The 57671-nt window shown below is 52.0% G+C and carries 36 protein-coding genes and 1 riboswitch (2 of these 37 cut by a window edge); of the genes, 6 read left to right on the top strand and 30 right to left on the bottom strand.

The annotated features are described in order from the left end of the window. The 5 genes from ftsH to HH215_RS23620 form a co-directional block, all read right to left on the bottom strand. A protein-coding gene (gene ftsH, locus HH215_RS23640) for an ATP-dependent zinc metalloprotease FtsH (protein ID WP_169282130.1) crosses the window boundary here: on the bottom strand, nucleotides 1-887 show its start. 1114 nt of this gene lie to the left of the window's left edge; 887 of the gene's 2001 nt are visible here — the first part of the coding sequence; the start codon lies at nucleotides 885-887; its stop codon lies beyond the left edge, outside the window. Nucleotides 888-977: 90 nt separating this feature from the next. Continuing rightward, nucleotides 978-1517, bottom strand: coding sequence for a hypoxanthine phosphoribosyltransferase (gene hpt / locus HH215_RS23635; protein WP_169282129.1), 540 nt, complete (start codon nucleotides 1515-1517; stop codon nucleotides 978-980). Between the two features lie 137 nt (nucleotides 1518-1654). Continuing rightward, nucleotides 1655-3073 carry a tRNA lysidine(34) synthetase TilS gene (gene tilS, locus HH215_RS23630; protein WP_169282128.1) on the bottom strand — a complete coding sequence of 473 codons (1419 nt, stop codon included), beginning with the start codon at nucleotides 3071-3073 and terminating at the stop codon, nucleotides 1655-1657. Between the two features lie 147 nt (nucleotides 3074-3220). Further along, nucleotides 3221-4144 (bottom strand): serine/threonine protein kinase, encoded by a 924-nt coding sequence (locus tag HH215_RS23625; protein WP_254450196.1) that lies wholly within the window; start codon nucleotides 4142-4144, stop codon nucleotides 3221-3223. Continuing rightward, complete coding sequence (locus HH215_RS23620; protein WP_169284546.1) at nucleotides 4128-4886, bottom strand: vWA domain-containing protein; 759 nt, start codon at nucleotides 4884-4886, stop codon at nucleotides 4128-4130. Before HH215_RS23620 ends, HH215_RS23625 begins: the two co-directional genes overlap by 17 nt. Before the next feature lie 282 nt (nucleotides 4887-5168). On the opposite strand from HH215_RS23620, the gene HH215_RS23615 reads away from it, so the two are divergent. Together HH215_RS23615 and HH215_RS23610 are read left to right on the top strand one after the other, a co-directional pair. Next, nucleotides 5169-5441: a hypothetical protein gene (locus HH215_RS23615; protein ID WP_169282126.1), complete on the top strand. Its 273-nt coding sequence runs from the start codon at nucleotides 5169-5171 to the stop codon at nucleotides 5439-5441. Nucleotides 5442-5551: 110 nt separating this feature from the next. Then, a complete protein-coding gene (locus HH215_RS23610) occupies nucleotides 5552-5776 on the top strand; it encodes a hypothetical protein (RefSeq protein ID WP_169282125.1) in 225 nt (74 codons plus the stop codon). Nucleotides 5777-5912: 136 nt separating this feature from the next. On the opposite strand, the gene spoIIE is transcribed toward HH215_RS23610, so the two are convergent. Beyond that, a complete protein-coding gene (gene spoIIE, locus HH215_RS23605) occupies nucleotides 5913-8456 on the bottom strand; it encodes a stage II sporulation protein E (RefSeq protein ID WP_169282124.1) in 2544 nt (847 codons plus the stop codon). A 57-nt stretch (nucleotides 8457-8513) separates the two neighbouring features. Here spoIIE and HH215_RS23600 point away from each other — a divergent pair, with 57 nt between their 5' ends. Beyond that, entirely contained in the window at nucleotides 8514-8765 is a 252-nt protein-coding gene (locus HH215_RS23600; RefSeq protein ID WP_169282123.1) for a hypothetical protein, read from the top strand. A 90-nt stretch (nucleotides 8766-8855) separates the two neighbouring features. On the opposite strand, the gene HH215_RS23595 is transcribed toward HH215_RS23600, so the two are convergent. The 14 genes from HH215_RS23595 to HH215_RS23530 form a co-directional block, all read right to left on the bottom strand. Further along, complete coding sequence (locus HH215_RS23595; RefSeq protein WP_169282122.1) at nucleotides 8856-9299, bottom strand: S1 domain-containing RNA-binding protein; 444 nt, start codon at nucleotides 9297-9299, stop codon at nucleotides 8856-8858. Nucleotides 9300-9424: 125 nt separating this feature from the next. Further along, complete coding sequence (locus HH215_RS23590) at nucleotides 9425-9733, bottom strand: FtsB family cell division protein (RefSeq protein ID WP_169282121.1); 309 nt, start codon at nucleotides 9731-9733, stop codon at nucleotides 9425-9427. 135 nt (nucleotides 9734-9868) lie between these two features. Continuing rightward, nucleotides 9869-10459 carry a spore cortex biosynthesis protein YabQ gene (gene yabQ / locus HH215_RS23585; RefSeq protein WP_169282120.1) on the bottom strand — a complete coding sequence of 197 codons (591 nt, stop codon included), beginning with the start codon at nucleotides 10457-10459 and terminating at the stop codon, nucleotides 9869-9871. Next, nucleotides 10456-10743 carry a sporulation protein YabP gene (yabP, locus tag HH215_RS23580; protein WP_169282119.1) on the bottom strand — a complete coding sequence of 96 codons (288 nt, stop codon included), beginning with the start codon at nucleotides 10741-10743 and terminating at the stop codon, nucleotides 10456-10458. The genes yabQ and yabP overlap by 4 nt, the downstream gene beginning before the upstream one ends. A gap of 131 nt (nucleotides 10744-10874) precedes the next feature. Beyond that, nucleotides 10875-11954, bottom strand: coding sequence for a lactonase family protein (locus tag HH215_RS23575; RefSeq protein ID WP_169282118.1), 1080 nt, complete (start codon nucleotides 11952-11954; stop codon nucleotides 10875-10877). Nucleotides 11955-12064: 110 nt separating this feature from the next. Beyond that, nucleotides 12065-15286, bottom strand: a complete 3222-nt coding sequence (locus HH215_RS23570) for a glycosyl hydrolase (protein WP_169282117.1) — start codon at nucleotides 15284-15286, stop codon at nucleotides 12065-12067. Further along, complete coding sequence (locus HH215_RS23565) at nucleotides 15283-16659, bottom strand: GH39 family glycosyl hydrolase (protein ID WP_169282116.1); 1377 nt, start codon at nucleotides 16657-16659, stop codon at nucleotides 15283-15285. Before HH215_RS23565 ends, HH215_RS23570 begins: the two co-directional genes overlap by 4 nt. An 11-nt stretch (nucleotides 16660-16670) precedes the next feature. Beyond that, on the bottom strand, nucleotides 16671-17432 hold the full coding sequence (locus HH215_RS23560) for an SDR family NAD(P)-dependent oxidoreductase (RefSeq protein ID WP_169282115.1): 762 nt from the start codon (nucleotides 17430-17432) through the stop codon (nucleotides 16671-16673). After that, on the bottom strand, nucleotides 17429-19168 hold the full coding sequence (gene ilvD, locus HH215_RS23555) for a dihydroxy-acid dehydratase (protein ID WP_169282114.1): 1740 nt from the start codon (nucleotides 19166-19168) through the stop codon (nucleotides 17429-17431). Before ilvD ends, HH215_RS23560 begins: the two co-directional genes overlap by 4 nt. A gap of 52 nt (nucleotides 19169-19220) precedes the next feature. Next, nucleotides 19221-20714, bottom strand: coding sequence for a M81 family metallopeptidase (locus HH215_RS23550; protein ID WP_169282113.1), 1494 nt, complete (start codon nucleotides 20712-20714; stop codon nucleotides 19221-19223). 13 nt (nucleotides 20715-20727) lie between these two features. Further along, a complete protein-coding gene (locus HH215_RS23545; protein WP_169282112.1) occupies nucleotides 20728-22692 on the bottom strand; it encodes a glycoside hydrolase family protein in 1965 nt (654 codons plus the stop codon). A gap of 18 nt (nucleotides 22693-22710) precedes the next feature. Beyond that, a complete protein-coding gene (locus HH215_RS23540; RefSeq protein ID WP_169282111.1) occupies nucleotides 22711-23538 on the bottom strand; it encodes a carbohydrate ABC transporter permease in 828 nt (275 codons plus the stop codon). Beyond that, nucleotides 23538-24422 (bottom strand): carbohydrate ABC transporter permease, encoded by an 885-nt coding sequence (locus tag HH215_RS23535; protein ID WP_169282110.1) that lies wholly within the window; start codon nucleotides 24420-24422, stop codon nucleotides 23538-23540. Before HH215_RS23535 ends, HH215_RS23540 begins: the two co-directional genes overlap by 1 nt. 74 nt (nucleotides 24423-24496) lie before the next feature. Beyond that, a complete protein-coding gene (locus HH215_RS23530; RefSeq protein ID WP_169282109.1) occupies nucleotides 24497-25846 on the bottom strand; it encodes an ABC transporter substrate-binding protein in 1350 nt (449 codons plus the stop codon). Nucleotides 25847-26251: 405 nt separating this feature from the next. Between HH215_RS23530 and HH215_RS23525 the strand changes: the two genes are divergently transcribed. The 3 genes from HH215_RS23525 (at nucleotide 26252) to HH215_RS23515 (ending at nucleotide 32968) form a co-directional block, all read left to right on the top strand. Next, nucleotides 26252-27964: a sensor histidine kinase gene (locus tag HH215_RS23525; protein ID WP_169282108.1), complete on the top strand. Its 1713-nt coding sequence runs from the start codon at nucleotides 26252-26254 to the stop codon at nucleotides 27962-27964. Nucleotides 27965-27974: 10 nt separating this feature from the next. Next, complete coding sequence (locus HH215_RS23520; RefSeq protein WP_169282107.1) at nucleotides 27975-29525, top strand: response regulator transcription factor; 1551 nt, start codon at nucleotides 27975-27977, stop codon at nucleotides 29523-29525. A gap of 137 nt (nucleotides 29526-29662) precedes the next feature. Further along, complete coding sequence (locus HH215_RS23515) at nucleotides 29663-32968, top strand: SGNH/GDSL hydrolase family protein (protein ID WP_169282106.1); 3306 nt, start codon at nucleotides 29663-29665, stop codon at nucleotides 32966-32968. Nucleotides 32969-33471: 503 nt separating this feature from the next. Here HH215_RS23515 and HH215_RS23510 read toward each other — a convergent pair. The 10 genes from HH215_RS23510 to HH215_RS23465 form a co-directional block, all read right to left on the bottom strand. After that, nucleotides 33472-33687, bottom strand: a complete 216-nt coding sequence (locus HH215_RS23510; protein ID WP_169282105.1) for a hypothetical protein — start codon at nucleotides 33685-33687, stop codon at nucleotides 33472-33474. 12 nt (nucleotides 33688-33699) lie between these two features. Continuing rightward, entirely contained in the window at nucleotides 33700-43416 is a 9717-nt protein-coding gene (locus HH215_RS23505; RefSeq protein ID WP_169282104.1) for an RHS repeat-associated core domain-containing protein, read from the bottom strand. Nucleotides 43417-43521: 105 nt separating this feature from the next. Further along, the gene (locus HH215_RS23500; RefSeq protein ID WP_169282103.1) at nucleotides 43522-44382 is read right to left on the bottom strand and encodes a hypothetical protein; all 861 of its coding nucleotides are present in this window, start codon (nucleotides 44380-44382) and stop codon (nucleotides 43522-43524) included. Nucleotides 44383-44394: 12 nt separating this feature from the next. Further along, nucleotides 44395-45339 carry a hypothetical protein gene (locus HH215_RS23495; RefSeq protein ID WP_169282102.1) on the bottom strand — a complete coding sequence of 315 codons (945 nt, stop codon included), beginning with the start codon at nucleotides 45337-45339 and terminating at the stop codon, nucleotides 44395-44397. A gap of 18 nt (nucleotides 45340-45357) precedes the next feature. Next, nucleotides 45358-49419: a fibronectin type III domain-containing protein gene (locus HH215_RS23490; protein ID WP_169282101.1), complete on the bottom strand. Its 4062-nt coding sequence runs from the start codon at nucleotides 49417-49419 to the stop codon at nucleotides 45358-45360. Between the two features lie 27 nt (nucleotides 49420-49446). Then, the gene (locus HH215_RS23485) at nucleotides 49447-53577 is read right to left on the bottom strand and encodes a fibronectin type III domain-containing protein (RefSeq protein WP_169282100.1); all 4131 of its coding nucleotides are present in this window, start codon (nucleotides 53575-53577) and stop codon (nucleotides 49447-49449) included. 58 nt (nucleotides 53578-53635) lie between these two features. Continuing rightward, a riboswitch (cyclic di-GMP riboswitch) is annotated at nucleotides 53636-53734 on the bottom strand. A 335-nt stretch (nucleotides 53735-54069) separates the two neighbouring features. After that, nucleotides 54070-54351, bottom strand: coding sequence for an RNA-binding S4 domain-containing protein (locus HH215_RS23480; protein WP_169282099.1), 282 nt, complete (start codon nucleotides 54349-54351; stop codon nucleotides 54070-54072). Nucleotides 54352-54354: 3 nt separating this feature from the next. Then, a complete protein-coding gene (gene hbs, locus HH215_RS23475) occupies nucleotides 54355-54627 on the bottom strand; it encodes a non-specific DNA-binding protein Hbs (RefSeq protein ID WP_169282098.1) in 273 nt (90 codons plus the stop codon). A gap of 190 nt (nucleotides 54628-54817) precedes the next feature. Next, nucleotides 54818-56305 (bottom strand): bifunctional methyltransferase/pyrophosphohydrolase YabN, encoded by a 1488-nt coding sequence (gene yabN / locus HH215_RS23470; protein ID WP_169282097.1) that lies wholly within the window; start codon nucleotides 56303-56305, stop codon nucleotides 54818-54820. 109 nt (nucleotides 56306-56414) lie between these two features. Continuing rightward, nucleotides 56415-57671, bottom strand: the 3' portion of a protein-coding gene (locus HH215_RS23465) for a polysaccharide biosynthesis protein (protein ID WP_169282096.1). The gene runs 456 nt beyond the window's last position; 1257 of the gene's 1713 nt are visible here — the last part of the coding sequence; the start codon falls outside the window, past its right edge — the gene reads right to left on this strand; the stop codon is at nucleotides 56415-56417.

Here is a 57671-nt window from a genome sequence, read left to right as displayed (position 1 = left end):
TCCACGAGGAGTTGGTTCAATGTTTGCTCGCGCTCGTCATGTCCGCCGCCAAGGCCTGCGCCCCGTTGACGTCCTACTGCATCGATCTCATCGATAAAGATAATGCAGGGCGAGTTTTTCTTCGCGTTCTCGAATAGATCACGGACACGGGATGCCCCGACGCCCACGAACATCTCGACGAAATCCGAACCGGAGATCGTGAAGAACGGAACTCCCGCTTCTCCCGCAACCGCGCGGGCGAGCAAGGTTTTACCCGTACCTGGAGGACCTACGAGAAGAACGCCTTTCGGAATGCGTGCGCCAAGCGCGGCAAACTTACGGGGATCTTTCAAGAATTCGACGACTTCGACCAATTCCTGTTTCTCTTCATCCGCTCCGGCCACATCCTCGAACGTAACCCGCTTTTTCTCTTCATTATAGAGACGGGCGCGGCTCTTGCCGAAGTTCATTACTTTGCCGCCGCCGCCCTGCGCCTGATTGATCAGGAAGAAGAACAGTACGAACATGATAATGAACGGAATGATGGAAGTCAGAAATGTCAGCCAGAAGCTTTGTCCCGGCATTTTTTTGTCTTCGACGGCAATGCCTTTTTGAACAGCCGTATCATGCAATTTCGTTGCCGCAACCTCGGTTAAAGGAAGGCGGCCCGAGAATAAATCGCTCTTGACGTCGGCAGGCTTCTGTTTGTATTTACCGGTAATTAAATAGGTACCGCCTTGTGGCTGAATCGTAAGCTCGGTAGCGTTACCTTGTTCTACCACCTGCATAATTTCATTGTAATTCAAAGCCTTAGTCGTCTCGTTCTTTCCAATGAAAAACTGAACGATTCCGACAGTCACCAAAAAGATAAGTAAGTAAAACCCTGTGTTGCGGATGAACCGATTCATCCCCGACCTCCTCTCGACACGCTTACATCATTTTACCATAGCCTGTCTTGGCATCACAATCACTACGCGCCGTCATAAAGACGACGTGTCTTAACTCGAATACACTTCCGGTTTAAGAATTCCCACATACGGCAGATTGCGGTATTTCTCCGCGTAATCAAGACCGTAACCGACGACGAACGCATCCGGAATCGTAAACCCGGTATAATCGGCGTTCAGGTCTACCGTGCGGCGCCCCGGCTTATCGAACAGCGCCACGACGTTGACGGATAACGCATTGCGGCGTTCCAGCACATCGATCAAATAACTCAAGGTCAAACCGCTGTCAATAATATCTTCTACGATAAGTACGTCGCGCCCTTCAACGGAGGCGTCTAAATCTTTAATGATTTTGACTTCGCCGGAAGACCTTGTGGAATTGCCGTAACTCGATACCGCCATAAAATCAAGTTCGATCGGGATAACGATATTCTTGGACAAATCCGCCATAAAAATAAAAGCGCCCTTCAGTACGCAAATGACGAGCGGATTACGCCCCTCGTAGTCGCGGCTGATCGCCGCCCCTAGTTCCTGTACCTTTTGCTGAATTACTTCTTCCGAGTAGAGAACTTCTTGAATGTCTTTTTGCAAAAAAGGTACCTCCCATTGAGATTATTACACGGTATGATGGCATTACTCCGATCATGCCCTAGTTTTCAGTCCCGACCAAGCATAAACGGATATCGCCGTTCTTAGGAATGGCGGAGACGAATCGGATAAGCCTAACGTCATTCTTTCCGAGTCGCGTAAGTGAAACGCCATGTCGATCGGGTATCCGCGGTAACCAAAGCATGACTTGAACGACGCATTCCCGGTATCCAGAGCACGCGTCCATCTCCATCTACCAACAGGGGAAGTTTATCGCGGCGGGAACGTGGCACTTTGGCATCGACGAACATATCTTGCACTTTTTTGGTGCCGTTTAGTCCGTAAGGATGCATAAGGTCTCCAGGCAATCGGCTGCGAACCCGAAGGGGCATAATCAATTCATCGGCATCGAAGCTAGCTTCATTCCGGTTTGTCGTCCCGTTGGGCAAAGAACCCTCCAGACGTTCTAACCGAATATGCTCCCCTGTTTCCCCGATCGCAACCTCGCTTATATTATCGGAGACGATATACGTAAAATTTACCGGTTCCGGATGACCCGGGCCGATATACGCCTGTTCGTATTCCCTTATCATCACCCAGCCATCCCCGATATCTAACTGCGTAACCGTGGGACGCTCCTGTGTAAGCGCAGCAAGGATTTCCTCCACATGCCCGTAGTCCAGCATATCGCGCGGGTTCGAAGAACAGTTTAATATTAATTTAATCAATCTGCGTTGTAAAGCGACGTGGAGGCCGCGGAACCGTCGTCGCTCTAACCGGAAGCCTTCCCCCGAAGGAGTTACTCCCTCTTGAAAGGCTTGAAGGGTCTGGCCTTCCATGTAGTCGTCATCCGCCGCTGCCAGATCGGATAGTCTGACCAAGGAAGCCTTCAGCCTAGGATTATATTGTTCAATCATCGGCATTACATCCAATCGGACGGCATTACGGAAGTAATGCCGGTCGATATTACTGCTATCTACCGCGAAAGGCACCCCGTTTCGCTTACAATAATCCAGAAGCTCACATTTGGTTATACGTAACAAGGGGCGAATCAGTTCCAATTGTTCTTCTTTTCGACGATATGGGATGCCGGCTAACCCGCTGACTCCCGTTCCCCTTATGACTCTCATAAGGACCGTCTCCGCTTGATCGTCCGCATGATGTCCGGTCAGCAAGTACTTAGCGGAATACTTGTTTGCGACCCGTTTCAGAAAATCATACCGCTTTTCCCGCGATGCCGTCTGGGGATTGATCCCCGAATCCGCTATGTACGCAGGCATTCCAAGCTCGACGGATTCAAACGGCATTCCGTACTCCGAGGCCAAGCCGCGCACCAGTTCCGCTTCGGCATCGGATTCCGATCCGCGGAATTGATGGTTCGCATGAGCTACGATGACTTGAAAAGGCTCTTCCCTCGCCATCGCGTTCAGAATATGAAGCAGCGCCATAGAATCCGGCCCGCCCGAAACCGCCGCGACGACTTTGCCCTCTACGTGCCACCAGCCTTCCGCCCGCGCCTGTGCCATGATGCTTCGTTCCCACTCATCCTGCGGTTGCACCGTCATTGCTCCTTTAACGACCTCTATAAGTGCCAGTTCAAAAGGTCAGGTTAAGATTCGACGTCGAACCCGCTCCCTGCTTCGCTTCGTGATCAAAACATGACTTTTTGAACTTCCTCTATAAAGAGGATAAACACTCTTTACGCTCTATTGAAACAACCAGATCGCCGCAACCGATACGCTTAGCACGATCGCCGCTCCTAGCAGTCCCGCCATCCAGCCGGGTACACGGTCTCCGGGAGACTTCGGCTTCTGCGAAATCCTGACCGCTTCCCTCCACTCGCGACCCGCTTCCCGCGTATCCGAGAATCGTCCCGTCAGAGCCTTCTCCATCCAACCCTCAAGCGGCAGTAGCTTAGGATTGCTTCCCACGAGCTTCAGCAGCTCCCGCGGGTGCCGATTTTGCGGAAGCAGCGTCTTCGTCAATTGGATTAACCGTTTGCCGTCGAGAGCATGCAGCCATAGCATGGCTACGGCAAAATGGTCGTATGCCGGATCTGCGATACGGCTCCCGGCCGACCAGTACCCCCGGTCGTAAATCTCGGTAAACTGCCGAACGCTGCGGCCGATGGCGGATGCTCCGCCGAAATCGACCAATTCCACTCGCCCGTATTCTCCGACAAGCACGTTATCGCTCTTAATATCCCCGAATACCCAGCCTGCTTCATGTAATTCCGTTAACCGTTCTAGGAGCCGGTAACCCACGACGCCCAGCCAATGCGAGCCATGCTCGCTTAAATAAGCCTTGACCGGGATGCCTGCAATGTATCTCATTACGTAGAAGGGAACTTTCTTGCCCTCCAGTATTCCGTCGTCCACATCTAACAGAAAGGGAGACCGCTGTTTCTGCGAATGGTCCAGAGAAGTTAGAATATTCACTTCCCCTTGCAACTCCGCGGCTTCATGACCGATCTTAACCGCGCAACCGACCCGGTTACCCGCGGTAGCCAAATAGACTTGCCCATTCGAGCCTAATCCTAGCAATCGTTCCAAGCGATAGTGCTTCCCATTCCACTTGCCCCTAATTTCCGTCCCCTTAGGGTAAGGCTGATTATCAGACGACGTAGTCACTCCGCACCTCGTTCGAATCGCCCCGCGCAGCCTGGAGTGGCGCATCCGCTAGCTCTGTTTTGCTTATTTTACCACAAGTCTCGCCGATATAATCAACGACTTGCAATAGGGCAGGTCCCGTTGGAGTCGTCCCCCGCATCCGAATTCGGTTGAATAGGGAACCGATCTTAGCGGAACTCGCGGTCCAACCCGCATCCATAACGCAGTAATCATGCTGCGATTCTCCCGGAAAATGGAATACGGATACTTGGCTTCTACCCGTCCTGGCTTGCAGACTTAAGGTTAGATCGCGGATCGCTTCCTCCACGGCGTGCAGCTTGGGCTTCATGCTGGCGCTGGCATCGATGAGCAGCGCCACGGAAAGCGACATCGTTTCTTCCATATCCTCCATCACTCTTACGACTTCCGCGCGTTTAGGCGGAGGAAGCGCCCCGACGTTCTCGACCCCGAACAGCTGCTTCAGTTCTTGATTGACGGCTTGGCGAATGCTTCCCGCCACCGTCTGTCTCGTCATCATCTGCACCGTACGGGATAATTGACGGCTCGTGACGATTTGACTGATCCCGCCTCCGGCGCGCGCGATCTCGGCAATCTCCGCCGCTCCGTACTCTCCGATAGTTCCTTCGTCGATTACGCCCGCTACGTTCACCGTAATTCCTTCCGCATAGGCTTGCGCCGCGGCAATAACGGGACTCTCTCCCACATTCGACCCTCCGTCGGTAATGAGCAAGATTTGCTTCATCATTCCACGCTCCTCTTCTTGTCTTGAATCTATTAAAGAGTGTCGCCAAGGAATGGAAGATTTAACCTTGAAACGTTCAAGCTCGGGTCGTATTGCCGAGGCTGATGTAAAGAACCTTTGGAGCGTATAGCCGCCTGATTGACCTGACCGCGTTACTATCTGCCGTAGAGTTATGACGTATTTTTATATATAATTGGATTTATATCGTGATTTGTATCGGTCAATGAATGAGTGTAGGGATTATCCGACTATACTGGTATTACGAGGAGAGGAGCAACGATCATGAGAAAAATGACTCTAACGGACATTCAAAATATTAAACGCTTGAGCGATGATGCCGTCGAACATTCTCTCGATTATTCCGTCGCTCTATTTCGTGGCAGAAAACAGCAACCGCAACAAGCAGATAACCTGCCTCCACGAAGCCCCGACGAGATCAAAGCCCTTAACTACTTAGCGCGTAACAAGCTGCTGACTGCCATGAGTAACGGAACCGTTCAATATGACGCAGAAAGACGGGTGTTGCGCCTTGCTAAATATACAACAGGCGAATGAAGCGCTTGTGCAACTAGCAAGTAAGGACAAGTTCGATAGACTTAATACCCTCGAACCTCTTGGCGGGAAACTACGATAAAATAACCGAATTGCAAGTAGAAGAAAAAGTCGTGTACGTGATTGGCCTTGAAGACATTATTCTAGATAGATTGAGAAAAGCCGTTCATTGGAGCTCGGGAAGAGACCGCGAGTGGGGGTATAGGCTTCTGCTTATGTATTTGGAGAACCTGGATTTGAACTATCTCACAAGCCAGTTCGAGAACGATTCAGAGAAAGCGGAATTTCGAATTTGGTTCGATGAAGCTGTAAGCGAGAAAGACCGGAAGCTAAACTAGCCAAGCCGTCATCATCATTATGAAACCCGACCGTTATCCGTAGCTTTACAATAAAAAGGAGCTTTCCCGGATCCAAGGGAAAGCTCCTTCTTCATCCCGTACTGCTTATCTATACTCTCACTTCCCTTCCGTCCAATCAGCTCACCGTCCTCGGTCGCTCCAACCGGTTAAGTCCCGGCCAACGGAAGGCTGCCCACTCCGGCTGATGTCGCGTCAGCCGCGTGACGATAACGGTCATATCGTCCTTCACGCCCCCCGGATATTGTCGCAGCGCCATATCGAGGAGCTCGTCCGCGATATCTTGCGGCTCATCGGCAGCAAGCTCCTGAAGAACCCTCTTCATCCACTGCTCCTTGTTAATCGCATGGCCCGGGGAATCCAGAATGCCGTCCGTCATCATGATTAGCGTATCCCCAGGCTGTAACTGCACCCTGAGAAGATCGATCTCGATATCCTGCAGGATGCCGATCGGCAAGTTATTAGCGGCGATCGGAATAATCTCCCTCCCTCTTTTAATAAAGCTTGGCGTCGATCCAATCTTAAGCATCGTCGCATGAGCGGTATACAGATCAATGAGCGCCAGATCCACCGTTGCGAACATTTCCTCCGGAGAACGCAGCAGCAACACGGAATTCACCGACTTTACCGCGAGCCGTTCGTCGATTCCCGATTGGAGCAGTTGCTCCAGCATCGACAACGCCGCGCTGCTCTCCATTCGCGCTCTCACCCCGTTGCCCATTCCGTCGCTTAGCGCCACCGCAAACTTTCCATTTCCCAGCTCCACCATACTGAAGCTGTCTCCCGAAAGCATATCGCCATCCTTGGCCGCTCCCGCCACCCCCGTCTCCACCTCGTAAATTTTGGCCGATGCGAACGTTACCGTGCTTAAGTGCGCCGAAGGCACGCCGCTTCGCTCCTGACTGACCGAAACCGTTTCCCCGAGAATCTCGGACAGCAAGGGGGCGATCATCTTGCGGCATTCGTCATACCCGGTGCGAAAAGCATGCACCATCTCGATATCGATATGTCCCTCCTCCAAACTCAGAATATCTATACTTTGAATCGCCAGCCCCAGACGTTCGAGAGCATCACGGATTTGCTTCTCCTGAACTTCCATCTGTTTGGCTTCGCGACGGATTTCCTTCACCAGATCGTCCATAACCTGCGAGACCCCCGACAACTGATCGGCCACGAGAAAACGGCTATCCTGCAATTGCTGCCGCCAATGCAAATCATTGCGATACACTTCGTACTGGCGTTTAAGCACGTCCAGCACGAGCGGCGTCTTCACGCAAACCCGGCTCCAAGATTTAGGCATCTGAGCGGGCATCAAGTCCGGCTCCTCTTCTACTGCCGTCATCATGTCCGTCATCAGCTTGTAGGTCTGAATGAATTGCCCGTCCCAGCATAAGTTGCGGCGATGACAATTCGTGCAAGCCCGCTCATGAACCTCGTTCACGAAGTGGTCGAAGTCCCGGCTTTGCCTAGCGGTTTCCCCTTGCTGGGTCATCTGACGGAAACTCCCCGAGAGCTGCCGGAAAACTTCCGAAAACTTTTCCACCCTTTCCGCCGTTAAATCTCTCACCTTCTGCGCATAATCATGCTGGTTCTGCGCATAGTTTGTAGTACCGGGGATAAATCTCGATAGAGCGTTCAGAACCGAGCGGGGAGTGAACAACATCATAACCATAGCTGCCACGGTCGCCCACGTGGACATCATCGTGTCTGACGCGGTTCCCCCATATAACGTTAATACCGACGTGCCGAGCAACAACCCGAACATAGACGCCGCTTTCCCTCCTTCGCGCACCAGACCCGCCATAAGTCCGCCGAAGGCCAACAATCCGATCTCCGATGCCGCTCCGAGATTGGACAAGCTTAGAATCATACCCGCCACGACGCCGGCCGACGTCCCCAATGCCGGACCCCCGACGAAAGCCGTCATGACGACGAAATAACGGGACAAGACGCTGGCAACCGCAACTCCGTATACCGTCCAGCCGGTCATGCCGGTAAGCAGGCAAGCTAGCAAGATCGCGACGCCCACCCATTCCTCATGGCGCAAATCGGTCGTTTTTCTCGTTCTTGCGAGTACGGGGAGAGCGTGAACGAATAATAGCGTTAGCACGAAAGCTAGGCCCGCTTCCACTACGGTAAGGGCATAGGGCAACCAAGCGGTTTTGTCCGACAGTAAAGTCGCAAACAGACGAACGATCAACGTACCCGCGAAGACGACGACCGGCGCATGGGACAAATCCGCCCTTTCATAGAGCACCAATCCCCGATAGAGCAAATAAATCACGCCGATCTCCGCGCAAATGATCGCAGGCATCGGTTCTATTGCCCAGAAGCTGCCCGCGACAAGCGATAGCATTGCCCAGAACGCCAAGTCCTTGCGCAAGTAGAGCACTACTCCGAAAAAAGCCGCCGCGAACGGCGCAATCCCTTCCAGCATAGTCGCCCTGCCGAGCAAAAAACCTATCCCGATGATCAATAACACCCATTGCTGCGCACGAACGGCTTCTCCCCATCGCAACAATAGCGAAGGCGGACTGGAGCTTTCTTTCGATTGAGCGGATTGTTTCCGCTTCTGAAACCAACTCTTGTTTCCCGTTTCGGGAGCAAGGGAGGGTCCGGTCCCCGCACGCGGTACGAAAGGAACGACGGACGGCTTGTCCATGATGCACACCCCATTCACCAGATTGAATTGTGTTCTTAATTATAGGGGGGGCATTTCATGAAGTTTGTCAGAAACGGTTGGCGCGAAAAAAGTTTTTTCCGACAGGATCGGGCGGATGTTATCGACGCCTCGCGCGGAAGCGGCAAACCCATGGCGCCCATAGGTTATTCACTTCCCTCTGCATATACGAACGCTTGCGAATCCGCTATTCCGACAACAAAAAAACGCGCTCATCCGACGGGGGATGGCGCTCCATGCGGCTCTTCCTCAGACGCCAACCGCGCCGGAATGCCGGATAGGGGCGAATGAATGCGCGGGGTTAAAATTTTCTCATCGACGAAAAAACAACAAAGCCGGACCCTAGGGTCCGGCTCGGAATAACATTAATCAAATTATATCTTACGAACGACGTCCACCGCGTCCGCCACGTTTGGATTCGGTACTTTTCTTAAGATTAGAAATGCGCTCTTCGCTATCCTTAAGGAAGCGAGACAATTTGTCATCAAAAGAGGGGGATCTTCCGAAACCACCACCTGGTTTGGAGGGACGACCACCGCGATCCCGTGGTCCACGTTGTTGCGGTTGTTGCTGTTGTTGCTCCGGCGGTTTGTCCACGGCTTGACGAATGGATAGACCGATCTTTCCGTCTTTGTCCACGTTAATGACCTTGACCGTAACCATGTCATTAATCTTCAGATGCTCATGAACGTCCTTGACATAGCTGTCGGCAATCTCGGAAATATGAACGAGTCCGGTAACTCCACCCGTTAAATCCACGAAAGCTCCGAAATGCGTAATGCCGGTAACTTTGCCCTCCAATTTGGTTCCCACTTCGATGGCCATAAAAACCGATGTTCCTCCCTGAACCTAAATGTGCCCGAACCGCATAAGTCCGGCTATGCCAATTATAACCGACAATTCAAAGCAAGGTCAACAGATGCTAGACTACCTTAAAGCCTATGTATCGCCTATTTCGTCTCGATCGGAATCTCTCCCGGGAACCCTAACCCATGCTCCTTGCGGGCAATTTGGCTAATATATTCATCATCGTTCAATCGTGCGATATGCATTTTCAGCTCTTCGTTCTTCGCTTGGGCATCGGTCAGCTTCTGATCAGCTTCCTGCAATTGATCTTTGCGATCGCTGATTTGTCCGTATTGTACGATGAGAACGTACGCGGCCCAGCTCATAAACAATACCAAGACGAACAACAGTAATTTTAATCTCCTGCGTGCGCCCGTCATGACGGGTGTCGCGGTCATCGTGCGTGAAGACAATTCGATGCCTCCTTTCCCAAGCGGCTAAACTTTCCAGAAAAAAAACGTTGAACGCGATCATTATAGCACAATATGAGACTAGAAATATCCTTCTTCCGATGCAATTCCTTCAAAAAAGTTGTCGAACCCCGGCTATTACTTCTTCCTCCAAGCGTCCCGGATTCGTTTCGCGCGCTCGCTCAAACTCCGATAGGCCTTTACGACCGGTTCGAATTTCCTCCGAACAGGCAGTAGCTTATGCCATACCCAACCCCCGATTCGTGCTACGGGCTTCAGCAACAGCTTTCCAATCCATAGCAACGTCGCTACGGTTACGATAAATACGATATCCAATATCTTCGCTAGCAGACGAACAATCCATAGAAAAGGAGTTAGCAAGATAGTATCCACGAGTTTCCACGCAAAAAGAAATATCGATTTAATCATATCGAATAACTTGCCCGACAGCTTGACCACCCAGTTGCTGAACAGACCGAAGTAACCCGTCACGCCGATCCCGAGTCCCAGGAAAACGTACATCCGCACTTCGCCCTCGTTATGGCTAAGAAGAATACTGAATACCCCTAGAGTGGCCGCCGCCCAATAAACCACATCCAACCCGGGAAGCAGCCAACGGGCCACATGAAAGCGATGAGAAGCGACGCGATAGACGTCAAAGACGAGTCCCATAACTAGCCCGCACATCATCATGAAGGCGATCGTCATCCCTTGTGCGGCTGCGCTCACTTGAATAACTTCCCGAACAAGCCCTTCGAAGAAGACTTATTCCCCGAGCTGCCGTCCAAATAGATAAGAGAATGTATCGTTCCTTCGATGGAGACGAGCCCTTGATCCAGGCTCAAATTTTTCATGTGCAGGTTTTGCCCCCGAACGGTCAGAAATCCGCATTCGGTCTCCAGCAGAAACTCCTCGTTATCGAAGCTCTCCACATTGCTGACGCCGGAAATATCGAGCGATTTCCGGTTAAGCATGCGAACCTCTTGATGCTTGGCACCCTTCACGTGTTCCATGGCACGTCCCTCCTTGCCTTTAAGACTAGCCTATGGCTTTGAGGGACGAATTAGAACAGAGCGAATGACTCGCATGGACAACTATTCTAGTAGCTTGCTATGGATGAGTTGCGAGTTCATCTTAACGGCGATTATCGAATTAAGACGCATACCGGTTTGCTAATGCGCAATTCCGTTCCGGTAAACACCGGTAAACCCGATTGCTGCTCTATGCGGAACAAGACGATGTTATCGGAATTTTGATTAGCGGCGATCAGCCACTGCCCGTCCGGGGACAAAGCGAAATTCCTTGGGAACTTGCCTCTCGTCGAAACGTGCCCCGACGGGTGGAGCTCGCCCGTTTGTTCGTCTATGCGGAACACGCCGATGCTATCGTGCCCGCGGTTGGAAGCGTACACGAAACGGCCATCCGGCGACGCCAGGATTTCCGCGCACCAGCTCTCTCCTTCGAAAGACGTCGGAAGCGTGGAAAGGGACTCCTGGCGCACTAGCTTGCCTGGCTCATCATGCGACAAACGCGTAATGGTGCTATCGAGCTCGTTGACGACGTATACGGCTTTGCCCGACGGATGGAACGCGAGATGGCGAGGACCCGCGCCCGGCTCAAGTGAAACGGCATCATGCGCCGACCACTCGTTGGCTTCCGGTCCGCGGCCGTAGACCATCACCTTGTCCATCCCCAGGTCGGCAACGAACAAATATTGGCCGTCCGGGCTGAAGAAAACGGAGTGCGGATGCGGCGCCTCTTGTCGATCGGCGTTCGGACCCGTGCCGGTGTGCCGGAATCGGATGACCGGAGCCAATGGTCTCGCATCCGGTCCGATCGGGTACATCATGACTGATGCGCCGCTATAATTCGAGACGGCGAGCCAATCCTCGGACGGCGTTAAATGGAGATGACAAGGATGATTGCCATGGGTTGGATGGTACTGGCCGGGACCTAACTTGCGAGACTCCGCGTCAACCGGGAACGAGGCGAGTTGCCCGCCTTCTGCCTTATCGCCGTCTTCGTCAACGTATTCGTCCGTCTCGCTGACCGCATACAATCGCGTACCTGCCTTGTTCATGCGCAGGAAGGACGGATTTTCGATCCCGCCGTATTCGGCGGTTTTAACGAACTCGGCCGTATCCGGCAGCAATTCAACGCGGGTAATGCCTACTTCGTTCTTGGCGCCGTAAGCGCCGATCCATATTTCGTGAGCTTTGGCCATGACGATCGCTCCTCGGTTATGTAAAATGAATAACCCCCGAGTGGCCTCGAGGGATCCTTTTTTCAATAATACAATAATTAAGAGTTTTGTGCAGGTGTTGCTCGGCCCGGTTAAGAACAATGAATGCTCGGCTGAACCATCAAGCCGTAAGGCTTTAACCGGTAACCCGGCTCATTGCGGGCATCCGTGCGTTCGAAGAACGACCAATCCATCCAAGGATTATGTTGGCCGGATTGATGAAAAGGACCTAACAGATTGCTAAGGCTTCCCGCAACCTCGATGTCGATTCGGCATTCGCGATCGGCACCGATCATCGATGGGGCGATGTCGATGCCGTCGGCATCCTCCCAGGCAACGACGCCGGAGGAATGCCCGTTCACACGAACTTCGGAGCATACGCCCTTCCATTCTCCAAGGTAGAGCTTGTAGCGACGCTCGCTTGCAATCGTAATCTTCAGCGCCGCGTCCGGATCGATTGCGTAATGGTAGACGATGTTGCCCGGATAATGCGGATATCCCTGCAGCGTCCAATCGCCTATAGCTAATTCGTCCGGCTCCCGTACGATCCGCCTCTTCGCGTCGATCGCGAAATCGCCGACAACGTAGATATTTTCCATCTCGTCCGCATTCCGGTAGGGACAAGACAAAATGAACTCATGACATCCCTTGCCCATCTGCGGCAGTCGCGTCTTTAACCAATCCCGATCGATGAAATAACCTTCGGCGCGAACGGGTACCTCTTCGCCGTCCAACGAAATTCGAAAACGCTCCGCATGCTCCACGGCAACATAGAGCCCCGAAGGTATCTCCTCGCCGATTTCGAAAGAGAACCGCCACTCCACTGAAGCTCCATCCCGTTCATGGGGCTGTAAAGCCCAACGGAACCGTTGCTGCTGGCCGTTATAATGGATATCGCGCATGCCGAGACGATCGCGCACTTGCTGCTGCGCTTGCCATACTTGCATCGGCTCCGACCACGACTCTCCGTCCATCCGGTAGCTGCACCGGTCCAGCGGCAGGGCGTTCGGCATCGTCCGGGAGAAAGGACAGTTCACGGGAAGAGTCGCCGTCGCCATCGTCATCTCATGCGCCATCCGGTACGTGAAACGGCACTCGGCGGGGGTGCCCTGGGCAGGCAGTCGTTCTTGCTCCCGAACCTTGCGCACCCAATACAGTTTCGACCCCGCTGCGCCCCAACGGTCGACGAAACGCATTCCGCCGCTATCCGAAGAAGACGTTGCTGAAGCCGCCTTCCGGATTACCTCTCCCGTCAACGGATTCCATTCTTCCAGATCTCCCCTGACAGGGAGCCGCACTTCCGCTTCCGCTCCGGTTGTCCTGTCGTTGTTAACTACGAACAACGAGTAACCTTCCTCATGTTCACGGAACATGTACAAAAGCTGGGGAAGCTCAAGTCCATATTCGCTGCTCAACGATATTCGGCGAAGCCCATGCGGAGGACGCTGAAGAATCGAGACCGCTTCACCAGCATCCTCCGTATGGTGGAAACCGGCATGCCGCTCTAACGCCAGCCAGTCGTCCGACGGCTCGCCGTCGATCAGGCCAGGCAATCCCCCAATCGCGATAATTAACCCGCCGACGTCCGCGAACTTCCTGAGCAGTTCGAAAGTCGAGCGAAGAACCGTGTGCAACGCTGGAATCAAAACTGCACGGTAAGGGGCATTCTTGACGAACAGCTTCCCATCCCGCACGTCCCCGTCATCAGCCATGATCGTTTCGTCACCGAAATCGAAGTCGATATGCTGACCAAGCAGCGTCTTCATTGTCCGGACGAGCTCCGCCTCGTATTCGTTAACGGCAAGCAAGCTCGGATCCTCCCATTGAAGATAAGAATGCGGATCGCTGCCCACCATCGTCCAAGCGGTCGACGCGGGATGTATCACCAACAAATCGCGAATCGGAACGCCGTCGCTTAATACGGCCGCCAGTCTCGCAAAATAATTTTCCATTACACTATTGTATTTCCACCAGGGGGAAACATCGCCGAATACCGGCGGAAAATCCCGCTTGCGGCAACCATTCAGACTATACAACGACAGATGCTGGCATCTGATCGTCACGCCCATCGCGAACTGCCAATCTCCGATCCACTTCTGGCCTTCGAAGGTGAAGTCCCATCCGCAGCAACCGTAAGTCTCGCTCAGTACATGTTTGCGACCGTATTGATGGGCAACGCTCGTGCATTGCTTAACAGTCAGCCATTCCTCGGTTTTCTCGTCCAGGATGTCGATGCCGGGAACGTGCTGATGGCGGTAATGCGGCATAACCGCGCCGGTGACGCGAGTAGAAATCCCAAGATTATGCTCGATTAAATAATGTCCGGTAAAAGCAAGTCCGTTCGCTTCGCACCATTCGCCGATCTGCCTGGAGTACGCATCCTCGAAGCATTCGGAGATCGTTCTCCAGTAGTCGTGCCTCGTCTTGGCAGACTTTGCTCCCTCCAAGAACAGGTAAGGCAATCTTGCGATCAGATCGTAGCCCCGCTTCTCTAGAAAACGATCACCGAAATCTTCCGTCCAAGGAAGCCAGGGTCTCCCCTCCGCGTAACGGCAATGAAAGTCGGCGATGCTCGGTTCGTCCGTGAAGATTCCGGGAATCGCGCCGCCAAAATCTTCGCCGACAAGCCGCTTGTACGGCTCATGCGTGACGGAGATAAAGGCGGTTACGGCATCCGGATTCAAGTTGTCGACCGGCGCCTCGCCGTTGAACCACTCGCTGCCGGCGGACACTTCGCGGCGCAGCAGCAGCCATACCGGCGCACCCTTCTCCCCTTCTCCATCGCGACCTTCATGATTCGCCTCCGGCCCTTCTTGCTCGGACGCCTCGTCCAGTACGCGTTCCAGGGAAATGATCGTTGTTCCTTCGCGCAGACGCGCCCGGAACACCGCCAACATCCCCTCTTCCTCCGCCCGGGGAGGGGCGGCTCTCATTTCCAGCGTCACCGCCTTGGCTCGATAAGCGTCGCCCATCGATGCCACCCGTCCTCCCGCTCCCCCCGAAGGAAAACGGTCCTCGTCGTATAACCAAGCACGAAGCCCAAGCTTGCGGGCGGCTGCTACGACTTCCGCGACGCAGGACATCCATTCCTCGCCCATATATTCCGTCTCTAACCCTTCGCGCGAGTGCATGAAGAAGCCGCCCATGCCCTGCTCCTTCATCTGTTCCGCCTGCCGGATCAATTCCGCGGCGTCCAACCGTCCGTTCCAAGCCCAGAAGGGACTAGAACGGTATTCCGCGCCCGGATCGCGGAAATGATCGCGAAGAGAGAGCTCGGCCTGTCCGATTTCGCTCGGGCTTATATCCGCATTCATTCCGCCGCCTGCCCATCGTTGGCTTCGCGGCCGAATCGCAGCACAAGCACCGAGTTCCGCGGAAGGAACAATTCGACCCGCCCGTCCTTAAGGCGTGCCGGTTCAACTTGACCGAAGTCGCGCGACCGATCCAACAGTTCCCACTCCGCATAGGTGGGATACGTCGCCGACATCGAGCTTCCTTCCAGTTCGATCGTGTACTCCCGGCTCTCGCCGCTGAAGTTACTGACCCATAGCGCCGATTGTCCGTTCTCAGACGTCATGGCCAACGCGTAAAGGCCTTCCGCCCGCACCGATACTTCCGCTCTGCTAGAATACACCGACAGCGATTCGAATTTCTCGAACACGCGATAAGATTTCTGCGGAATGCAATAGGCGTCGAACAATCCGCTGTACAGCTCGTGCGGTTGCCCGTCATAGTAGTTCGCCTCGTCGACCGGTGCATCTTGCAGCATGGCGAATACGGCGGCGATGAAGGATGCTCCCTCTTCGTTCTTCTGTCGTTCGAACAGATTGCGACGGAACGTCTCGCCGCCCGGCTTCCATAGCTGACGCCAGATTTCGTCATTCGCTCCCTCGTCGGCCCGCATGTAATTCCATTCGTTAAGATGGCTTTCCGTCTGGATATAACCCGCATCATCCAGCAGTTTGCGGGCTTTCAGCGCATTGGCTTCAATCTGTCGGGGATCGTCCGCGTACGTATGCCACGTGAAAAAGTCGAGAGGCAATTCGTGCTGGCGACAATAGGCTACGAACCCTTCCGTGAAGGGCATATTGACCATCGTCGCGGCTTGGCCTCCGACTTTCAGCGCAGGATCATGCGCTTTGATGGCCGTGACTGCGATCCGGTACAGGTCGTAATATTGCTCCGGCGTGCCGGACCACATGCATTGCCGGTCTGGGTTGTCCGGCTCGTTCCAGATTTCCCAGTAACGGATATCGTAATGGAATCCGTTCGCCCAGCCTTCATTGTAATGGCGGATGATGTTCACGCAGATGCGCGCCCACTTGTCCATATCGGCTGGCGGATGCACGTAGTATTTGACTTTCGTATGTTCGATGCTCTCTCCGAGTCGGTAAACGATTTTCGCGCCCGTCGCCAATACGGAAGCGATATATTCGTCCGTGCGGGAGAAATCGTAGCTTGCCGGATCATCCTCATCCCGGTTCATATCCCGGAAAATCGTATGAATATCCACTTCTCCCGGATTTGGCCAATTGGTATCGTGCAGCCGGACAAGAGGGATGCCCGCCTTTTCATAATAGACGGATACGTCCATTAAAGAGCCGTAGCATACGGGGCCGTTGTTCACGCCGTGCACCCGTTTAAGCGGAGATGTCTTGCGATCGTAATGCAATATAAGGTCAGCCATTATTTTTCCTCCTAATGGAACATCCAGCCGCCATCTACATTCAGCGTCTGTCCGGTAATAAAGTCGCTGTCCTCCGAAGCCAGGAAGACGAAAGCGCCCTCGAGGTCGTAGGCGTTTTCCCGGCGGGAGAAGCATTGAGCCGCCGCCAGCATCGTCGCGGACGCGGCAAGTTCCGCCTCGCTGAACCGTGCCAGCTCCGTCTCGGTCAGCACGGCACCCGGCATGAGGCAATTCACGGTAATCCCGTGCGCGCCCACCTCCCGCGCAAGCGCCCTGGTAAAGCCGATGACGGCTCCTTTGGACGAGACGTAGTGCAGCAGATTACGCTGACCGGTCAGGAAGGTTACGGACGAGACGTTGACGATTTTGCCGCGGCCCCGCTCTTTCATGTAAGGAAAAACGGCTTGGGAGCATAGGAACTGGGAGCGAACGTTGACGCCCATGATATGATCCCAATCCTCCTCGGTAATTTCGAGCCAGTTTTTGCGCGGATCGATACCCGCGTTGTTGACGAGAATATCGACCGGGCCGAACCGGCTCGCAACCGCTTGGACCATCGCTTCGACATCTGCACGACGAGAGACGTCCGCCCGAACGAACATCGCCTCGCCGCCCGCCTGCACGATTTCGGCAACGACCTGCTCCGCCAACTCGGGATTGGCGACGTCTACGATAGCGACCTTCGCCCCTTCCCGCGCGAAGCGTTTGGCGATCGAGGCTCCGATCGAACGGGCGGCCCCGGTCACGATGGCCGTCTGACCCGACAGTCTCATAGGCCGCTCCTCGAAGCCGAACCGCCCTCGAGCGCCGGGAGAGCCAATGCCGTATATTGGCGCAGCGCGCCCTTATGTTTAAACTCGGGCGGCGACCACTGCCGGAGCCGTTCGGCGAGTACGGTCTCGATTTCCGCCGCGGCCAGCTCCGCGCCTTCGATGCCGACGATGTCGATGCTTCGTCCCGGAATGTCGATCCGAATGAGATCGCCGTCCCGTACCGCCGCGATCGGACCTCCGTCCAGCGCTTCGGGACCGAGGTAACCGACGCACGGTCCGCGCGTCGCCCCGGAGAAACGTCCGTCCGTCACGAGCGACGTCGTACGGGACAGCTCCGGATCGGAGGCGATGAGCTCCGACATGAAGAACATCTCGGGCATGCCGACCGCTTTCGGTCCTTGATACCGGATGACGACGACGTCTCCGGGCACGATGCGCTTCGCGAGCAGTGCATCGACTGCGTCGCGCTCGCGATCAAATACCTTGGCCGGCCCTTGGTGCACCTGCATGTCGGCAACGACGGCGAACTTCTTGATCGTCGCGCCCGCGGGAGCGAGATTGCCCTTCAATACGGCCAGCGCGCCTTCGGGCTTGAGCGGTTTCTTGACCGTGTAGATAAGATCCCGGCGATTCAGCTTGTAGTTGGCGAGGAACATCTCCGCGAACCGCGGCATCTCGTTTTTATTAAAGTCGTCCAGATTTTCCCCCAGCGTCTTGCCGGTAGCCGTTAAGACGTCCAAATGAAGAAATTCGCGAATCTCGTTCATGACGAACGGCACGCCGCCCGCATACCAGAACAATTCCGTCGGATAATGCCCCGCCGTCTTCGTATCCACGAGCACCGGAACGCGCCGGTGGATCTCGTCGAATTCCTCCGCCCGCAGCTCGATGCCGGCTTCCCGGGCGATCGCGATCAGATGCATGACGGCGTTCAGCGAGCCGCCGATCGCCGAATGCACGCTGATCGCGTTCTCGAACGCCTTCTTCGTCAGAATCATCGAAGGCACGATCCCGGCTCGCGCAAGGCGCATAACCTGTTGGCCTGCATCCCGGGCGGACCGGCGGATTTCCGCGTTCGTCGCCGGAATGAGCGCCGACCAAGGCAGCGCGAGCCCGAGTGCTTCGGCCATCGCCTGCATGGTCGCGGCCGTACCCATATACTGGCAAGCGCCGCAAGTCGGGCAGCATGCGCGTTGGAAGGCCAGAAATTCTTCCTTCGTCATCTGCCCTTTATCAACCTCGACGCTCATATGCCATAACTCTTCGTTGGAACGCAAGCATGGCCCCGCCCCCATCGCTCCTCCCGGCATGTGGATCGCGGGAATATCGAGACGCGCGATGGCCATTAGATGCGCGGGCACCGCCTTGTCTCCGGCGGAGGAAAGCACCATCGCGTCGAACGGGGTCGCGAGCGCATGGATCTCGACCATCGATGCGATCAGATCTCTCGACGGAAGCGAATAATGCATGCCGCCGTGCGCTTGCGCGACTCCGTCGCAGATGTCCGTCGCCGTATAAATAGCGGGCTTGCCGCCGAACTGATAGACGCCTTTCTCGATCTCGGCGACAAGCTCGCCCAGATGATAAGAGCTCGGATGGCTGGCGCCTGCCGTGCTCTCCACGAGCACTTGGATCTTGTCGAGATCCTCGACGCTCCAATCCATCGACATGCGCAACGCATCGCCTTCGAAACTGATTTTGCGAACCTTCTGACTCTCGTAGACGCGATCTTCCATAAATGCCGAACCCTCTTCCCGTTGTTAGATTCGCTCCTATTGCCGCCTCGTTCTACCTGCGAATCCGCCAATCGTCCATCTCGTCGAACGGATAGATCGGCCTCGGCACGCGGTCGAAGGCGAGCGAGAGAAGATTGGCCGTACTGGCTCCCGGAGTGTCTAAAATATAGATTTCGTTCGATAGTTTCTCGTATTCCGAGCGGAACTGATTCGCCGACTTCACCATGACCAGATCCGCCTTCAGCGGTTCCAATCCCACGCTGCGATACAGCGCCGGATCGCCGGTAAACACCGCCCGTTCCATGACGACGATGGAAATGCCCCCGATGGCGATAACCGCGCAAGTCCCCATGTTTCCTTCGAGGTTCTCGATAAAACCGTTCCCGAACCGGAACTTGCCGCTACCTATCTTCGTCACCGTGCCTTCAACTTCGAGGGGAATGCCCGCATCCGTCGATACCGAGTGCCCTAGCGACACCCGAATTGAACTTCCCTCTCCTGCGGCAACCGCCTGAAGCGCGGCCGCGGCGTCGACGACCGTCAGCATCGCCGTAAGGCGCTTATGGGCGTTCAACTCAAGCAATTGACGAAGCACGTGGACGCTGTCACCGGGAGAACCGGCTCCGGGACTGTCCGCCGAATCCGATACGATCATCGGACCCGCTTCTTCCTTGCCGTCGGCCAACAACGATACGATCTCCGGCACCGAATATAGCCGTACATCGAATGCCCGACGCCTGTCCCACATGAGCGACGCTAGCCGGTCGGCTTCCGCTTCCGCGCGCGTCCGGTCCTCGCCGACGACGACGATCGAGCAACCCATCTCCTTCACGTCGAGCCAAGGTTGAACCGCGAACAACGACGTCTCGATGGCGCTCCCGTCGCTCTCTCCGATCTCCACCTCCGCCCACAGCTCCCGCATCGGACCTCGATAAGTCTGTTGACTTTCCGCGGGAACGATCATCGGCACTTTGCGATAAGCAATGATCGGTTTCAGGCGTCCTCGAATTCGGTCGAACAGAAGCTTCGCCGCTTTGTAGCCCGTTTCCTGATAATCCACATGAGGAAAAGTATGATAGCCGACCAGCGCGTCGACGATATCCACCATCCGGCGCGTAACGTTCGCGTGCGAATCGAGCGTAATGACGATAGGTACTTCCGGACCGACCAGCTCTCTTACATCCGCCAGAATCTCTCCGGCAACGTCGTCTTCGTCCTCCGCCGACCATGCTCCGTGCAAGGCTAGCAGTACGCCGTCCGCAGGCAGCGATCGGCGAATTCTGCCGAACATCATTTCTTTCAGCTCGTTCAGAGTCTTCCTGCCGATTCTTCCCGAAGATACCGCTCCCGTGTACAGCGTCGGAAGAAGCTCTACGCCTTCCTCTTCCGCCGCTTGATAGAATCCGTTCAATTCGTTGCGCGCGGAGCGATCCTCCGCCATCTTCTCGTCCGCCGCGAAATAATAGCGGAGAAAATCGTCCACGGTAGGCACTGCCTTGCTGAACGTGTTGCTTTCCTGAATAAAACCGCCCACGATAACTCTCATCTCGTATGAGCTCCTATCTATTCGAATTCCGGCCCGTCCGGTAGGAGAAACCGTCACAGCGCATAACGCCTTCCTCCAATATCACAACCAGCGCATGACGCTCGTCCGTTAATCCATTCCGCTCAAGCACGACGCGCGAAGCCGTATCCGCACCGTCCTCCGGCCGTAAAACCAATTCCTCCAGCTTCCGTCCGTCCAAATACGCGGTTGCCCTGCCGTATGCCTTCACCGGCATCCGAAGTCGGAATGCGTCGCCGCGGAAGTTCCACTTGAGCCTATGCTCGCTTTCTTCCGCGAAGCCCCGGCGATCAACCGAAAGATAGCCGATTCCGTGCTTATAATCGGCGGACTCCTCCGCCTCCCAGCGATCCGGGCTTTGCGCCGATCCGGCCAGTCCTTCCGAAGGCAGCAGGTTTACCCAATGCTCCCGCCCCTCCCCCTGTATATCCAGACGCGAACATTCGGCGATGACGCCCCCGCTCGCGATGATACCGATACGTCCGGATACGGCGGCCAGCCCGATTTCCATCTCGATGCCGTTAACCGTCGCTTTGCATCCTTCTTGCCTTTGCTCGACGGTAATGCGATAGTTGGCCGGCTTTCCGAAAGGATGACGATCGCCGTAATCATGCCGATCGGATTTGGCCCAAACGGAAAGCGCCTCGCCGTCTTCGCCCCCGGTCGCTAGAATACGCTTCGTTCCGTCCCTCGCGATATGAATCAAGGCAACCGCGCCGCCTTGAACGGTAAGACCGATACCGTCCGCGAACATGCGCGGATCGGGCTCGCCGTCCGCCCATCGCGGCATGACCGTCGAACCGACCGGTCCATTCCAGCTCCAGACGACGGTAAATAACCCGGTACTGACGATCTCGGCGCTCATCGTGAATTCCTCGTAGGCTTGACGGACGAAACTAACGGCAGGCGCATTGTTGGCGGAGAGCACGAAGCGGTCCGCGTACGGCTCCGTCCAAGGACGCGAAGCGGCGTTGATCGTCCCTTCGCCGCGCTCGTTCAACGCGGGATACATCGCATAAAGCATTCCGTCAGCGGTTACTTGTCCGGAGTATGTCTGTCCCCATATCCCATATCGCTCATGGTCGCGGGTGAAAGAGTGCCAGCAGGAGCCCTCTTGATACAGCTCCCAGGCTTCTTCCAGATGCGCTTTTTCCAATTCGGCACGAAATAACGCCTGATAAGAACGATTGCTGCCGACGGAAGTGGCGGGCGCATATACGTAACCGCCGTACACGTAGGCGGGATAGAATTCAAGCGGAGCAGGATGATACTTCAAGCTTTGCGGATACAGAAGGAACGCCGGATCGCCATACGGCCCGTCGGGCCGATCGGCGACGAGCGCCGCCAGCGACCAGGAGCCTCCCGTATTGCGCGACATGCTCATCATGGCGACGATCAGCCAATCTTCGGAACGCCGAATCAGCGTGCTGGCGTAAGTTCGCTTATACATCCCCTTAAGCAGCGGCTGATCCGTTTCGTTGCGGAGCGGATGCGGATGCTTAATGAAGGGGCCTTCCGGTCGGGAAGCCGAAGCATACGCGATGCCCCCTTGCTCCTCCTTCAGCGAGCCCCAGCCGTAAATCATATGATAGATTCCATCCTCGTACACGACGGAAGCATCGAGAGTCGCGAGCGCCGCATCTTTCGGCGTATACCGATCGGCCAACCCCCGGCCGTCGAATACGGGTCCGGCGTTGTGCCAGCTTGCCCCTCCGTCCGTCGAGCGCAGAAGCGTAATGACTCCAAGATGGACATATCCTTTCGAATACAGGCTTACGTAAAAATACCAATTCCCGGATACGGGATCGATGAAGAAATATCCGTTAACCGGCCAATCCCATACGCCGATTCCGGCGTGGACGGGGTTGCCGGCAAATTCGGAGAACGCGTCGAACGAAGGATCCCCGATCAGAGGATGGCAGTGCCAATGCTTAACATGCCGGCTATCCGCGTAGTTCATGGTCCGCCTCCATCGCGCTCAGGATTTAACCGAACCGGCGGTAATGCCGGCCACCATGTATTTTTGACCCGCAATGAAGAAAATCAGGCATGGGATGATTGCGATCATAATATCAGCGAATAAGAGGTCCCATCTCTGACTGAACTTTCCGTAGAATTTAAAAACCGTCATAGGAAGCGGCCATTTGTCTCCCCCGGCGAAGTAAAGGTAGGTCGTCACATCGTTCCAAACGCCGATGAAGTTAAAGACGATAACGGTAACCGTGACCGGAGCAAGCAAAGGAAAAACGATTCGGAAAAACATCTGAATCGGACGGCTGCCGTCTATGATGGCCGCTTCGTCGATCTCCCGCGGGATCGTCCTGATAAACCCGGTATATAGGAATATGCTTAAAGGCAGCGTATACGCGATAAATATAGAGATAATACCCAAATACGTGTTATTCAGGTGCAGAACGAGCATCGTGAAGTAGGTCGGGATGATTGCCGTCGGAACGATAATCCCCGTCAGAAAATAGAGCGAAGTAAACTTGGAGAATCTCGAGCCTTTTCTAGCAATGTAATACGCCGCCATGGCAGCCAGAAATCCGGAAATAACGACGACCGTGACGCCGATAAACACGCCGTTGATCAAGCCTTGAAGCGCGTTAGACTTCTCGAATACTTGAACATAATTATTGAAATGGAGACTTTCGGGCCAGCTGTAACCGAGTCGATTGGCACCGAGCGTGTCTTTAAGCGAGTTGACCACGACAATCCAGATAGGCATGAGGTAACATAAGGCGACGACTACCATGACCGCTTCCAGAAGAACGGTTGCCGAACGGAACTTTAAGGTGCGCTTCATCAATAATCGACCTCCAGTCTGCGGAACAAGCCGAGAGTAATAAAGCTGACCAGACTGATGACGACCGTGAACAGCAAACCCGCCGCCGCGGAATAACCGAACAAGCCCGAAGAAAATGATTTGAAAATGAACGTGCCGTAAACTTGCGTCGCGTCAGCCGGCCCTCCGTTCGTCAAACCGTAAACTTGTCCGAACACCTTCGCGCCTCCGATGAGACAGAGAATCGTATTGATGCACAGCGAATAGATCGTAAGCGGAAACGTAATGTTCCTGAACTTGCTGATTCCGCCCGCGCCGTCCACCGTAGCGGCTTCGTAGTATTCCTTCGGAACGGACTGCAGACCCGTCAGGAAAATGACGACGATAGCGCCGATCGACATCCATATATCCATTACGCAGATAGCCGTCATGGCATACTTGGTGTCGGTCAACCAGTTCTGAGCCAAGAACCCGAGACCGACGTAGCGAAGCAGCGTATTGATCGGTCCGAAAGTCGGTTGGTAGAGCGCGCTGAAAACATAAGCGATGACGAGCGGATTAAACACGAACGGCGAAAAAATAATCGTTCTGTAAGTATTTTTGAATTTAACGCCGTTGTTCAAGATGAGCGCCAAGCCGAAACCGACGACGATTTTCACGACGGTCGTGGCGGCTGTGAAGATCAGCGTGTTTCGTACGGAAATCGCGAATACCGGCGATTCGAACAAGTCTTGAAAGTTCCGCCAGCCGTTGAATTTGGGATGCAACGGAAAGTAGGAAGACCAGTTCGTGAACGCCATCACGAGTCCCGACAAATTAGGCAAAATGAAGAATAGACTGAATAGGCAAAAAGCCGGAAGGACGAACAGCACCGTATATTGCCTGGATATTCCTTTAGATCGCATGCCGTACCCCCTTTCCAATGAAACCGCCGCGCCGGTTTCCCGGTTCGCGGCGGCGTGTTTAACCGCAGAGCCGATTACCAGCCCGGGGTTTGGACGGTGCGGTTATATTGCGCATAGTCCGTATACCAGTCATCGAAAGCCTTCTTGATGTCTTTGCCGTTGAAAATATCCAGGAACGGTTTGCCCGCATCCGTACCGAGCGGGAAAGTCGGGAAGCGCTGGCGGATAACGTCGAGCGTGACCGGCATCCCGGTTTGGGCAATGTAGCCGTCCATCTCTTCCTGCCAAACGCTCTTCTCGGTATCGTAGTCCTTGTATGGCGCCGCGCCCTGTACGGGCTTAACCAGCAAGTTGAAGTGATCCGGTTCCATCAAATAATTGACCAAATCCTTCGCTTCTTGCTTATGCTTGCTGTTCAGCGGCACGCCCAGCGCGCGTCCCGACAAGTTAACGACGGCGCTGATCTTCGAATCGTCCATCGTGAACGGCATGAAACCCAAATCCTTGACTTTCTCGGCATCGAGCTTGGCGAGATCGTCGTACAGCCAATCGCCGAGAACGGTCATTCCGTACTTGCCGTCAAGCAGTCCTTGATAGCCATCCGCGATCAGTAGAGACAAATGGTCTTTGTTCGTATAAGGAACGAGAGAATTCATGCGCTCGGCGAACTGCATGAAGCCGGGCATCTCGGAAGGTTTCGTCTCGTTCTTGGCCATCTTCGCCGCGTCTTCGTCGGTAACCGAGTAGACGCCGCCGACGGCTTGCAGCATCTGGTAAGTCCAGCTGTCCTTGCCCGGGATGAAGATCGGCGTGACTCCCGTTCCTTGAATCTTCTTCAAACCGTCCATCAACTCCGCGTAGTTCATCATCGGCACTTTGACTCCGGCCTTCTCGAACACTTTCTTGTTATAGATCGCGCCGAAATATCCGAGCGGGAACGCATAGGCCTCGTACGCTACTCCGTCTTTCGCCGTGAAGAGCTTCACGCTGTCGAGCGTCTTGTCCACCCACGGTCCTTGAAGAGGTTCGAGGAAGGAGAAGGGAATCATGCCGTCGCCGGCGTTAGCCATGAACAGATCCGGCGCGTCGTTGGTCGACATTTTGGTTTTCAAGATATTGATGAACTGGTCGTCGGGATAGACGTCGACGCGAACCGTGTTGCCTGTCGACTCCTCGTAAGCGGCTATGGCGCTCTTCAGCCCTTCGGACTCGCCCCAAGCGTTGAAAGTCGCGAGTACCATTTCGACCGGCTCCTTGCTCGGGGAAGCGCTTGGACTTGCCGAAACGGACGCTCCCGCCGAAGGCGAGCCTGCGGGTTCCTGCGAGGACGCATTATTGGAGTTCCCTCCGCACGCGGCCAGAATCGACGTCATGAGAGCGGTTACCAATAGCGTAATTCCTAACTTGCCATTTCTTTTTAACAAGCGATGACCTCCATTAATCTGAATTTTCAATCCATTTGTATGCATGATCATTATTGCAAACGGAATGTCATGCGGGATATAGAGGATCGTTCGGCCGGTCTGGATTTTTGGACAAACTTGCGGACGGGCGATCGGTCAGAACGTCATCAGCTTGTTCCAGATCTTGTTGTACGAGGCGCATGCGCCGTTAACATCATTCCGATTGCCTCCGATCCTGTCCAGTCCGCCTTATCCTCCCGGAAAATAGCGTTGTGTGTACTATACAATAATCGATCCCTCGGGAAATATGGAAGATTGTTCGGCCGTTCTGGATTATTGACCATATTTCGTTCCTATCGGCTAATTCTCCTTGGGCTTGTGCTAAAATAAACCCAAGGGGTGGTCAGACTGAGAATACGCAATCCGTTGCAAATCAGGCTTTTCTTCTTCTATTCCCTCGTCTTCGTTCTGATTATCATTCTTGCAAGCGTTCCCACTTATATTTATCTCAAGCGCGGAATCGAGAAAAACGCCCTCAACACGATGAACGAGACGGTCGGAAACGTTGCCGAGAAGCTGGACGCCAGCCTGAAGGAATTCGACAATATCAGCAAACAGCTTTACTTGAGTACGGATTCGAACAACCGCACCGTTATTCAGCACTTGGAAATTCTACAAAACGATAAGGGCTCCTTCGACGAAATCGAATCCGTGCAAGCCGTCTACAGTCTGCTAGGTCTCGTCACTTCTATATACAACGACATTCATCGGCTTACGATTTTTACTTCCCGCGATGCCGTCTATTCCAATCCGAAAGCTCAAATGCCCGTCGCGAAGGCTTATCCTGACTCTTCCGAATTACAGGAAATCCGGCAATCCGCCGGAGAGACGGTTGTCCGATATGCGGATCGCGACCGATGGGCAAGCAGCGATGCCTCGCCGGTTTTCAGCTTCAGCCGATTGCTTAATCCGAGGCAGGATAAAATCGCGGTCATCGAAATGCAGATTCGCGCGGGAGACATGCTGCCTCTCGACCAAATTCGTTCGATATCGGGAGCCGTCCTCGCTTTGTCGGACGGCGATCACGTGCTTTTCGACAGCGCGGCGGGCAATGCCTCTCAGCCACAGCGGAACGCGTACGTTTTCCGGAAAAATATCGAATCCGCGAATCTGACGATCTCCCTGACCGTTCCTCGCCGCGTCGTCCTGTCCGAACTCGTTCTTTTCCGCAATTTCGCTGTAGCCACTCTATTCGTGCTTGTCGTGTTCTCCCTGCTCGTATACTATTACTTGTCCAGACTGCTTACCCAACCGTTAGTCAAATTAAAAGAAGCGATCGACTCTATCGATCTGGAAGACAAGAAGCTCAATATCGACAACAAATACAAGGTCAACGAGATAGAGCGGATCAACAGGTCCTTCCGCAATATGAATTCCCGACTGCAGCATTCCCTCGAACAAATCGTGCAGTTCCGCATGACACAGCTGCAATCCCAGTTCGATACGCTTCAAGCGCAGATTAATCCGCATTTCCTGTTTAATATGCTCGGCATCATTCAAGAGTCCGCCGAGAACGGGGAACTCCCCCAAGTACGGACGATTTCTCGCAGCTTGTCCGAATTCATGCGCTATTCGATTTCCACGGATTCGCCGGTCACGACTTTGGATACGGAAGTGTCCTTCTCGATGCGTTATTTGGAACTAATGAAGACGCGTTACATGCATAGACTAACTTACTCCTTCGACTTCGATCAAAATATGTTGCACATGATGGTGCCGAAGCTTATTATCCAGCCGCTTTCGGAAAATGCCATCAACCACGGCTTCGCAGGCATTCCTCACCCGCTTCATATCGAAGCGACGGGACGTCTTGTCGGCGAACAGTGGGAAATCCGCTTCCGGGACAACGGAGCGGGTTTCGGCCCGGAAAGGTTGGAAGAGGTGCGGTTCAAAGTTCAGAAGGCGCTCGAGCATTTGAATTCCGACTTCGATACGATAAAGCTGGGAATGGGAGGCATGGGCCTGACCAGCACGATCGTCCGGCTCAAGCTCATGTTCCGAAGCAAGCTTCAGGTAGAGATCGGCAACCATCCGGACGGCGGAGCGGAAATTACAATGCGGGGATTAATCAACGGGTAGGTGACTTCACATGAGAATCCTGATTGTAGACGACGAACCTTTCTACATCGAGCAATTCAAGAAAAAGCTGGCGATCGCCGGCTCCGAGTCGGGGATCGAAATCGCCATCGCCGGCGAATGTTACGACGGCCGCGAAGCGCTGGAATTTATCTCCAAGGATAAGCCCGATGCGGTATTCACGGATATCCGCATGAGCGCGCTCGACGGCATCGAGCTGGCTAAGGCCATCCGCCAACGTTATCCGGAGCTCCCCGTCGTCATCGTAAGCGCCTATCCTTCCTTCGATTATTTGCGCGAAGCGATGCGCGTCAACGTCTCCGAATATATGCTCAAACCGATCGACATGCAAGCGTTAAAAGCGATTCTGGACAAGCTTTCGCTGCAATTCCGCAGCCGTAGCGACAAGATGGCCAGGGACTGTCTGCTGGCGGTGTTGGCTACTCCCCAATTGGAGGAATCCACGGTTCAAGCCGCGCTCCGGGCGCTGCCCCATCCTTATTATCGCGCGCTGTTCGTACGCAATAGGGAATCCGTATACGAATATCCGGTGCTGGCGCCTAATATCGAAGAGGACAACGAGGTGCTGCAACGGGCTTTAAGCCCGTTGTTAGCCGGGCAGCCTTCCTGGATCATTCCGCTCGACGACGGGAGGTCGCGGCTGATCGTACTCGCCCTGACCGACGCGAACGGGCACGACATGTCCGCCATTCTGGCAACCGTCTCCGCCCATTACGCCGGCGACGGCATTAGACCGTCCATCGTTTACAGCGATGCCTTTGCCGATATTCTAACGCTGAACCGTCTCGTCCCTACTCTGCGGACCGCTCTTACCGATAGAATCGTTATCGGCAAGCCGACGTATTTCGCATTGTCCGCCCTTAGCGCGCCTTTGGCCGCCCCTTATTCGGACATCGAACGGGCAAAGCTGGACAAGCTGTTGGCCGCGCGCAACACTTCCGGAGCGGCCGCGTTCATTCGCGGACTGTTTCGGAGCTGGGAGAACGGCAGTTATCCCATGAAAGCCATCGGCAAACGGATGAAGGAAATCGTCTCCGTAATCGAGCGTCATAACGGCGGTTCGAGCCAACTGGAGCCTAAGGACGGGGATGCGCGCATCGACGAACTTCTGCAGACGGCTCGATCATTGCCGGAACTCGCCGAAGGGTTCCTTTCCATGCTGGCGCTCGTCTTCGAATGGGACGAGGCCGAACAAGAAAGCGGGGACTTCAGTCGGCTGTTCGCCCGAATCGAGACTTATATCGCCTCGCATATCGGCCAACCGCTTTCTCTTCCGCTGCTGACCGAGCGATTCCACGTCTCCAAGACGCTGCTTTGCAACCTATTCCGGGATTATACGGGCAAGTCGTTCGTCGAGTACGTAACTTCTTATCGCATGCGCAAAGCTCAGGATCTCATGCGTTCCTACCCCCGCATGCGTAACAAGGAGATCGCCGAGATGGTCGGTTACCCCGACCAAAACTACTTTAGCCGCGTGTTCACGACGGTCATCGGCATGAGCCCGAGCGATTTCCGGTCGCGCAGCGCCGCAAGCGGAGATTAACGCCTTCTTAGTCTAAAATTCCATAGCTCCCGAACGATTATCCATATCTTCCTTCCGATTTTCTCCGCTATAATTCGCAGCAAGAGCGGCCTAATTATAAGCATGACGGCCGCCAACTTGAAAGAGGAGCTGTATTTATGAATTCAAGGTTTTGGCGTAGGGCAATCTGTTTCGCGCTTGTACTGCTGCTTACCTCACCTCGACTTGCCGACCTTCCCACTGCGTATGCTTCATCGCAGACGTATTACGTCAGTTATTCCTCGGGCAACGATTCGAATGACGGGCTTAGCGCCAGCACTCCGTGGAAGACGCTCGGCAAAGTTTCCTCCCGGACCTTCGGAGCCGGCGATTCCATTCTGCTTAAGAAGGGCGACGCATGGACCGGGGAAACATTATATCTAAACGGCAACGGCACTTCATCCAACTGGATCTCGCTCTCCTCGTATGGAACGGGAACTGCCAAGCCCATCATTACACCTTATACTTCCGTGGCAGCGATTCCCGCCGCCAATCCGACCGATCTCGCCGCGAACGGTTTGCTCTACGCCATCTATCTTCACAATGCGGCCGGTTGGAAAATCTCCGGACTCGAGATCGGCTATGCCAAGAGCGGCATCGTCTATGTTAACGATACTAACGGCTCGCGTGACGGGTTATGGATCGAGGACTGCTACATCCACGACATCGTCAAATGGCCGATGAACCCCTTTCCTTCCGCCGATAATCGGCTTTCCTCCCTGCAGATCATGTCTTATTCGGTAGGCATCTACACCCATTTGGACGAATCGTCCCCCTCCAATCAACGTCTGAAGAACGTCACGGTCAAAAATGTCACGATCGAACGGACGGACGGGCCGCTGGAAATCCGCAAAGCCGACAATGTATCGATCGAAGGCATCCATGCGAACGAATCGTATCGGGAGGGCATTCAGTTGACGGGCATTAACGTCGGTTACGCCGGAACGCCGGTCGGCCTGCTGAAGGATAGCGTCATCCTCAACTCCGGCATAAGCGGCATGGCGTGGGGTACGGCGGGCTTGCAATTCAACGCCGTGGAAAACTTCGTGGCGGACAACGTGGAAGTGGGCTATACCCAATCGCCGAACGGCATCGATTACGAGGGACTGAACAAAAACGTCACCGTGCAAAATAGCTACATCCACGACAATGCGGACGAAGCCGTGATGGTGTATCGCAATCCCCAATGGAGCGGAGGCGTCGAGAACGTCAATACGAGTCTGATCAACAACGTTTTCCAGAATAACGGCATCAACAACGATGGCAACCCGCACGCGGCCTTCCTCGTGCAGCAATACAACTACACGAACGGCGGAACCGTGTCGGGCAACACGATCATCAAGACTAGCCGTGCGCAATCGCTCAACATGATCGTCGAGCGCACTCCCCAATTCAACGAATACTGGCCTACGGGCAGCTATTCGCTCTCGAACAATACCGTAAAGCTTCCGAACGGCAATATCCTGAATTACGCCTCCACGGGCTTCAGCGGCACGCAGGGGAAAAACGGCTGGACCTACAGGCAGTTCAACGGATCGACGATCAGCGACCTCGCATGGAACAATGCGAATCAAACCTGGCAGGGAAGCGAGACGTTCCTGCTCGTCGGCGAAGACTGGATGCATCCCGCAACCGGCTATGCGACCGAGCGTATCTGGACGGCACCCGCCTCGGAAAATATCCGGATTACGGGCAATCCCAAGAAGTCCGATTCCGCTCTCGGAAATGGAGTCATCACGAGCATCTGGAAGAACGGCACCCAAATCTGGGCCCAGGCGGTCACGACAACGGCCGGCGTACGGCACGACATGCAGGTAAGCGTCAATACAGGGGACACCATCGCGTTCGTCTTGGATCCCAACGGCGACTCCTCCTACGACAAGACGACGTGGAACCCGGTCATCGAAGAAATTAAACAGACCTCTTTCACGGCCGACGCGGACTTCGGCCCGCAGCAAGGCATGTACGGCTGGCGCTATGTCGAGAACAACGGGAGCGAGGAAACGAATATGACCTGGAACGGCGCATCTGGGGTATGGTCCGGTTCCGTAACCAACCTATTGATCGGCAGCGACTGGCAGCACCCGGCAATCGGGATCCAATCGCAGCGGAAATGGATTGCGCCTTCATCCGGTACCGTGCGAATTACCGGGTCAGTCCGTAAGTACGACTCGGCCTCCGGCAACGGCGTTATCGCGAGCATTTGGAAGAACGGTGCCAAGATATGGGGCGATACGTCGGTAACGACCTTGACGGGGACATCTCATGACTTTACGGAAACGGTAACGGCGGGCGATACCCTCTATTTCAAGATCGACGCGAACGGCGAGCCTTCCAACGATAAAACATATTGGAACCCGACGATCAGTCTCGCGCCTTCCTTTAGTTTCGACGAGATGATGTCGCCGTATTGGTCGGGAACTTCGATGTCCAACGAATCGGTTCAGATGATCTCGTCCGACGGGCTGGACGCGGAAGCCCCCCTTCTCTTCCATCCGACCGGTACGATTACCGTGAGGAACGCCCAGCTTGGCACAGCTTATGCACAAGGGACCGATTGGACTTACGACGCCGTTAGTAACAAAATCAAATTGACGTCCGTAACGTCGGCAACTTATATGGACAGCTCTAGCTTTTATCCTGCCACGCCGCCGTCCGGTTGTTTTACCGTTCCCAAGGTAGGCGGCGGTAACGTACTAGGCTGCGAAGGTGAATTTTTCCACGACCGGCAACTTGCCGTTAGTTATCCGCACAATCCGAACGTATGGCCAGGATCCTTCCCCGCCTATCAAGGAGGCAATCTGCCCCGGACAATCGCGAAGTTGACCGCGGGACAGCCTCTTGGCTTGACGCTTTACGGCGACAGCATCTCGGTAGGCCATTCCGCCAGCGGGGTGGAAGGCGCCGCTCCCGGCCTGCCAAACTGGGGTACGCTCGCGATGGTGAAGCTGCAAGCCAATTATGGCTCTAACCTGACGTTCCGCAATCCGTCCGTCTCTGGCCAAACTTCAGCTTGGGGAGCATCCAACGTCCATGCTCTTGTCTCGGCGAATCATCCCGACCTCGTCATTATCGCGTTCGGCATGAATGATGGAACGGGCGGCGTTGCTCCCGCCGCCTTCAAAAACAATGTCCAAGCCATCATCGACGACGTACGCGCGACGAACGCCAATGCCGAATTTATTCTCGTCGCGCCTACGCTCGCGAACCCGGAGACGGCCTATGCAGGCAATCAGGCCGACTACAAAGCGATATTGCAACAGCTCGTCGCCTCTGGAACCGTCCTGATGGACATGACCGGACTCCATCAGACGCTACTTGGCGGCAAGAGGTTCCAGGATATGACGGGCAATAACGTTAATCATCCGAACGATTTTCTCGTTCGGGCTTATGCCCAATCTATGTCCGCTTTGCTGATTCCTTGAAGAAATTTTAGAATTTGCATGATTGATACATTTAGCACTGGGTAGCCCACAACTAAAAAAAGAAACCTTGAAAGGCACAAAGCCAATCAAGGTTAATGGAGTTACGTAACATATTTCTGGTATTTCCTTTACCCAAAACTCAAGAGTCTCAGCTAGGAGGTTAAATTTCTTCAGTAGATTCTTACTATAGTTGTCGTGCTATCCATCTTGAAAGGTGATTCTATCTTCTTTTCCCTCACTATAGCTAGAGGGGCATTCTACAGTTGCGAATGAATTTGAAAAAAACCGCAAAAAAACGAAGATAACAAAAAACAGGTCAACCATGGTGTTGTCTAACTATAATCGACCTGTTAGTGCAACGGAATAGCATTCTTTTGATGTGCGTACAAACGAATTAGAGGAACCTTTATACGGATATTACATGGGTAATAAGTGTTTATGATTAGTTCTTTCGACACTGGGTAACCCCACAACCTCCAATCGATCAAGGCTTAACTCACTAGTCATTCTTTGTTCATCTTTACTCTACGTTCCTTGTTTTGGAATGTAATTATAACTTCATATGCATCGTTAGGGCTTAGTTTTGCCTTTTCAGCCTCATCAAGAGTTATTTCAATAGTACGGAATTGAGGGACTAACTCTCCTTCATCATAGTTTAAAAAATATCGTCCATCCTCCATACTTATTTCTATCCCATAATCAGAAAATATGACACTCATAATAACGCTCCTTTACTTTAATATTTTAGTAACGATTAGTTTGTCTAAAGGTACTTGATCTATTGTTGCTTCAATGATCCCACCGCTGGTATAACCTCCGGGAATCCATTGGGAATTTGCTCCTACCTCATTACCATCAGGCATTCTTAAACCTGTCGGCTTTGGTATATCTACACGAACAGGTGAACTTCCAAGAGTTCCCGGATCAAGACTTAGCAATTCTTCCAATTTAGACACATCTCCTCCGGATTTAGCAATTAAGTCGTCTGCAACAGATTTTGGCATTATAAATGTACCTGTTGGTGGTCCTAAAGGTCTTGTAGGTGCACCCCACTGAATTTTTGTTACACCACCTTCAAACATAGCTAAGTGACTATCAATGTACTCTTTTGATAAATAAGTTGATGGGTTCGGTCTTAATCCCTTATCAGTTGCTAAGATTTTATCTACAACTTTAGGGTCTATAACTTTACCCGTCCCCTTAATAGGCACCTTATTATTTATAGCATTTTTAGGACCTTTAGGAATCGCTTTACCAATCCCCCTAGTCACAAGAGCAGGTAATAAAAGACCTCCAGCGTACTCCAGGATGGAGTCGGAATCTCCATTTATCACCTTGGCATTGAACTCTGCAATTAGAATTTCTGCTTCTTGTCTTGCCTTTTCGGAGTCATGTGTAATAAAGGATGGGAGCTCTTTGTGGTTTCCAGTAACCATATTCTTTCCTATATCATACAATCCTTCTCCCGTTTCGATTACACTGTTCACTCCACCTTCGACAAAACTCATTGCTCCGCTTGAAATTCTTGCCTTTAATTGCTCGATTTTCTGAATTACTGCAAACGGATTGCTACTGCCAGAAGCAACGGATGGAAGCGAATTGGACACCGATTGTTTACCACAGTCTAAACCTTGGCACTCAAATTTGGTAATGTTAACTAGCGATATAATTTGGTCATTCGATATTTCATTTGTTTTACTCACTTGATTAATAATTTTCAAAAATTCTTGAGTAGGCTTATACTCGTTCTTTAACGTATTGGTTGTTATATACTTTTGTCCCGTTGGTATCTCCACTGTCCTTTGTGACGTTATTACCTTAGCATTCGCGGAGGTATCAATTGTTGTTTTTACAGGGTTTGTAGATTTCCCGCTTGCAGTATTATACAACCGATCCAACGTGTCGGGCTTGATAACAACCCTTCCATTTACCATTGCAGCATCTTTGCCATCTGCTTTTATTGTAACCTTCTGACCGTTAATATTAACAGTTGCAGTTTTATTCTTATTATCCCAATATAAAGAACCGCCGTATCCATCCTTAATAACATCCTTCAAAAGCACGGTTGCATTATTTTTTGTAGCAGCATGTCCCGTCGGATCCACATACATGATCGGATCATTATTCGCATACGTATACCTGTTTAACGACAGCGGATCATTGATTTTCCCCTTATACGTATCCTCCGATATAAACCGCCCGATATAAGGATCATAATACCGCGCGCGAAGATAGTATAGCCCCACTTCGGCGTCGAAGAATTCTCCCGCATAGCGGATAGAAGCTTCGTACTTCTCGATCGTCAAGGTCGGGTTGCCGAAAATGTCATAGTCATACTGGTTTTCGACCGTTCCGGTTTCGCTTACCGTCTGCACAACATCGCCGTGACCGTTGAACAAATAGTAGGACAGCTTGCTGGAAGCGTCGATCCGGGCAATGTAGTTGATCCCGTGTACATAACGAACTGCAGTATCACCCGTAGCATCCGTCTCCAATATGACATGCTGACGGTCGTAGACATAGTTGGTCACTTTGGCTGTATAACCGTCCGTGGAGCTGCGGGATACTTTTTGCGTGCGCAAATCGTTACCGTCATAGACGAAAGTGACCGTCGAGCGGTTTCCGCCTTTGACCTTCTCCGTCTTCACCAGGCGATTAAAACCGTCAAAGGTGTTGCTGACGCTTTCGATCAAGGCGCTGATATCACCAGTAACGTCATCGCCGAACAGGGTTCCGTCGGTCCCTTGCCGCTTACCGCTGTTATATGGCAGAACAAAGCTGACTTTTGTCCGTAGTTGATTGCCGTTATTGTCGTACAGGTAATCGGTTGTCTTCTTGAGCAATTCTTTGTTGTTGTCATCGTACATCGTCTCGACGAGCTTCAACAATTCATTCGTGTTGGAATAGACATACTGACTCTTCATGAGCCTGTATGGCAGTGCCTGTTTCGTATTCGGATCAACATATCCGCTCAACTGATCGGACGCATAGGTTTCATTCAGCGTCTGACGGTTGCCTGCGCCGTCATAGGCGTAAATCGTAGTTTTGCCCGGCGCTTCTACTTCCAGTATACGACCTGCGGCATCGTAGAGGTAATTCGACGTTCCCAGACCGTCGGTCTTCGAGCTTTGTTTTCCGACGTTGTCGTAGGTATAGCTGTATTGGGAAATGACGTTGCCACCCGGCGCTTGGTTGATTAAGGTTAATAGCTGGTTATTCTTGTCATACGTATAGCTTTCCGTCACGCCGCCTTCATAGGAAATCGAAGTGCGGTTGCCGTTCGGATCATAGGCGTATGTGACGGTTTTCCCGTCAAATACGACGGTGCTCATCCGGCTCGATTTATCGTAGGTGTAGGTTGTGGCAAACCCGGTGTGATCCGTGACTGTCGAGATATTGCCAATAGCATCGTAGGTATAAATCAATTGGACTTTATCGTCCTTGACCACTTGCAGCAGTTTATCGTTGCTATCGAAAGAATAACTGCTGGTCCCGCTAGCGTCGGTCATCGAAGCGCGGTTGCCTTTCTCATCATACGTATAGCTGATCCGATCGCTTGTCTCGTCGACGGTCTTGGTCAACAGCAAGCCTCTGTTGTCATAGGTGTAACGCGTATGGTTGCCGTTGCGATCGATCATGACAGCGAGGTTCAAGCCGAGATCGTAGCTGTACTGAATCGTTTTATGGTCTGCATTAGTGACCTGTGTCAGCAAACCAAATGTGCCGTAGGCGTATTGAGTCGTTTTGCCGCGGCCATCGGTCATATAAAGCTTGTTGCCGGCATTGTCGTAACCGTATCTGATCACAATACCGAGCGGATCGGTCACCTGAACAAGACGACCTGCTTCATCGTACACAAATGCCGTTTTATTGCCGAGCGCATCGGTTTCTTCCGTTTGCTCCCCCGCCGCATTATAGCGATACATAGCCTTAAACAAAGCCGGATTGTTCTTCGCCGCTAGCTCAGGATCGACGGTTTGGATCAGCCGGTTCGCCAGATCGTACGTATAAAGCCATCCGTAACGGGCCGCATTGTTGGAGGAGGACAAGAAACCTTTAGCGTCAATCTTTTTGATCACATTGCCATTCGCGTCATACACATTTTCGTTGATGATCGTGCCGTACGCGTCGGTCGTGTTGATCAGCCGGTTCAATTTGTCGTACGCGAAGCTCATCGTATCGCCTTTGGCGTTCATCACCACGATCCGGTTGCCGGCAGTATCATACTGAGTAGTCACCGATTGGTTCAGCGAATCGGTAACTGTGACCAGACGATTCATGCCGTCATAAGCGTAAGTTGTGACAAAGCCTCGTTCGTTGCGAATGACGGTCTTATTGCCAACCTTGTCGTAGGTGTATTGCGTGTACACGTCTTGGCCGTCCTGTTTACGGATGATTTTATCCACGCGGTTTAAGGCATCGTACGTGTATGTGACGGCATACATACCACGATTGCCCGTATCATCCGCGGAGAATGCGTAAGCACGCGGATCGATTTGTTTGATTTTGTTACCCAGAAGATCGTACTCGTAACTAGTAATTAGACGAACTTGTCCCAGATACGCCGGATCGCGCAAATCGGCGATATTAGCCAGACTTGCAGCGTCTGCAATATCCCGATCATTCGCCAAGCGAATGTCTTCAATCATCCGATCCTGATTGTCGTACGAAAACTCCTCCACGTCGTACCGATCTTTATCCCGCAGCGTTTCCTTCTTAATAACGTTGCCGTTCTTGTCGTAGGTGTATTTCGTATAGGCGCCGCCGTTGTCGGATACGGTTAATACAAGGTTGTTGTCGGCATACGTATAACGGGTTTCACGGATAAAAGACTTATCCTTGGAATTCGTCATCGTTTGCTTAATCACGTTGCCAACCTTGTCGTAGACGGTAGTTTCTATAGCGTATACAACGTTACCGCCGGCATCGAATTCAAGCGGCGCCCGCTTTTCGATGATCCGGTTATTGGCATCATATTTGAACAACGTGACGCTGCCGCGCTTGTCCTTTTGGGAAATCAGGTTCCCCGCCAGGTCGGTTTTAAATTCCAGCTTATTTCCATAAGGATCGGTAACCGTTCTTTGTTTGCCTAAATCGTTGTAAGCATAAGTTGTCGTACTGCCGCGTTGATCTGTTTCCACGGTTTTGCGGCCGAGTTTGTCGTAGCCGAACGAAATCGCGCCTCCATCTGCATAGGTGACGGACTTCAACGTGCCATCCGGATTGTAATCGTAGATGGTTGTGTTATCGTTCGCGTCGATCTGACGAATCAGACGTCCCAATACATCGTAGGCATACAAGGTGACGTTGCCTAACGAATCGGTTTCCTTAACGAGCTGCCCCAATCCGTCATATTCGTATACGATTCCCTGAGATGCGTCCATATTTCCCGTGTAGCGCAAACCGTCTACCGTTTTTTGTACCCAGCCGTTGGCATCGTAGCGAATATACGAAAGCCCGTCTCCATCGGGTGAAATCGTAGAAATAAGGCGGTTCATGGCATCGTAGGTATAAGAAATCCCGGTCATCGCCAACGCCTGATCGGCTGTATCCTTGGCCGCATCGTACTGGTTCGGCGAGATTTGCTTGATCAGATTGCCCATAGCATCATAAAGGTAACGGGTTGTGGCGTCAGATCCGTCCGCTGCAGGAGCAATCTGGCGAATCAGGCGGTTCAGCTCATCGTATTCATAGCGTGTAGAAACGCCATTTGCATCCATTTGCTTAATCAAATTACCGTTGTCGTCATAGCGGTATTCGGTTGCCGCCAGCATCGGATCGGTCTGTTGCGTCAGCTTTCCATCCGCATCGAAAATAAACGTAGTTTTGTTGTCGTGAGGGTCCGTTTTGCTCTTGATCAGACCGTTTTTATAATAAACGTACGATGTCGTCGACAGTACCCGATCCGCATATTCGTTGTCGAACTTGGCGTCCGCCAAATACAGCAGCTCCAGTCCTGAAGTTTGAACCAGGGTCGATTCGCTGATGAGCCGGGATTGCACGTCATAAGCGTATCGCTTGACGTCCGTATAGCTGTCGGATACTTTTTGCTTTTCCGTTATCCTGTTGCCGGCGCGATCGTATTCGTAATCCTTTTCTCTACCGAACGGGCCGGAATTCCGAATCAAACGTCCAGTCTTGTCATAGACATTCTGAACTTTATCTCCTGTGGTTATAGTAGTCTCGCCACTACCACCTATCGGTCGTCGGTTTTCAAAGGTTTCCTGCGAGACCAGGCGATTTGCCTCATCATAGACGTTCTGAGTCAGCTTATAAATATCGTACGCGCCTTCTGTGCGAATAAATTCCCGTTTGGCCGTTACGTTCCCGGAGGAATCGTAGTTGTAAAGGGTGCGATTCCCCCCCTGGTCTATGCTTTCCGTCAGCTCTCCCTTCGATGAATATTTTAAAGATTTGGAGGTGCCATCAGGAAACTTTATGCGGTAAGGCTGTCCAAAAACATTACTGTAAGCCGTCGTCGTGTTACCTGCCCGGTCCGTCTTGGCTACCCGGATTTTGCCCGTGAGATCGTAATCGTAAAGGTCCTTCTTGCCGTCCGGATACGCTGTTTCTTTCAGCATTCCGTTCAAATAATAGGTGTTCGTTGTTTGATTGCCCAGCGCATCCGTCTGCGAGAGCACGTTGCCGACGGCATCGTACGTATACGCAGACGTCACCGTATGGGTCCCGTTCATACGATTTTTTGCCGTCGTTTGAGCCGATATATAGGCGGTTTGTTTGTCAAGAACGTTGTACACGTACTGTTTACCTAAAGATCGGGCCGGATCGTTCTCGTTGTAACCTTCTCCGTCCGCTTCCAGTATCAGATTGCCTCTGCCGTCATATTCTCTGTAATCCGTTACCGTGCGTGCGCTGCCATCATAGACAGAGGTCTTCACCAAACGGTTCAGTGCGTCATAGGCATATTCGATTCCGGGCGCTTGATCCGCTGATTGAGACATGTACCGCGGATCAATTTTTTTAATTAGATTTCCGTTCTCGTCATACACGAACCGGGTCTTGTTACCGAGCGGATCAATCATACTCGTTTGTTTTCCTAGACCATCGTACGCAATAGATACAGTAAGCGTCTGCCCCTGAACCGTCATCGTTTCCGAGAGTTGATTCCCCCGTTTGTCATACTTATAAGTGCTGTACTTAAAGTGACTGCTATCGGTAAAAGGTTCATTCTTCTCTACAACGTGATTCAGATAATCATAAGCATAAGAGGTTACATCAAACCCGTCCCCATTATCTACATGCTTTTCCTTCAGGTTGCCGGCATCATCGTAAATGTACTTTTTGTTGTAACTTCCTTGAGCTTCATCACTGCCGCCGCCCGTTGCCTTCAAGGCCCCGCTTTCTTCCTTGACGCGGCCGGCATAGTCGTAGTCGTACGTATAGGAGAGGAACTCATTTTCTCCTGCATTGGCATAGCGGAGTTCCTGCGTCTTATTGTCGTTCGGGTCATAGCTGTATTTTATATGCGACTTACGGTTGGCGTCGATTTTGTGATATTCATCGGATGTGCGATTCATATTGTCATATGCGTAGGATATGTCAGAAGCGATAATATCCCGTCCGCTCAGGCTTTGCCCCTGCTTGACATTAGTGGCGTTGCCCGCGGCATCGTAGATGTATTTTGTGTAAAAATAATCGGTTGACTCATTTTCGCGCACTCTCTGTTCGGATTTCCGTCCTGCTGTATCGTAAAGTATCCGAGTAACTTTGCCCCCGGGCTCCGTTTGCTGCGAAATTTGATCCAGAGCATTGTAAACATACCCGGTTTCATTCCCGAGCGCATCGATCTTCTTTATCCGCCTGCTCTGATTGTCATATTCGTAGCGTGTCACTCCGCCTCTGGCGTCGGTTTCAGACAACAGATCTCCTACATAATTGTACGAATAGGCAGTAGCGAAGAAATGATTGTTGTCCGGCGTCTTTTCCAGTTTTACCAGTCGATTCAGGATGTCGTAATAGTATTTATTTACATACCCATCCTGATCTGTAATGGTGACAAGCAGAGCCGTGGCGCTGTCGCTTCCTATCGTGTATTTAACGGCAATAGAGCCTTTATCGACCGTGTCTTTTTCCTTATACGTCTTACGGACGAGTCCATACGCACTGTCATACGCGTAGAGGATGCTATTGCCATTCGCGTCCGTTTCTTTGGTTTTGTTTCCTTTGGCATCGTACTCATAAGTAGTTAACGGATGCGTCTGACCATCGACCTGCAAGCCGGCTTGCAGCAAATTTCCCAAAATATCGTAGTTGTATATGAAAAGAGTGCCCTTGGGATCGGTATATTGAATCTTCATATTGACATAAGGATTCTCTTGATAAACGTACTTTTTGAACGATCCGTTCGCCAGGTTGGTTTGAACCACCCTGCTAAGCGCGTCATACTCGTAATCTGTCTCGTTACCGTTCGGATCCATTTCTGCAGTTAAGTTGCCCGTATTAAAATCATAGGCATAGGTGTTAGCCAATGTGGCCCCATCGACAACGGAGTATTTTTTCGACAAATAAGCTCCTTTGGTGTCCTTGCCTTTCGCATCAATCCCGTATTCGTAATTCGTTACAAATGATTGGCCGCCCGCGTTTTGCTTTTTCTGAGTCATATTGCCATAGTTGTCATATTGATAATCGATCGAGGTCCAGTTTGCAGCATCCCCGGTGTTCACCCTGGTTTCCTTGATTACATTGCCATTACTGTCGACGTCGTATAGAATCTGCGAAGTGGCAATCTTGTCTTTATTCCAGGTCTTCGATGCGAGGACGTGAAACTTGTCGTAGGCATATGAATACACCACGGTATGCTTACTATCGAGCGGATAGCCTGCCGCATCCCGCGCAGCTTCGGGACCAATATAATTGGTCAAATTCCCGTATTCATCATAGCGGTAATTTTCGATTTTTTTCACAGACGTGCCTTGTGCTTTTCCGTTCACAACCTGCAACGACACCGTTTCTTTCTTTTTGATCAACTTCATTTCGTCGTGTTCGGTGGTAATGGTATCGTTATGATCATTACCTTTGTTTTCCGTCGTGATCAGCTGATGCAATCCATCATACGTGTAGGTTGTCGTAGCGTCGTTCAGTTCTTTGATCTGCGTAGTATAACGATAGGTGTCCTTCAAATAAGCATTGCTATATTCATAGTATCCGGAAGTGCCGAAGCCGTCCGGCTCGTTAGTGTAGCTGTAGCCTGTTTCGTTTTTGATTTCCGCAACGAAACGGTCTAAGAAGTTGCTCTTTGACGCGTCATAGCTTTTTTTAACCCGCTCTTCGGCTTCGAAAATTTTGCGGTATTGCATGCTGCCCGAGTTCAGCCGCTTCGTGTACGTATTGTAAACATAGCGCTTGATTCGGTTCGTCTTGGCATAATCGATCTGCACCAAATTCTCGTAGCGGTTGTACACGGCGTAATTCTTACCGTTCATATAGGTAAATCCAAGCTCGGGTTGCTCATACCAATAGTGATATTTCACATTGTTGTCTACATCGAAGACCCTTTGCAGCCTTGTACGCGTGACATGCTTGGACGAACTGACTAGCACCGCAGATTTGTCGTATACGATCTGTTTGTTTCCGGGCAGATGAACGATAACCTGGAATTTGCCCTGCAGATCGCCGGAATCGGTGTTATTCGGATTTTGAGATGCCTTATAGCTGTCGTTTGCGCTGTAAGGATTATTCTCGATCGGGCCGACGATGTACGACGGGTCTTCTTTGTATTCGATTGTCGTCACTCTGCCGACTGTATCGGTGATTTGAGAAATCAATCTCTTATTGACCGTTTGCCCATCGATCGAATAAGAAAGACTCGTATATTCGAACTTGATCGTGTTTCCGTATCGGTCAACAATACCCAGAATCCGCCCGTCCGTTGCAAAATAAGTCTTTTTCCCCTCTTTTTCAGTCATGACGAACTTGGAAGTGCCGTCGTTCTGACCATTGCTGAAAGCAGTTGAGTTTCTAACCACTACATCCTTGATGGTTTGTCCTTCAGGCAACAGCACGGATGTTCCTGCCAGCGTATCGGCTTTTAAACGATATACGTCGCCGCTCTGTGTATGTAGAAAGTCGTTGCTCGTTCCGTCGGAATTTTGTCGAACCTCAATCATAGGGAATGAAAAACGCATACCGATGCCGAGATTATAGCGATCTTCATTGAAGGATGAGGTCTTAATATCGGAAGAAACGTAGTCCACCCATGCGCCATTAAGATATTTGACCTTCATTTCCTGTACGTTGGAAGTATCATTTTTATAGATTCTCTTAATCTCCAAATTCAGTCCGTTACGTCCAGGCAGCACATAGTCGCTCTGCGTTAAAGTTAATCCGCCATTCTGAGAGCTGATATACTCTTCTGACTTGTTGTTTTGCAAAAATACGGGCGACAGCATCGTGTTGTACTGCTGTTTGGGCCCAACAAGGTTGTTCATTTGATCTTCTAGCGTTTCGGCATAAGCAGCCCGCAGGGGGACGGCCAGAAACAAAAAGCCGAAAAACAAAATTTTATAATACGGTTTCAGCTAGTCGTCCCCCTTTCATTCATATTTTTCCGAGTAAGCTTGCGCCAAAATCGCTTCTTCGGAGTAACCCGCTTTGATATGCTCGATAACCGAGTCCGCACTCTTCCCTGCTTTGTTGGCGATGACAAAGGCTTGAGCCACCTGATCCTCGGTCAATTTCCTGGATGCAGTATATTTATCTAACTGTTCAGCGGTAATTTGCACACGGGGAAGCTTGTCCGCACTGTAGAGAATGCCGAGGCCGGCATTCGCTGCTTTCCAACTGATAGACTTAAGCCTATCGCTTATAATCTCCTCGAAAGGCTTGCCGATTGTAAAAGAGACTCTATCGGCAATCATAATATCGTCCGTGGTTAAATTAGGGGTCTGCATCAACTGTTCGAGATAGGACGAATCGAAAGCTCTAGGAGCAAACACGGGACGAGATTTGGCGTAATCGTAAAATATTACGCTCCATTTTTCCCCTGATTCCTTATTAACTACCATCGGTTCAAGCTCGCTTATCTGGCCGTAGCTCTGATATAAGAATTCATAGGCAATCAGGAGGTTCGGCAGCTTGTGATTCGCCGCTACCAATCTCTCAATCTCTTGCTTGAATTTGTCGTGAACGTTCAATTCGATCAATAGCTTCTTGTAAAGGGTCACATTTCTCTCGTAGTTACCCGGGTCGGACTGCTTGATATTGTCTAAAACCTGCTTTGAAATCACAATGGAGTCTGCGTTGATTACATCTAGCGCAGACGAATCAAGGGGCGATAGCGTTGCCTTCGAACTTTGACCGGAAGTCGAGCTCACCATCGCATACGCGGCAAAGCTAGCCGGCAATGTCATGGCGGCTATGAAAAGTATCAGCAATAATTTAGGAATTTTTCTCATAGAACTAGCCTCCTACTGCCTATTGGGGTCGATCGACTGAATTTCTCTCATAACAGCATCGGTCGGATTCTCGGGAATTACATTTATCGCATTCGGGTTCGGAACATCCGGTAGCGGATTATTAATCTGCGATTCGTCCGACAATGCTGCATTATCATAACTTGTAGTGAAATCTTCCTGGCCTAATACATTTCCTTGTTGAATCGTTTCTAGCATTCGGTTCTCGATTTTTTCGATCGTAATTATGGAATCCGGGTTAATGCCGATACTCTTATCTTCTTTATCCTCTACGTATTTTTCCTTATCCGTGGAATATTCCTCAAAATTCAAGCCGATTTGCAGTGCAAAAAGGTATTCGTTCATGACATTTTCGATGCTTCCGAAATCCTTTTTTAATACGGTCATGGCATATACAGCTGTTTTTATGTCGAATTGATCGGTAATCTTAAAGTAAGTGGTCAAATCCTTGCTCTCTTGATTCTCGTCCTTCAAATCCGCTATAGGTTGCTTCGGACGATTGTCAACGGACCGAACGATTTCCTGGAGCTGGAAAAGTACTCTTTCCGCTAGCAGTTTGGCATCCGTTATGTCGGCTTGAGTATAGCCTGCATCCGTTAAATTCTTAATGAATTCCTCATCTAAACCGCTACCGGCAAGAAGCTGGCTTCTCTCGGCTTTTGAAGTTCCGTTCAAGCCGTCCTGTTTGGAGAGCAAGGAGATAATATCATTCCACGATTTCCCGGTGCTTCTCCATTGCAAAATATCCTCTTTGCTTTCCCCAGAAAGGTTCGATAATTCTGCCGCAATGCGTTTTTCATCGTCAGCATTTTCTGCGGATGCGGTGCTATTCGATGCGTTTTTCGGATTGAAGCCAATTCCCGTCAGCAGTTGTAGCACTAAAACTGCACCGAGACAAATGGCTGTCCACTTGTATATTCTTTTATATCCGGTTTTCATATTTTCACCTCAAAGCTCTTATTCTGCTCTAAAATTAATGAAAGACTGTCCGTCGATCTTGGACTTAAACACGATCGATGTTATTTCCCCGGACCAGACCGTACCCGGTGCAACGCTTTGATGTACCCGGAATTCGATGGTCCCAGGCACATTCGTAACAGACAAAGGGGAGCCGGGAATTGTGCCGGTACTCAGAGCATCCTGCTTCGGCGTGAAGCTGTATAAGTCGATTACTTCCAATTCATCCGGATTGTACATCACGATAAACTTTCGCTCGCTGAAATCCTTTACATCGAACGCCAGCAAGGAAAAATGAAAGACTTGCCCCTGTACAACTTCAACCCGATAGTCGGGATTCGTGGTGCTTGTGACAAGAGCGGGACTCCATGCTGTTACTCCGGTCATGTTCTTCGCTCTCACCCGATAGGTGTGTGTCGTTCCCGGCGACAGACCTTCATCCAAATAGGTCGTATTGTTGCTACCGCCCACCGTTTTTCCGTCGATTTCGATATCGTATCCGGTTGCGCCCTCGACCCGTCCCCACTTCAGCTCGATGCTGTTGTTCGTAGGGAATCCCTCCAATTGGCCTGGAGCATCCGGCGGATTCGGTAGAGTGGATAAGGAGAGCATGGCCACCCAAACCCCTGAGGAACCACTCTGCTTCAACCTGATTTTATAGGTGTGATATTCATTCGGTGGAAGCCCGGTTTGCTGATATATTGTGCTGCTTCCGTTGTCCATAATGACGCCGTCCACCTCGATCTCGTACTCCGCGTCTGGCGCGACCGTATCCCAAGATAAGGTAATGGAAGAGTTAGTCACCACCGCTGCGAGATTCGTAAGAAAATCGTTCGCATCGCTCTGGCTCGGAAGCGTCCTCATCGTAACGGAGCTGCTCCATTCGCTCTTGCCGCTTATGTTTACAGCGCGAATCCGATATTTGTGCCTGCTGTCGGGTGATAACTCGGTATGAATAAACTGCGCGCTTGTCGTATTCGTGATTGTCGTACCGTTGATTTCGATGTCGTAGCTTTCCGCATGCGATACCTCGTACCAGATTAAAGAGATCGCCGTTCCATCCGCCGTCATCATAATATTCGTCGGAATATCCGGCTTCTCTGGATGAGTGGTCGCATACAGCGTTGAGCTCCACGGGCTTTTTCCTCCCGCATTCACGGCTCTGACCCGGTACGTATGCCCGCTTAGCGGATCCAAACCATCATGTGTGTATGTCGTACGAGTTCCGTTATCGAGAATCGCCCCGTCCGCCTCAATTTCGTAACTGTCCGCACCAGCGACCGGATCCCAATTCACCGTAATCTGATGAATAGTCGGCTGGGCAGCAAGCTGTTTGGGTGCTGTCGGCGGGTAAGGCAGAGTGACTTGAGTAACGGCATTGCTCCACTCGCTGGTCCCCCCGGCATTCTTCGCCCTGACTCGGTAGGTATGTTTAGTTAAAGGTAGCAAATCCTTAGCCACGTAGGATAACTGGTTACCATTATCGATCACCTTTCCGTCGGCTTCGATATCGTACCCGTCGGCGCCAGTAGAAGCATCCCAGGTGACCGTAACATCCGTTTGCGTCGATGTCGTATGTATATTGAGCGGAATCGACGGTGGATTAGGCAGGGTATTTATTGAAACCAGAGTGCTCCAATTTCCCGTTCCACCCGCATTGATGACTCGCACTCGATACTTATGCGGAGTATTGGGAGCAAGATTGTTATGAACATAGGCCGCGGAAACGCCGTTAGAAATAATTGTGCTATCTACCTCTATGTCGTAGCCGGTCGCTCCGCTGATCGCGGGCCAAGACAATCTGATGGAGCGCTGCTCGGCTACAGGTGTAATCGTTACAGGAGGAGCGGCGAGTGTCGTTCCCGATATCGCAGCGCTTGACGAAGTTTCAACTCCAGCTTCGTTCCTCGCTTTTATGGTCAAAACGTATGAAGTATTTGTTGTAAGTCCGGTTACGGTTATTTTTTTATTGACCGGAGCAAACCAGACGGGACTAGCGGTTAATGCACCGGTCGCGTTAACATATTGGCTTCCCGCCTGAATAACGTATTTGGTTCCAGCCGGATTGCTGTCGTTAACGGATAGCTCCAGGCCGTTTTCCATGGAACGGGTTACGGACAACGTTGGATTCTGAGCGGTTGTATAGATCTGCTGTTCGCGTAAAGAGACAAGCCCCACTTTGTCCCTAGCTTCAAATTTCACCTGATATACCGTATTAGGCATCAAGCTTGCGACTGAGTAAGACGTTTGGCTTGTCCAACCGCTTGTTACTGCTCCTACGGTATAGCGATAAGGAGACACATCTAGACCTGAACCGCCATCGCTCGCGGAGCCAGAAATCGAAACCGAGTTACCGGTAGAGGTAACACTTACCGAACCTAATGAAGGCAGAGTTTTATCCACGTATACATCAACGGATTTTTGACCCGTCTGTTGCCCGTTGCTGGCCGTAAATCTGAACGTATGCTTCCCTTCCGCCAATGCACCGATGTTCATCGCGCTAAAGCTGACCGTTTGTGCCGTTTGAGGATTGGAAACCGATTTGGTTTCCCTTGGCGATGCTTCACTATCCAGATAGTAAGCAACTGTCAATGGAGAAGCATTCGGTCCTGTCACCTTGATGGTCGGAATAAAGGAATTATCGTTTGGACCAAAAAACTGATTTACGACTGGAGCAACCACTTCCGTGACTTTGGGTATCGGCGTATAGTTTATGGTTAATGTCGGGGAAAGAAAATGTCTTAGGGTTTGGTTTTTCTCGTCCGTAAGCACTGGGAACAACTCAATTCCAAAATTCCCATTTCCTGCAATCACTTGACGAATATACTTCTCCATTCCTGTAAACACGACGGGAGCATTATTATTAGCAGGGGTGTTAACTGCGCTAATTAATTCACCTCGCCCCGGTATTTGGGAAGGATTGGCCGAAGACCAAGGCGATGAGTTCATATAGCTTTCAATGAGTAATGGGCGGTTATCCCCGCTGTTGGAGTTTGTGCGATACAATGACAATGAGGCGCTCGAGACAATCCCGTCAATAGAAGATAAATCGAAATTCAAATAGCTGATATAACCGTGATTCCACGCTCTTCCGCCGACAAATACTATAGAAGAAGGACTGTTGTAATAGAGATCGCTTGCACCGAAAGCCTGAACTATTCTATAAGCATATAGTGAAGGGGATAATGACACAGTGGGATCCACTTCGATCGGATAAATTAGTCCCGAGTCATCTACGGTGATATCGATGTATTGTTTATTTCCTTGTTTTCTCGAATTCTGATCGACAGATCTAACCGTTCCATTGGCATCAATCAGCGAAGCCGGTAAAATATGCAACTGATCCCTAGTCAATCCTGAACTAATTTCACCCTCAACTTCGAATGAAAAGGTTAATGGCGCATTTTTATCTTTAAGGATAAATGTTTCCTTCACTCCCTCGCCGAGCAACTGTAACGTCACATCTGTCGATGCCCATACATCTTCATAAATCAATGTCTGCTTGTCTGTCCGTTTTGCCTTTGCTTTGTTGGACGCTCCGACTGGCTTGAAGTATAGTTGATCCTGCTCTTTCTTAATGCTGTAGCCTTTATGAAAGTACATAGGCAATGAAATATCGAATGGAACCTGCAGGGCTTTGTATGAGGTATCGTCCTGATTGATCACTTTTAGCCGTTTCAGTTCCTTGTTCTTCTTACTAATTTGTTTGACTTCGCTTACGACTTCTCTTGACATCGGCGCGTTCATATCTTGAATTTCCGCTTCGTCGATTAATGCCGGCACGATATCCTGCCATTGTCCATTCTGATCTACATAATGCTGCGGCTCTAAGGTAATAACCGTCTGCTGCGTGCCGTCCCCCAGCAGATATTGCTTCGTATTGGCCGTGCGCTTTTCAACCAACTCCTGTCTACTCGTCTTTTCTTCAAGTTCGGCCGACCCGGCAGCTATTGCTGCCGTCATATTAGCGGTTTGTTCAGATGCATAACTCGATTTTCCATTTAATGGAATAATAAGAAAAAAGGATATAAGCAATACTGGCAGCACCTTTTGATACGACAATCAAAATCCCCTCCTGGTAGTGATCCGCTATTCGACGTAGTATGTGATTTTTGAAGATTCATTGGAATTCGCCGTAAAACGAATAATATTTACTGTCGTCCTCACGGCGTTCGAGATCCGGAAGACGATTCTCCCGTTCGCGATTTCACTAACGCTCATATTCGTGCCCCTGATCGGCCCGGCCGCCAATTCAATCTCGGGCGTAGCCACGCTCAAATCCTGAATATCCAGTTCTTCAGGATTATAAGTCACCGTAATAGTCCGTTCCGTCAGGCCCGCTATGCTAGGAGCTACGATAACGAAGTTAAACGTGGAGCCTTGCCCAACGTCAACCGTCAGCTCGGGAATGGTACGGGGTTTGATTTTGTTCGACCACGGGCTTGAACCGCTCGTATTCGAAGCTCTAACTCGATAGACGTGCATCGTATTCGGAACAAGATCCCGATGGACAAAGCTTGTCCCAGCTATCCCGGTGATGATCCGACCGTCAACTTCGAGATCGTAGTTAAAGCTTCCCGGCGATGCGTCCCATTGAAGCTCGATGTAATGCGTATTTGCAATCGCTCTAAAGCGCGTAGGCGTTACAGGAGGCGTAGCCTGAGTGCTAAGCTTGCTCCACTCGCTCCAATCGCCGACATCGTTGCCGCTCTTGGCGCGCACCCGGTACGTATGGACAGTGTTGGGCAGCAAATTGCGATGAATGTACGACGTTGCTGTACCCACATCCACGACGACCGTGTCCGCCTCTATTTCATAACCGGTTGCACCCGGTACGTCGTCCCATTCCACAGTGATTTCCGAGCTCGTCGCGAATAGTCTCGTTATTACTGGCGTACCTAACTGCGTAGCCTTCGTCAACGCGGCGCTCCAAGGACCTGGAATGGAGCCGCTCTTAGCCCTGACCCGATAAGCATGCCAGGAATACGGAAGCAGCCCGTCATGCAAATACGTTGTCACGTTTCCGACGTCGATGACCTCGCCGTCTACCATAAGCTCATAGGTCGTCGAACCCGGTACGGCCGTCCAAGAGAGGGCAATCGAAGTTTTCGATAGGGCTAGGGCAGTCAACAACGGTATATCCAACCCGGTTGTTTCGGACAGGAGCTCGCTCCATGGACCAGCACCCGCTTTGCTGATCGCACGCACGCGATAAGTATGCTCCGTGAACGGCTTCAACCCGGTATGCACGTAGGTCGTGCTCAGACCGTTCGGAACAACTTTGCCGTCCGCTTCAACCTCATAGCCTATCGAACCGACCACCGGATCCCAAGTGAGCGTAATCTCATTGCTAGTCGATACCGTATGCAAGTTTACAGGTACGCCGGACAATGTCGTATGCGTAATCGCCTCGCTCCAACTGCCGACGACGGAATCGTGTCTCGCCCGGACTCTGTATGTATGTTCCGTGTTGGCTTCCAATCCCGAATGGTCGTATTTCACGCTTGTCCCAACATCGACGGCAACTCCGTCAACCTCAAGATCATAGGAAGTAGCATCCGTTACTTCGTCCCATTCAAGCGTGATATGATCGCCGGCAACGGTCGTTGCGCGCAGATGGTGCGGAACGGACGGAAGCGTAACTGCTTGGACGGGTTGGCTCCATCCGCTCGATCCTTCGGTATTATTGGAACGAACGCGGTAAGTATGAATTGTGTTCGGCTGCAAGTTCTCATGCAAATACTGCAAGGCTGCAAGGCCGCCAACGATCGTGCCGTCGACTTCAATATCGTAACTATCCGCTCCGGAAACCGCATCCCAGCTCACTGCGATGGAAGTATCCGTCGCTACGGTATACAATGCGCCTGTCGCCCCGGGCATAGTCGACTTTACCACGATGGCGCTCCACTTTCCGGGACCGCTGGCATTATGCGCCCGAATCCTGAACGTACGCTGAATGTTCGGATTCAAATTAAGTTCGGTATACGTCGTAACATTACCGTTATCGATAATCGTGTTGTAGGTTTCAATATCATATCCGGCTGCCCCTACCACGTCATCCCATGTCAGCGTTACGGAATTGCTTGTCGACTGAAGCCGTATATTGTTGGGCACTTCCGGTAACGTCCACACATCCTGCAGCGCCGACCAGTTGCCCTTAATATCGCCGTCGATCGCTCTGACTCTATACTTATGCAGAGTGCCCGGTTCCAGCGGAGCGTGCGTAAAGGCGGATTGGTTGCCGAAAGATTGTATGATCCCATCCACCTCTAACTCGTAACCGTTCGCATTGAAAGCCGTCGTCCACACGACATTCACGTCGTTCTCCGTCGCGGTCGCCGTAAGAATCGGCATTGCAAACGGCCACAATTGACTTTGCGGCACGATCTCCTTCGCGCCGGACGCGCTAGCCCAATTCAATTTGGCTAAAGGCTGCCCCCCTCGATTGGCGTACTCGAGCCTGATGTCATAATCGACTCCGGCTTCGAGAGCAAGCGAACCGGAATACTTGCCGTTACCCGTTTTCTCCCATTTGTCGATAAGAAGCACGCCGTTCACCCACAACTTCACCCCGCCGCGAACGTCCGCTTCGAATTCGTACGTCTCGGTGAAATAGGGGGTAATCTGTCCCGTCCATCTCACCGACATATTACCGTCGTTAAGACCGGCCTTGGCAATTGGCAGTTTGTTGCTCACGTTTACGTTCTCGTCCACCACGGTGAACAGATCGCCGGTTAGATCCGCTTCGGTATAATACTCCGCTAGCAACCCGTTAATCCTGTAATGCAATTTCGTTTGGCCGCTCGCCCCAATACCGGTAACGATAATCGGCTTCTGATTCGCAGTGATGCTGCCGCCGATCGCGACGACGCCTCCGGTTTGAATGCTCAAATGATTATTAACGTGAATATCGTCGCGAATGAATACATCTCCGCTGCTGACGCTGATAGTCCCCATTTGGTTATTCGACACCAAACTGCCGACGAGCATTTCTTGCGAGATGGTCATATCTACCTTGGTATTGATGTGCATTTGGCCGGCAACAAGAAGCCGATCGGCCTGTACGTTCAATTGGCCATTGTTATAGATTAGGCTTCCAGTTACAAAGTCGCCTGACACCCGCGCGACAGAATCATTGTTCAAATGAATCGTGCCGCCAACCCACAAATCCCCTTTTCCGGTTGCTGCCGGATGATCTGGCGCATTCACGTTCAGCGTCAAATTGGTGTTCGCATTCAAATTTCCCTTAACCGCCAGAGTCCCATATACGGTAAGCGTTAAATTCCGGTTCGTATTCAAACCGTCCAAGATAAGAAATACCGGCTTGGACGGCGAGCCGAACGTTGCGGAAGCATCCAGATTCAGATGCCCCGCCTTCATCACCACATATTCATTCGGACTTCTTAAAATCGCCGATTCCAGATTGCTTGAATTGCAGCCACCGCAAGATTCGGCTTGTTGCCCCATCGATGCGATGCGTTGTTCCATTACCGATATTTGTTCGTTCATATACTTATCGATAGCTTGACCCAGCTCTTTCACCCTGACGGACGGAATGGCATTGTGTTCATTGCTCTGCGATCCGGACAAAATAATCTTGTCTCCGGGCACCTTATTTTGCTCCGCAGGCAACCCGATATAAGGCGAAAAAGTCGGACGGTTAGCCGGAACGATCTTCGTGATCGCTATCGAGTGGATGAAGGCAGAAGGGCTAACCGGATCACCCTTCATTGTTAATCTGCCGTCGTTCAATTGAATACGCTTCTTCACCTTGTCGTGTCCGCCAGCCGGAAGAGCGAAGTGATCCCAGAACACGACATTCTCAACCTGAAGCGTATTGGTGCTGCCGTATACGGCATTGCCTACACTGATTTCGACCTCGTAGGTACCGGCCGACAGCGCAATTTCCCATTGCCCCCCGGCCTGCATATTGATGGCTGAATCCAGCAACGAAGAACCATAGACGGCTTCGCTGACCGAATAAGAAGTATGATCGAAATTCCATCCGTATGTATATCCGTTCCGTTCTCCGTAAGTCTCCCCGTAATCCGGTATGTACGCTTCCGTCGCAGGCGCTTCCGGCGACTTGAACTGAATGCTGATATCGGGCGCTGCGGGCGCTGCATGGGTATAAGAATTCCAAATTTCCGGAACGATGATCTGCGCAAGCAGGACTAAACATAAAATCTTAACTAACATGGATACTAATCGACTCTTCATGCTTCATTTCTCCCTCTACTGAAAAAATAGGCGATACAAACAAAAAAAAGCCATGAGAGCAGGCAACCCGGCTACCATAGCGATCGGTCATTCGACCGGCGCTTTAGGCCCGTGGCTTTGCGTCCCTGTCTTTCGAGCAGGTTTGCCTTTTTCAATTCACTTGGCAGTACTTAAAGGTTTCTTTATGCATTCAGAATAGGAAGAATTACCCTGTAATACTTTGACATTTTACACGCATTTCCTTTTTTATTCTACTAATTTTTTCATATTTTGAGACTTAAGACGTAAATAAAGAGAGAAAATGTAGGGCTTGTTTATCATTTCATATTTGAGAGGTTTGAAGTAGTTATGAGGACACTCGGAAAACGATGGTAGGTGGCAGCCACTTTGCCAACTATAGGTGATCGGGAGGAGATTGGGCTATTCCTGCACGCCAAAAAAGCCAGCCAAATGGCTGACTCCCTCGCGTTCTATATCATTCGCAGAAAAGCGTTAAAGACCGAGAGGGTCTTCCTCCCGCTTGCGGGCTTCTTCCTTAAGCACGGTGTAGAGTCCCAAGATGTCTTCTTTTCGGTTGGATTCCGTCAGACGTTCGATCCTCACGGTTAACGTACGCTGACCGAATTGGATGTCCAGCACATCCCCGATTTTGACGACGGTGCTCGGTTTTGCCTCTTTACCGTTGAGAAGGACGCGTCCTTGATCGGACACGTCCTTCGCGACGGTGCGGCGCTTAATGAGCCGCGACACCTTCAGAAACTTATCAAGACGCATGAATTACTTAACGGCGTCTTTCAATTTGTTACCCGCTTTGAAAGCAGGTACTTTGGAAGCTGGAATCGTGATGGAGTTACCCGTTTGCGGGTTGCGGCCTACGCGACCGGAACGGCTACGAGTTTCGAACGTGCCGAAGCCGATCAATTGAACTTTGTCTCCGCTAGCAAGAGCGTCAGTTACTTCGCCAAGGAAGCCATTCAATACGGATTCTACGTCTTTCTTCGTCAAGCCGCTTTTTTCTGCGATGTTGTTGATCAGGTCTGTTTTGTTCATGGTACGGAATTCCTCCTATGATTGTTGCTTTTATTACGTTCCTGCGAGCCCAATTGCCGCTTGAAACGTTTGATTGTTTAATGCACGAAGGATACTATTCTGTCCTTTGTTAAAAAAATCCTGCCAAACTTGAAAAATATTTCTCGAAATAGGTAGAAAGTACGGGGATTTCGGCGAAATTTAGGTTTTTTTAAGGTAAAATGTGCGTTTTAGCCTCCTGCCACCATGCTTCCATCTCTAACAAGTCAGTCTCCCCAAAAGTACGCCCTTTTATACGCAACTGCTCCTCAATGTACTTGAACCGATTCGCGAATTTGCGATTGGTACCGGCGAGCGCTTCCTCCGGATCGGCTTTGATAAACCTCGAGGCATTCACGACCGCGAATAGCAGATCCCCCAATTCGTCCTTCTGACGCTCCGGGGACTCCTCTTTAACGGCATGTCGAAGCTCTTGCAGCTCCTCTTCGATTTTGTCGAATACGCCGTTCAAATCGGGCCAATCGAAACCTACGCTTGACGCTTTCTTCTGTTGCTTATGCGCGCGGGGAAGCGCGGGCAAATCTTTCGGAATACCGTCGAGGATCGATTGACGCTCCGGAATGCCTTTGCGCTTCTTCTCCTCGGCTTTCATTTGCTCCCAATTCTCCAACGCCTCTTCCGCATCTTGGGCATTCTCGCCGCCAAAGACGTGCGGATGCCGGAAAATCAGCTTGTCGTTCAGTTCGGCCAATACATCGTATACGTCGAAGGCTCCCGCCTCCTCTTCCATCTGGCTGTGTAGCAGTACCTGAAGAACGACGTCGCCGAATTCCTCTTTCATGCCGTCCGGATCATCGAGATCAAGCGCCTCTATGGCCTCGAAAGTCTCTTCGATAAAATTCCGGCGAATCGATTGATGCGTCTGCTCGCGATCCCATGGACAACCCTCAGGACTGCGAAGGATGGAGACGATCTCGTGCAGCCGTTCGAATGAGCGCCTGCGAAGCCGATCATCGGAGTCAGCGGGTATGTATACGAGCATGAGGTTACCGTAAGACTCCAACCGGTCGAGTTCATGCAAGGGGATCTGCACAATGTTCTCTTGCCCGTCTACGCCCAACGCTTGTCCCACGATTACGGGATGGTCGTCCGGATAAACGTTCATGAGCATTAGTTTGACTTCGGAAGCGGTATAAGAATCATACACTTGTCCGATAACGGTATGCAACCGAGGCCTTAGGTGCTCGCGCGTTAATTCCGAAGCATCCAGAAGTTGAAAGCCTTCGATCGGGTCGAAGCCTAGACGCGTAAAAGCCTGGTCTAGAAAGCTTTCTCCGCCCAACAGGCGAAGCTCGATCCCCTCCTCGGGCGCGCGTTCACGAAGCAATTGAACCGTTCGTTCCGCGACCATGGGGTGGCCGGGTACCGCGTAGAGGATAGTTTCATTCTCATGGCTTCCGGCAGCTGCAAGCAGTTCGCTCGCGATCGTCTCGTAAACTTCTTCGAACGATTCGAGTCGCTCGTACAGGCGATCGTAGGATTCGAACGTGATATCGCGTCGTTTCAGATCGGTAACGGCCGGATGGTCGGCCGTGCGCACGTAGCGGCGCTTAGTTTGCTCCAACGCCTTCAGCGTGCCTAACGTTAACTGGTCTTCTCCGCCGGAGCCGAGACCGACGACCGTTATGGATGGCGGCATAGTAGAGATCATCCTTTCTAGTTACGTCTTTATGTCGTTTAATTTGAACTAGGGTTAAAAAGAGTGAACACGCTCACAGGATCATTGTCATAACGACTGCAAAGCTGAACTACTTTGGGGTAGATTTGAAAAAGGCGTGAACGCGCAGCAGGTACCTGTCGATCCGGCTGCCGGATAGTCCCGGCAGCTCTCGCCATTGCTGCGGAGCGACGGCGCCCAAGGCGACGAGCCCCGCGGCGAAGACGGCGGCACCGACCGCGACGCCCGGCACGGCGACGAGCAAGGCCGCCACGCGCTCCGGCAAGGCGGCGGTAACCGCGCCTAGGCCGAGCGCGAGCAGCGCCACCGCGGCCGCCATGGCGGCCAGCGCAGCGCCCGAGCGCCACGCGAGGCTTACGCGCGGGGCGGGCAGTTGAACGCGCTGACGCAACGACAGCGCGTTCAGCACCGCAGCGATGGCGAATGCAATCGCCATCGAAGCGGCTGCGCCGCGAATGCCGTGCGCGGGCACCAGCACGGCGTTGAGCGTCAACTTGAGCAGCGCGGCCGCGGCTAAGTTGACGGCGGGCGACCGCAGGTCGCCCATGCCTTGCAGCAGCGCCGCGCTCACGGCTTGCAGCGTGCCGCCTACGGCGGCAAAAGCGATGATCGCCATCGCGGCGGTACCGTTGCCGTCGGCGAACAAGGCCCGATTGATCGGCGATGCGAGCAGCGCCAATCCGACTGCCGCGGCGCAGCCGATCCACCAAGCAAATCGCATGGTGAACACTGCCCTCGCCGCGAGTTCCCGAACATCGTCGCGCGCCCGTGCTGCCGTCAGCGCCGGAACGAGCGCCGACGCCGCGGCAGCCGCCCCCATGATCACGAGCTGCAACAAGGCCACGCCGCGGTTGTAAACGCCGAACTGCGCCAACGACCATGCCGATTCCGCATCTTCTTGCTGCAGGAACCGAGGGATCGAAAAAGCGTCGATCAACCCGAACAACGGCGCGACCAACGATGCGATTCCGATCGGAATGGCTACCGCGAGAATTCTTTTAAGCAGCGCTTGTCGGGTTTCAGGCAAGCGTACCTTTCGAATCGGCGGCGGCGTTAACTCCGAGGCAGCTTCCTTACCGAAACTTTTTTTCGCTCCCGTCGAGCGGATAATGAACGACTTATTCCGATTGCTGCCTACGCTCCAAAGCATAGCTATGAGTCCCGCTACGGCTCCCGTCGCAAGCCCGCCGTGCACGGCGGCAGCCGTTGCGGACGGCGACCAAGCCGCATCCACCGCCCAGATCAGGGCAACCAGCATGAATGCGACCCGCGCGAACTGCTCCGTAAGCTGCGACACCGCGGGGCGAAGCATTTCCATTCGTCCTTG

The sequence above is a fragment of the Cohnella herbarum genome (genome assembly GCF_012849095.1).
GTDB classification, from domain to species: domain Bacteria; phylum Bacillota; class Bacilli; order Paenibacillales; family Paenibacillaceae; genus Cohnella; species Cohnella herbarum.
The sequence above is the reverse complement of the archived record's forward strand: the minus strand, read 5'-3'. Positions and strand labels throughout refer to the sequence as shown.

What these genes read in the sequence shown, in the direction of transcription:
- HH215_RS23535 (WP_169282110.1), bottom strand. Translation starts at nt 24,422, where the DNA reads ATGCGATCTAAAGGAATATCCAGGCAATATACGGTGCTGTTCGTCCTT.
- HH215_RS23615 (WP_169282126.1), top strand. Translation starts at nt 5,169, where the DNA reads ATGAGAAAAATGACTCTAACGGACATTCAAAATATTAAACGCTTGAGC.
- HH215_RS23620 (WP_169284546.1), bottom strand. Translation starts at nt 4,886, where the DNA reads ATGAAGCAAATCTTGCTCATTACCGACGGAGGGTCGAATGTGGGAGAG.
- HH215_RS23565 (WP_169282116.1), bottom strand. Translation starts at nt 16,659, where the DNA reads ATGGCTGACCTTATATTGCATTACGATCGCAAGACATCTCCGCTTAAA.
- hbs (WP_169282098.1), bottom strand. Translation starts at nt 54,627, where the DNA reads ATGAACAAAACAGACCTGATCAACAACATCGCAGAAAAAAGCGGCTTG.
- spoIIE (WP_169282124.1), bottom strand. Translation starts at nt 8,456, where the DNA reads ATGGACAAGCCGTCCGTCGTTCCTTTCGTACCGCGTGCGGGGACCGGA.
- ilvD (WP_169282114.1), bottom strand. Translation starts at nt 19,168, where the DNA reads ATGGAAGATCGCGTCTACGAGAGTCAGAAGGTTCGCAAAATCAGTTTC.
- HH215_RS23505 (WP_169282104.1), bottom strand. Translation starts at nt 43,416, where the DNA reads ATGAACAACCTTGTTGGGCCCAAACAGCAGTACAACACGATGCTGTCG.
- HH215_RS23495 (WP_169282102.1), bottom strand. Translation starts at nt 45,339, where the DNA reads ATGAAAACCGGATATAAAAGAATATACAAGTGGACAGCCATTTGTCTC.
- yabP (WP_169282119.1), bottom strand. Translation starts at nt 10,743, where the DNA reads ATGGAACACGTGAAGGGTGCCAAGCATCAAGAGGTTCGCATGCTTAAC.
- HH215_RS23480 (WP_169282099.1), bottom strand. Translation starts at nt 54,351, where the DNA reads ATGCGTCTTGATAAGTTTCTGAAGGTGTCGCGGCTCATTAAGCGCCGC.
- HH215_RS23520 (WP_169282107.1), top strand. Translation starts at nt 27,975, where the DNA reads ATGAGAATCCTGATTGTAGACGACGAACCTTTCTACATCGAGCAATTC.
- HH215_RS23550 (WP_169282113.1), bottom strand. Translation starts at nt 20,714, where the DNA reads ATGAGAGTTATCGTGGGCGGTTTTATTCAGGAAAGCAACACGTTCAGC.
- HH215_RS23500 (WP_169282103.1), bottom strand. Translation starts at nt 44,382, where the DNA reads ATGAGAAAAATTCCTAAATTATTGCTGATACTTTTCATAGCCGCCATG.
- HH215_RS23485 (WP_169282100.1), bottom strand. Translation starts at nt 53,577, where the DNA reads ATGAAGAGTCGATTAGTATCCATGTTAGTTAAGATTTTATGTTTAGTC.
- HH215_RS23540 (WP_169282111.1), bottom strand. Translation starts at nt 23,538, where the DNA reads ATGAAGCGCACCTTAAAGTTCCGTTCGGCAACCGTTCTTCTGGAAGCG.
- HH215_RS23570 (WP_169282117.1), bottom strand. Translation starts at nt 15,286, where the DNA reads ATGAATGCGGATATAAGCCCGAGCGAAATCGGACAGGCCGAGCTCTCT.
- HH215_RS23515 (WP_169282106.1), top strand. Translation starts at nt 29,663, where the DNA reads ATGAATTCAAGGTTTTGGCGTAGGGCAATCTGTTTCGCGCTTGTACTG.
- HH215_RS23560 (WP_169282115.1), bottom strand. Translation starts at nt 17,432, where the DNA reads ATGAGACTGTCGGGTCAGACGGCCATCGTGACCGGGGCCGCCCGTTCG.
- HH215_RS23600 (WP_169282123.1), top strand. Translation starts at nt 8,514, where the DNA reads ATGAAGTTTGTCAGAAACGGTTGGCGCGAAAAAAGTTTTTTCCGACAG.
- HH215_RS23575 (WP_169282118.1), bottom strand. Translation starts at nt 11,954, where the DNA reads ATGGCCAAAGCTCACGAAATATGGATCGGCGCTTACGGCGCCAAGAAC.
- HH215_RS23595 (WP_169282122.1), bottom strand. Translation starts at nt 9,299, where the DNA reads ATGGCCATCGAAGTGGGAACCAAATTGGAGGGCAAAGTTACCGGCATT.
- HH215_RS23510 (WP_169282105.1), bottom strand. Translation starts at nt 33,687, where the DNA reads ATGAGTGTCATATTTTCTGATTATGGGATAGAAATAAGTATGGAGGAT.
- yabN (WP_169282097.1), bottom strand. Translation starts at nt 56,305, where the DNA reads ATGCCGCCATCCATAACGGTCGTCGGTCTCGGCTCCGGCGGAGAAGAC.
- HH215_RS23545 (WP_169282112.1), bottom strand. Translation starts at nt 22,692, where the DNA reads ATGAACTACGCGGATAGCCGGCATGTTAAGCATTGGCACTGCCATCCT.